The following is a 55639-nucleotide window of genomic DNA, read 5'->3' as shown; positions in this document are numbered from 1 at the left end:
AACGGGTCGCCCTGACCGGCGGCAAGCTCCACACCGGCCGCACCGATGACGGTGGCTACCGCGTGCACGCGGTCCTCCCGCGCCAGCCGGAAATCGACGAAGAGCTCCGCGCGACGTGACCGACGACCGAAATCGGAGGTTCGATTTCAATGGTCTCGTGCCAGGGCGGCGGCGATCTCGCGCGAAATCGCCGCCGCTGGACGCGCTACCGCCCCCGCGGGCCTTTGGAGACGCCTTGCAGTCATCGCAGTTGTGGCCTCCTCCGGATCGGAATCGTGTCCCGGTGAATACGGTCGGTCTCACCGGCTTCCGACTGCTCGTCGACCTCGTGGTCCTCCCTGCGCAGCGAAACGAACACCGCAGCGACCGCGATCAGGGACAACGCCAACATGGCCAGATCAGCCATGACACACCCCCTAGTATCGGCGCGCCGTTTTCGGCGGTAATCACTGGGACGCTGCCAGTGTCCGCCGGGTTGCTGATCGTTTGGAACCCCGGATCTGCTCCCCCGAGCTGCGTAGATCCACCAGGGCCCGAAAACGAAAACGGCGTTTCCCCGAAAGAACTTCAGCTCTCTTGGGGAAACGCCGCACGAATGCGCACAGGTTGGCGGAGCTCCGCGCCGGACGGGCGGACTCGAAGCTTCCCACGTCGCTTCGGCAAGTCCACCCGTCCGGGGTCGCTCGGTCAGTGACCGAGACGCTGTTTCAAGGCCTCCAGCTCATCGTGCATGGAGCTCGGCAACGAGTCGCCGATGGTGCCGAACCACTCCTCGATGAGCGGCAGCTCCGCCTTCCACTCCTCGACGTCGACGTTCAGCGCCTCGTCGACGTCGGCCTTCGGCGTGTCCAGCCCGCTCAGGTCCAGCTCGTCGGCCGTCGGCACCCGCCCGATCGCGGTGTCGGCGGCGGCCGCGTTGCCCTCCAGCCGGTCCACGATCCACTTGAGCACGCGCGAGTTCTCCCCGAAGCCGGGCCACAGGAAGCGCTTGTCCTCACCGCGGCGGAACCAGTTCACGTAGAAGATCCGCGGCAGCTTGGTGGCGTCGGCGGACTTGCCGACGTTCACCCAGTGCTGGAAGTAGTCGCCGACGTTGTAGCCGATGAACGGCAGCATCGCCATCGGGTCGCGCCGCACGTCGCCGACCTTGCCGGCCGCCGCAGCGGTCTTCTCCGACGAGAGGGTGGCGCCCATGAACACGCCGTGCTGCCAGTCGAAGGCCTCGTTCACCAGCGGAACGGTCGTCTTGCGGCGACCGCCGAAGAGGATCGCCGAGATCGGCACGCCCTTCGGGTCGTCCCACTCCGGCGCCAGGATCGGGCACTGCGACATCGGCGTGCAGTACCGCGAGTTCGGGTGCGCGGCGTTCTCCCCGTTGTCCGGGGTCCAGTCGCGGCCCTTCCAGTCGGTGAGGTGCTGCGGCTCGCCCTCCATGTCCTCCCACCAGACGTCGGCGTCGTCGGTGAGGGCCACGTTGGTGAACAGCGAGTTGCCCTGCTCGATGGTGCGCATCGCGTTCGGGTTGGTCTTCCAGTTGGTGCCCGGCGCGACGCCGAAGAACCCGGCCTCCGGGTTCACCGCGTAGAGCCGGCCGTCCTCGCCGAATCGCATCCACGCGATGTCGTCACCGAGGGTCTCGACCCGCCAGCCCGGGATGGTGGGCTGCAGCATCGCGAGGTTGGTCTTGCCGCAGGCCGACGGGAACGCGGCCGCGACGTAGTAGACCTTCTCCTCCGGCGAGATCAGCTTCAGGATCAGCATGTGCTCGGCCAGCCAGCCCTCGTCGCGGGCCATCGCCGAGGCGATCCGCAGCGAGTAGCACTTCTTGCCCAGCAGCGCGTTGCCGCCGTAGCCGGAGCCGAAGCTCCAGATCATCCGCTCCTCGGGGAAGTGGGTGATGTACTTGATGTCGTTGCACGGCCACGGCACGTCCTGCTGCTCCGGCTCCAGCGGCGCGCCTACCGAGTGCAGCGCGGGTACGAAGTCGCCCTCGGTGCCCAGCCGCTCCAGGACCTTCGCGCCCATCCGGGTCATGATGTGCATCGACACCACGACGTACTCGGAGTCGGTGATCTCGACGCCCAGTTTCGGCGGCTCGGCGTCCAGCGGTCCCATGCAGAACGGGATCACGTACATCGTGCGACCACGCATGCAGCCCCGGTAGAGCTCCGTCATGGTCGCCTTCATCTCGTTGGGGTCCATCCAGTTGTTGGTGACCCCGGCGTCTTTCTCCTCGACGGAGCAGATGAAGGTCCGCTCCTCGACGCGCGCCACGTCCGAGGGGTCCGAAGCCGCGTAGAACGAGTTCGGCTTCTTCTCCAGGCGGGTGAAGGTGCCGGCCTCGACGAGGCGGTCGGTCATCCGCTGCCATTCCTGCTGCGAACCGTCGCACCACACCACCTGGTCGGGGGTGGTCAGCTCGGCGACCTCGCGCACCCACGACAACAGGCGCTCGTGCGTGGTCGGTGCCTGGTCGAGACCTGGGATGGTCAATGCGGTCATCGCGTCGTGTCTCCTGACTGGGCGCCACAGCCCGGATTTGCCGACGGGGTCGTCGGCCTTTGCAGGGAAAGCTTCGCCCGCCCCGAAGACCGGGCGAAGTGAAAAAGGGATGCACCGAGGCTAACGGCGGAATGGCCGCTGAATGGAGATCAGCGTTGTTCGTTCTCTCACAAGAACGATAAGGGAATCGATTCAGAAGCGATCTTGGAAGTGGTCCGGACGAAAATCTCGCCGCCTGGGGATCGCTGCGTCCCAGAATTTCCGGCGAACCGGACGGTTGCGCGAACGGCGGGTTACGCGCGGGCGTCGCCCGAATGGCGGTTGTTCGGCGCTGCGGGCGAAGAAAACCCCGCCCGACGGCCTGGAGCAGGCGCATCGGGCGGGGAAAAGATTTGCGGTCTAGAGGTCAGACCCAGGCGTCGTCGGAGTCCGCTTTGCCGGCCGCGGCCCCACCGCGCTGGCCCTGCTGGTCGCCGTGCGCCCCGGTGTCGACGGTGGCCGCGTGCGGCTGGGCGGTTTCATCGAAGGTCCAGGCCGCGTCGTCGGTCGCGCCGGTCGCGGGGTTCGGGGCGTACTGCCCCTCGTCGCTAATCTTGCCGTGCTCGACCACGGTCCACTGGCCGTCGCCGGTGTGGTGCGAGATCGTCACATCGCCGGTCTGGCTGATCTCCACCACCTGGTCGGCCGATCCGTCGCCGTCGACGTCGGTGACCAGCATGGTGCCGCCGGTTTCGGTCTCCACGACCGCGGTGTCGGCGATCCCGTCCTGGTTGGTGTCCTCGGTGGCCGGGCCGACCTGCATGTCGCCCTGCGGCGTGTCGATGACCATCGACCGGCCATGCTCCTGGTCCTGCGGGTCGGCGCCGCCGGGGTGCTGCTGCGGGGCCTCGCCGGTCCAGTGGCCGGTGCCGGCGTCGTAGCGGGCCTGCCCGACCACCTCGCCGTCGGCGTTGATCGTCTGCATCACGTCGGCCTGACCGTCGGCGTCGTCGTCGATGTAGGCGACGAAGCCGTCGTCGGTCATCACCGCGACGGTGTCGTCGATGCCGTCGCCATCGAAGTCGTAGTTGGCCTCGGCGGTGTACTCCTCGCCCTCGACGGTGACCTTGATGTCGCCGTCTCCCGCGCCTTGCTCCTCGATGTACACGTCCGCAACCTCTCAGCCGCCGATCATCTGCAACGCCTAGGACGCAGGGTAGAGGCCAAGGGTTCCGGGGATGAAGGGCCTGATCTTTTCCACATCGCGATCGCAAGACCCCAGAGGGCGTTGGATCGGTGCAGCGCAGTGCCCGTGAGCGGTTTCGGGTGCCATAGCGCCCACAACCGTTCACGGTCCCTGACCCCGCTTTGCCCGCACCAGCTTTGCCCGCACCCGCTTTGCCCGCACCCGCTTTGCCCGCACCCGCGCAGCAGCGCGGTCCTGCTGGGCTGCCGGCCGTTGGCGTCTTCGTCGGATGCCGGGATCGCGAGCAGGTCGAGCGTCACGGCATGGCCGTGGTGCCGCGGAAGTCCTGCGTGCCCGTCACCAGGGAGACGTTCCGCAACGACGAGTGGGCGTGCAGGTAGCCCAGTTCGCGGGAGAGGTCGCCGGCGTTGTTGGTCCCGATGTTGGTCGTGATATTCAAAGTGGACAGAACGCCCACCGCCCGGCCCGTGGCATCCAGGACGGCACTGCCGGAATCGCCCGGGATGCCCGGCGTGGAGGTGCGGATGGTGTGGCTCCAACCGCCGCCGCTGTCGCCCAGGGACGTGCCCTGCTTGGCGTTCAGCTCGCTGGTTTCGGCCCGCAGCTTCGAATTGCCGTAGGTCACGACCACGTCGCCCTGCTGCAGTCCCGAGGTGTTCAGGCCGTTGGGGCCACCCCAGACCGGCATGCTCGGGTTGACCTTCCCGACGTCGGCCGGATCGAGTTCGACCAGCGCGAGATCGTTGTAGGCGCAGGCGTTGGCATCCTTCTCCTTGATCGCCTGCATGCTCACCCATGAGCTGTAGGCGAGCACCCCGGGCTTGCTCGCCCCGCTGACCTGGACCTGGGTGCCGATGGGCAGCGACTCCGAGGTGCAGCCGTTGGTCTGGGTGGCATCGCCCTTCGCGGCGCAGTGCGCGGCCTGCCCGATGTACACCTTCGACCCGCCCTGGAACACGAAATTGGCGGTGCACTGCGCGGAGTTGGTCACGGTCTGCACCCCGGGATGCACGGCCGCGCTGGATGCCGCGGCCCAGGAATGTCCTGCCGCGGCAGCCCCGGTGGCAAGTCCGGCAGCCGCCAGCGCGGCGACGCCGACCAACGAGACCACCAGCCCGAAACGAGTCCTCATGAGCACGGCCTCCTCCCGGTGCTGCGGAAGGCCCGAGCGCCGCGAAACCCGGTATCAACGCGCCCTGACCGCTACCTGATACCACACCCCGCGACCTGCGGCGATGCCGATCAGGACCGGCCGAAGCCCCAGGCAGACCAACCGCCCCAGCGGTTTCGTTTCACACCGGGCACCCGGGTGGTGTTCAGCCGGCGGTGCGGATTTCGGCGATCCGGTTTTCCAGGGCCGCGCCGAGTTCTGCTGGTCCTAGTGGGGCGAGGACGAGTTCTGGGCCGAGGCCTTGGCGGTGTTGTTGGGTCAGGCCGTAGCGGCCGTCCGGTTCGAAGGCGTCGAACCACTTCAGCACTTGGGAGCGGTGCGTGCGGCCCAGCCGGTCGCGGAGGTTCGCGGTGAACTGGCCGTCGCGGAAGTGGCTTTCCTCGGTCATCGCGCGCAGCGTCGTGGCCGCCGGGGCGGCTCGCTTCGGGCCGGCGGACTGCATCATGCCGAGGCTTTCGAAGCTTTCGTCGGCGTTGTCGCGCGGTGTGAGATCGGCGACCGGAACCGCCAGGCGCGGGCGTTTCCCGGGCGGGGACGGCGGCATGCCCTGGACTGCCGCGGCGCCGACCGAGGTCCGCGGATGCACGGAGATCCGCAGGTCACCCCCGTGCTGTTCGGATTCGCCCGGGTCCTGGACGAGTAGCACCGCGCCTTCCTCGGTGGCCACTGCCAGCAGCCGGGTCGGAGATTGGTTGGTGCCGTCAGGCATCCAGAGCCCTTCGATCCACAGGCCCGGCTTGGCGAGCTGGGCGAGCGACTGAGCCAAGCGCGGGGCGAGACCGTCACCGGCAAGCAGGCCGGCGGCTTGCAGCTCGGGCAGCGCCCGCTGGCGGAGCACGGCGCGCTCTTCGAGCGTCGCGCCGTGCGAGCGCACCGCGATGGGGAACGGGTATTCGTCGAATCTCCCGATTTCCCAGCACAAGTCGAACCACAGCGGTGGCAGCAGCCATCGCTCGGACACGTGTTACCCCCGGTTGGTGTTATTCGCCGAAGACGGGCGGTGCCGTCCTCGGCATGTCGTCGAGCCAGATGTCGTCTTGTTCTTCCAGCCAGCTCGGCCGCTCGTGCTCCTGGTCCTCGCTGCCCTTGCCGCGCTGACCGGCACCCGCGCCCGCTCCGCCACCGGCCGCACCGCGACCACCGGCGGCACCGGCGGCACCCGAGCCGGCACCCGAGCCGGCGCCCGCTGCGGCACCGAGTCCGCCGGCACCGGCCCGGCCACCCGCGCCCATGCCGGGACCGCCGGCACCCGGCCGGCCACCAGCGCCCAAACCTGCTGCTCCGCAGCCGCCTGCACCCATGCCACCGGCACCGCGACCGCCCAGGCCGGGGCCGCCCGCGCCGCCACCGCCGGGCGGCATGGCGCCGATGAAGCCGCCGCCGGGCGGTTGGGCGCCGGGCGGAGTGGGCGCCAGGCCGGGGCCCGGCGTCATTGGAGTGGGCGGATTCGCCCACTGGAAGCCGCTTTGCGCGAGCGGGCGATAACCGTCACCGATGCCACGCGGGTCCACACTGGACGGATCCGGTTCGCTCGGGATGTTCGGCGTGCTGCCGGTTCTCGTGCCGGTTCGGCCGGTGCTGGTCGGGGTGTTGCTGGAAATGCTCTGCGTGTCGCGGCCCTGGTCGGGCGGTGGCGGAGGATTCAGTGGGTCGACCGGCGGCGGGAACGTCGGGGTGCTGGAGTCCACGGCGGTGTAGCCGGGGGTGTAGACGTTCTGCACGATCTGCCGAGCCTGCTTGTCGGCCTCGGCCCGCTCCCGCATCTGCGCCCCGGCGTCCATGATCCCGCCAGCGGGGCTGAGCACGGTCGCGATGTGTGCGGGTGCCGTTGTAGTGCTCGGGCGGCTGCAGCTGTGCCTTAATTTGCCCGGCGGCGACCCCAGCTTCCTGGATCTTCAGGCCGGTCCCACGCACGGAGTCGCCGAACTGCTGGCCCCAGTCCTGCAAGGGCTTGCGACCCGGCGTCGATCGGCCAGCACGAAAGCAATCTGCTGGCGCATCCGCTGCTGCTCCTGAGCCCGCGTCTCGCCACCGGTCACACCGGCCCAGAGGTCGGAGGCGGAGCCCCCTAACTCCCTAACCCCATCGGTGAACCAGTTCCCCATACCGTCCCCCTCGACCAGTCTTATTTCGGCAACTCCGGCTCAACAACCTGCGCGATCTCCATCGCCTTCGCGCAGGTGGCGTCGTCGCTCTGGATCTTGTCGGCGCTGTAGGTGACCTGAACTGAAACCGAGCCGCTGCCAGCCTCGATGACCTGGCTGCAGATGCCCTGCCCAACCGAGCCAGCGCTGATCATCTTGATGCCCTGCCGCGATCCGACTTGCTTAGGCGCTTCCTTGCCGCAGGATCAGGCGCTCGGAGTCTGACCTTGCCTTGCGAACGGCATCGGCCTTCTCCTTGTAAACCTGCGCAACCGCCTCGGCCGCCTCTGGGTCCATGACGAGCTGGCCGTTGTCGACCGCTGCGCGCAGCCCGTCCGCCTGTCCGGCCAGTGCGCTCGCTCCGGCGGCTAAGCCTTCCATCCCCGTGGTCAACGCAGCTCCCCTCCACGTTCGCGATCACCGCTGATTACACGGTGGCGTGATCACGAACGCAGAGAGTACAAGAGCCAGGTCCCGGCCCGGACAACATACGTGAAACGTCTCCGCGAAACGCCCGGATGGCCCAATTCACCAGCGGCGAGCCCGCAACCCCGAGACGAACGCCACCCATTGCCGCCGGGGGAACATCAGCGCAGCCCCATCCCGGTCCTTCGTATCCCGAACCCCGACGACCTGCGGCGCCAAGGCCACCTCAATGCAGTCACCTTCTGCGCCGCTGTATGAGGACTTCGACCAGCCAACTTCGACGCAGTCGCCTTGAACGCCGCTGTAGCTGGACTTCCGCCAGCCGCATAACTCGGTGGTCATCGCGCCTCGCTTTCGTACCTCTTCATGTGCCGTTCGAGTATCTCGCGTGAAGCGGCCGAATCCGAGGCCTGATTTGACAGGTGCTCCAGTGCGTCCCAGAACAGTTTCACATCTTCCGGCTCGTCAACGAATGCACCTGAGCTGCGCCCTTCCATGTAGACGACGGGGCGAGACTTGACGAACTCGTAGATCACGAAGGTGCCGCTGAGACCTGCGTGCGCACCGAGTTCGAGCGGGAGGATCCGGATCGTCACGTTCGGCTCTTCACTCGCGGCGACGACCTGGCGGAGCTGATCGGCCATCACTCGCGGGCCGCCAACTGGTCGCAGCAGTGCCGTCTCATCGATGAACGAATTCAGGGTGATTGGGTCTCGCTTGCTCAGAATCCCTTGCCGGGCTTGGCGAATCGCAACGTATTCTTCCAGGTCATCTGCCGGAAGTCCGCCAGCTTCCATGATCTGCCGTGTGTAGGGCCGCGTCTGCAGAAGTCCTGGGACCATGTTGAGCGCCACGTGGGTGATCCGGGTAGCCCGTTGCTCCGCGTCGATAAGCCCGGTCAACTGGCTGGGCAGATCCCGCCCGAGTTCCCACCATGCCGGTTCGCGGATGTCGCGCGCCATCTTCAGCAGGCGTTCGCGATCTCCGCCTTTCATGCCGAGGACGTCGAGGATCGCTTCGACGTTCTGCACCAGGATTCCGCGCCGCGCAGTCTCGATCCGGCTGATCTTTGCTTCGGACCAGCCCAGCACGCGAGCAAGCTCCCGCGCGGTCAAGCCCGCCGCGCTGCGGGCGGCTCGAAGTTCCTTCGCCAGAGCGTGTGCTCGTGGGGTGTCCGACATGGGCACAGCTTACGAGCGACCGACCACCCGTTTGACCTCGCTCTTTCGTGTAGTCGATCAGTTTGCCCGATCTCGGGCAAACTTGCCTCAACGTCCTGCACGATCGGTCCGAAGTGGACTCGTTTCGGGAGGACACCTGCATGCGTTGCTGGCGCACCCTCACCACCCGCCTGTGATCACCCGGGGAGGGCGCAATTTCGCGAGAAATTGACCGTCACCCGGGTGAACGTCAATTTCTCGCGAAATTGACACCCCTCGCCCAACCGAAGGAGAACCACCGATGTTCTGGATTCAGCTCAGCACGTTCGTCCTGTTCAACCTGCTGATCCTCGCCATGCTCGCCACCCAGTTGCCCGCGAGAACCATCGCGTTCTCGACCGGCCAGCACGCCGGAGGCGGCGAAGGCGCCTACACGGTCTGGCACCTCATAGCCGACATCGAAGCCGAAACCCGCGCCAAGGCCGAAGAACACCGGGTGGAACAAAAACATCCCCCCATACCACCGGGATTCCCACCACAGATCCCGACGAGCCCACCGGGCGGCACCACCTGCGTGCCTGAACGCTCGTGAGTGATCCTTCCGGTTCTTACCGGAACAACCACTCACGAGACCTGACCTCACCCAGCCGGGCCGGTGCGGTGTCCTCCCCGACCTCCGCCGCATCGGCCCTTCCCCGGTGACCGGGCGCGAACGCCCCCTCCCCACGCGCCCGGTCACCGGCACCCCGGCAATCCAGCTTCAGACCCGGCGGGTTCGTTCGGATCAGGCCGCCGTGTCGCGGAGGTTGCGGATGCTGGCGAGGAGGTTCTCCGCGCGCTCCCGTCCGGTGGTCGCTTCGGTGAGGCGGCGGTTGACCGTCTGGAGTTGGCGGCTGCGTTCCGCGGCGTCCATCTTCAGGGCCTTGTCCACCTCCCGCAGCTCCCCCTCGATCGCCTCGATTCGCCTGGTCAGGGCGTCGTCGAGGGCCAGCGACAGCTGCTGCTCCGCCTCGATCAGCTGCTCCGCGACCAGCTGGTCCAGCGCCGAGCGGGCATCCGCGATGGCCTCGGTCAGCCACTGCTTCAGGTGCTGCTTGTCGGCCGCGTGCTTGCGGGTCCGCGCCATCCACCAGCCCGCCCCGAGGCCGAGCACGATCGTCACCGGCAGCACCACCGGGTTCAACGCCGCGATCCCCAAGCCCGCCAACGGCATCGCCGCCGCGCGGCCGACGCCGAGCCCGCCGGAGACGCCCATGAACACCAGGAGCTTGTCCTCGGCGGTCGGTGGGCGCTTGTCCGGTGGGCGCAACGCGATCGGCGCCTGCAACCCGCGCGCGAACTGCGAGCGGATCACGTCGAGCTCCTCGGCGGAGAACAGCTCCTTCAACGACTGCTCGGCGACCGTGGCCAGCCGCGCGGACAGCATGGCCGCGACCCGGCTCGACGCCATCTGCAACGCCACGTCGACCTGCCGCGGCAGCTCGGCGAGCTGGTTGCGGTCGGCGCCGTCGATCGCTCGCCGGAACCAGTTCTGCCCCTCCCGCACCTGGCGGGTCACCTCGTGGCTGGTCTCGACGCGGGTGCGCTGGATCTCGCCGCGCAGCTTGACCTGCCAGCCGCGGGTCGACGAGCGCCGCGCGGTGGTCAGCTCGTCGCGCCGCGCGCGCAGCGACTCCGCCTCGTCCTCGCCGACGGTCAGCGCGCGCTTCTCCGCCTGCAACCGCGCGGCCAGCTCACCGAGCACAGTGGACAGCGCGCGCATCGTGTTGGCCTCGCCTAGCATCGCGGACCGGCCGCCGATCAGTCGTTCCAGCTCGGTGCGCAGCTCGGTGATGCCGGACTTCTCGCGCAGCATTTCCGCGGCCCGCTCGCTGGGTGCCTTCGCGGCGAGTTCCTGCATCCGCGCGGACACCGGGAAGATCGGCACGTCGGCGAACCGCGGCGCGTGCTCCACCAGTAGCTTCCGGTCGGCTTCCAGGACCTGCCGCCAGCCGCGGTGCTGGTCGGTCTTGGCCAGCGCGAACACCACGGTCTCGACGCGCTCGGCGACCTTCTGCAGGAACTCCAGCTCGCCCCGGGTGAACGGGGCCGACGCGTCGACGACGAACAGCAGCGCCGTCGCCGACGCTGCCGCCTCCATCGCCAGCTCGCCGTGCAGGGCGTCCAGCCCGCCGACGCCGGGGGTGTCGACCACGGTCACCCGGGCCAGCGTCTCGATCGGCGCGGTGATCTGCACGTAGCGCGGCGGCAGCTGCCCCTCGGGCAGGTCGCGGCCGGCGCCCGCCCAGCTCGGCAGCTGCACCAGATCGAACGGCACCGGCTCCTGCTGGCCGGGGTAGCAGGCGTGCGCCGCCCACTGCTCGCCGTGCGTGAACTGCAGGTACGTGGCGGTGGCCACATCGGCGTCCACAGGGGACAGACCGGGATGCCCGAGCAGGGCGTTGACCAGTGAGCTCTTGCCTCGGTTGGTCTCCCCGACCACCACGACGCTGGGCGTCTTCGGGCGGCCGCGCCGGACCTGCTCGACCCACTCGGCGGCGCTCGGGTCGGCTTCCCGCAGCACCGCGTGCAGCTTCTCCCTGGCCTGCTTGACCTGCTGCGGCAGGGTCGCGGCGACCGCGACGCCCGGTGCAGTCGGCGTCATGTCCGCCCCGCTCCTCTCGATACCTGCCTGGACCGCGCTCGAACTCGGGAATTGTCCCGTACCGCGATGATCACCGGAAGGCGGATCACTGCGCCCGGAGCTGGTAGACGGTCACCACCGGGGCGCGCAGCACGCGGTCCCGGTCGGCGAAGCCGAGCACCTCGGTCTCGGCGATCAACCCGTCCAGCTCCGGATCGTCGGTCGGCGTCGTGCCGCCCGCCTCGTGGTGCGCCGGGTCGAAACGGGTACCGTCCGGGCGGAGCGCCGAGACGCCGATCCCGCGCAGGCCCTCGGAGAGCCGCTCCACCACTCCCGCGCTGCGGGCCCGGTCCATCGCGTACATGCACAGCTGGATCAGCGTTGCTCGTTCGGCCAGCGCCTTCTCGAGCGGGTCTATGCCGATATCGCTGGTCACGGCGGTCATGTCGGTCCCCAACCCTGCGTCGACGTCCGGGGCAACGGCCGTGCCCTCACCCGGATCGGACGCCCCTGGCACGCCACCGGTTCCACTTTCGGGTGAACTCTTGCGTCGCCAGCCCCGCACCGCCATCACCCGGACCGCAGCTGCTGCCAGATCAGGAAGTACGCCCGGTGCACCACGTGCGCGATGCGGCTCTGCGCGGGCGTGGCGCCGAACGACGAGAACGAGCGCCACCAGTTCGCCCGCTCCAGTGCGTAGTCGGCCAGCTCGTTGCGGTGCCGCCCCGGCAGGCCGAGCTGCTCGCCGGCGTCGTTGCTGCTGCCGACCCGCATCACTTCTTCGGCCAGGTCCGCCGGCATCGCCACCGCCCCCGCCGCGACCAGCGTCAATGCCTCCAGCACCCGCAGCTGATGCGCCTCCGGCTTGGCCAGCAGCACCTCGATCGCGTCGTGCACCCGCTGCCGCTCGCCCTGATCGCCGGCGGCGTGCGCGAGCGCGGTCACCGAGGCAAGCGCCGCAGCGGCCTTGATGCCGTCGGCCCGCGCCCGGAACACCGAGTCCAGCCGGTTCAGCACCGAAGCCAGCCCGGAGGAGTCCAGCAGCCGCCGCCGCAGCGCGCCCGCGGTGATCTCAGGTTCGGCGTCGATCGCAGCCAGCGCGCACCGGATCCCGTAGAGGTCCATCCGCTCCAGCAGCCGGCTGCGGGTGCCGGCGGGCACGTCGCATTCCCAGCTGGTGAACAGGTCCGCAGACATCAGCAGGGTTTCGCGGGTCGCCTCGTCCAGCTGGGCCAGGCCGCGCAGCGCCTCCGCGTCGGCGGCGGTGAACCCGCCGGATTCGGCGGTCTCCGCGAGCAGGCCGATCACCGGCAGCACGTCGGCGACCTTGGGCTTGAGCAGCTGCGCCTGCTTCCCGGCGAGCAGCGAGGCGGCCTTCCACACCTCGCCGTCGGAGTCCTCGACGGAGCTCGGCTCGATTGTGTCGGCCTTGTTCAGCACCGCGATCGCGTTGACCGGCCCTGCTTCCCGGCTGGCGGTGGCGGCGGTGAACGCGGCCAGCGCCAGCTCGTCGTCGGCGCGGACGCCCTGCGTCACCACGTAGAGGACGGCTTCGGCCCCGGCGACCGCGTTGCGCGACACCGGGTCCAGCTCGGAGTCCTCCTCGCCTTCTTCTTCCTTGCGGGTGCCCAGCAGCTCTTCGGTGCGCGCCACGGATGCGGCGTCCAGCGAGCCGAGCCCGGGGGTGTCGATCACGGTCAGTTCGCGCAGCACCGCGTTGGTCAGGTAGGCCTCCAGGTGCGAGACCTCGTCGATGTTCACGCCCAGGTCGGCGGGGATGCCGCCGTCGGCGTCGAACGGCACGGCCTGCTTCTTGCCGTCGTGGAAGATGACCTCGACGCGGTCCACCGTGCCGTACTGGAAGCGGGTGACCAGCCGGGTGCATTCGCCGACGTCGGTGGGCGCTACCCGGCGCCCGATCAGCGCGTTGACCAGTGTGGACTTGCCGGACTTGATCCGCCCCGCGACGGCCACCTGCAGCGGCGCGGACAGCCTGCGCAGCACCTCGGCGAAGCCGGCCGCGGTCCGCTCGGAAACCTGCGGCCGCAACCCGGTGCACAGCCGGGCGACCGCCGCCGATAGCGGGCCGGGCCAGTGCTGCTGCTCGGTTGCCGTACTCAACGCCGACCTTTCCTGGGTGTGCGAGTCGCTGCGCGCTACATCCTGCCACGCAGATCTGATTGGTCGCGCCGAGTCACGCGATCACCACCCGCCGCACCCGCCGCTGCGGCCCCGAGGGGTAGCCCGGGCCAGGACGGATGCGACCAGGGGCTGATGCGATTCGAGCCCGTGGGATGACGTCGGCTCACCCGTCTGCCGCATAACCTCGCTTGGTGCGGAAACTGAGCCTCTGGTTGCGGGCGCACCCGCCGGTCGGCGACAGCGGGATCGCCACCTTCATGCTGCTCCTGCACCTGGGTGAGCTCGGTGGCGAAGGCGATCTCGCGGTCGGCATGCCGACCGTGCTGTTCGTCTTGGCCGGGTTGCTGTTGACCGTGCCGGTGTCGGTGCGGCGCATCTGGCCGGTGCGGTCGGCGTACGTCGCGCTGCTCGGCCTGGCGATCATGGCCGTCCTCAACCAGGGGCCGGACGTCACCACGACGACGGTGGTGCCGAGCATGATGATCTATACCCTGGTCGCCTACGTGGGGCGCCGGAAGGCGGCGATCTACACCGCGCTGACCGGCGGTTTCTTCCTGCTGCGGCGGTTCACCGGCGACGAGGCGCCGGAGGACCTACCGTCGCTGGTCTTCGACCAGGTCCTCTTCTTCGTCATGCTGGTCGGTTTCTGCTGGGTGCTGGGCGAGTTCGTTGGGGCCCGCCGCGCGTACCACGCGGAGGTGGAAAGGCGGCTGCACAACCTGGAATTCGAGCGCGACCAGCAGGCCCGCATCGCGGTCGCGGAGGAGCGCAACCGGATCGCCCGGGAGATCCACGACGTGCTGGCGCATTCGGTGAGCGTGATGGTGACGCAGGCCGACGGCGCCGGTTACGCCTTGCGCAGCAACCCGGACCTCGCCGAACGGGCGTTGCAGGCGATCGGCAGCACCGGTCGCGAGGCGCTCGGCGAACTGCGCAGCCTGCTCGGCGTGCTCCGCGACGGCACGGAGCACGACCCCGCCCGCATCCCGCAGCCCACGGCGGCCGACCTGAACGAACTGGCGGACCGGGTGCGCGGGCTCGGGCTCGCCGTGTCGATGGAGCTCACCGGCGACTTCACCGGGCTGCCGACTGGGATCGGGCTGAGCGTGTACCGGATCGTGCAGGAGTCGCTGACCAACGTGGTCAAGCACGGCGGCACCGGCACCAAGGCTTCGGTCCGGGCCGTCAACGACGGGCAGCGCATCGAGATCGAGGTGGTGGACGACGGGATGCGGCGGGAACCGACCGGGATGACCACGGGCGGCAACGGGCTCATCGGCATGCGGGAGCGCGCCGCGGTCTACGGCGGCACGCTCGCGGCCGGTCCGCGAACCGGCGGCGGCTGGCGGGTGCACACGATTCTGCCGCTTGACCAGCCTGGCGCGACTTCCTGACGTGGTCGCGCACGAGTCCGGCCACCCGGGCCGAGTGGCTGGAAAGTCCTGAAATCGCAGCTTGGATAGGGTGTTCCACATGGTGCGGGTGCTGCTGGTCGACGACCAGGAACTGATGCGCATGGGGTTCCGGATGGTGCTCGACGCTCAGGACGACCTGGAGATCGTCGGCGAAGCCGGCAACGGCGCGGAGGCGGTCGAGCTCGCCGAGCGGTTGCGGCCGGACGTGGTCCTGATGGACGTCCGGATGCCGGTTCTCGACGGCGTCGAGGCGACCCGCCGGATCGTCGCGGCCGACAGCGCGAAGGTCCTGGTGATGACCACCTTCGACCTGGACGAGTACGCCCTGTCCGCGTTGCGCAACGGGGCCAGCGGCTTCCTGCTCAAGGACGCGCCGCCGGAGAGCCTGGTCACCGCGGTGCGGTCGGTCGCGAGCGGTGACGCGGTGGTCGCGCCAAGCGTGACGAAGCGGTTGCTCGACCGGTTCCTGGGCGAGCGCGGCGGCCAGCTGCGGGACGCATCGGTGCTGGACGTGCTGACCGACCGGGAGCGCGAGGTGCTGGTGCTGGTGGCGAAGGGGCTCTCGAACGCCGAGATCGCGGGCAAGCTGTTCCTGTCCGAGGCCACCGTGAAGACGCACCTCGGCCGCGTCCTGTCCAAATTGGACATCAGGGACCGGGTGCAGGCGGTGGTGCTGGCCTACGAGACCGGTCTGGTCAAACCGGGCGAGGCGTGAATTGCGCCTCCAACCAGGCGCTTCGGGGCGCATCGGCGGCTAGCCTGCGGTGGTGATTGACGCCGCGTGGAAGCCCCGACTCATCGCCCTCGACGTCGACGGGACCCTGCTCGATCCGGCCACCCAGGAGATTTCCGCGGTGGTCCGGGCGGCCGTGCGCCGCGTGGTTGAGGCGGGCGCCCAGGTCGTGGTGTCGACCGGCCGGAGCACGCTCGGAACCCTGCCGATCCTCGACGACCTGGAGCTGACCAGCGGAGTCACGTTGTGCTCCAACGGCGCAGTGCGGGTGGACGCCGCGGCGCGGGAAGTGCTGTCCGTCGAGACTTTCGAGCCGGGGCCGGTGCTCGCCGAGCTGGCCAGGCGGCTGCCCGGCGCGATCTTCGCGGCCGAGGACGTCGGTGCGGGCAGCCTGGTGACCTCCAGGTTCCACGAGGAGGAGCTGCACGGCCCGCAACAGCTGGCGTCGCTGGACGAACTCGTCAGCGTCCCGGTGCCGCGGCTGATCGCGAACTGGGTGGATCACGAGCCCGCCGAGGTCGTCGAGGTGCTGGCCGGGATTCGGTTGCCGGGCTGCACTTTCACGCTGGACCACTACGAGCCGTGGGTCACGGTGGTCCCCGAGGGCGTGACCAAGGGCTCCGCGCTGGAGAAGCTGCGCACCGAACTGGGCATCGCGAGCGAGGACACGTTCGCCATCGGTGACGGGGATAACGACATCGAGATGCTGCGCTGGGCGGCGCGCGGCGTCGCGATGGGGCAGGCGCCGGAGGTCGTGCGCGCCGCGGCCGACGAGGTCACCGGGCCGGTCGCCGAGGACGGCCTGGCCACGGCCCTGAACCGCTTGTTCCGCTGAGTTCTGGCTGCGGGACGGTGCGGGTGGCGGTGCGGGTTGGGGGAACGTCGGACGCCCGGATTCCGGGATTGCTGGTTGGCGCATGTCCACCAAGCTCAGGGAGAACCCTGAGAGGTCATCCTGCTGGTGGGGTCGACTACGACTCCAGGCTGACCCCAGGTCCAGACGCGGGGGCGATGCCGGTGCAAGGGTCGACCAGGCAGGCTTTGGAGTGTGGCCCGGGTGGGCCGCGGCATTATCGGCCCGACAGGAGTGATCATGATCGAGGCGCTCGGCCTCACCAAGCGCTACGGCTCGAAAGTCGCGGTGAACGATCTGTCGTTCACCGTGAAACCCGGCCGGGTAACGGGTTTTCTCGGCCCGAACGGAGCCGGCAAGTCCACCACCATGCGCATGATGCTCGGCCTGGACCGGCCGACCGCGGGTGAGGTGCGCATCGACGGCAAGCCCTACTGCGAGCTGAAGCACCCGCTGCGGACCGTGGGAGCGCTGCTCGACGCGAAGTGGGTGCACCCCAACCGGTCCGCGCGCACCCACCTGCAGTGGATGGCGAAGTCCAACGGCATCCCCGCGAAGCGGGTCGACGAGGTGCTCGGCATGGTCGGCCTGGAGGACGTCGCGCGCCGCAAGGCGGGCGGGTTCTCGCTGGGCATGTCGCAGCGGCTCGGAATCGCCACCGCGCTGCTCGGCGACCCCAAGATCCTGCTGTTCGACGAGCCGGTGAACGGGCTCGACCCGGAGGGCATCCACTGGATCCGGCGGTTCATGCAGGGCCTGGCCGCGGAGGGGCGCACCGTCTTCGTCTCCAGCCACCTGCTGTCCGAAATGGCCCTGACCGCCGAGGAACTGGTGGTGATCGGGCGCGGCGAGCTCATCGCGCAGTGCAGCACCCAGCAGTTCGTGGACAACGCCGGCACGCAGGGCGTGCTGGTGCGCTCGCCGAGCTCGGCGCAGTTGCAGCAGCTGCTGAGCGCGCAGGGGCTGAGCGCGCGGTCGACGGCTGCGGACACGCTCTTGATCGACGAGGTCGGCACCGAGCAGATCGGCGAACTCGCCGCGCAGCACGGGATCGTGCTGCACGAGCTCACCGCGCAGCGGAGCTCGTTGGAAGACGCCTTCATCCAGATGACCAGCAACGCAGTCGAATACCAGACCGGTCTCGGCGCCGCCTCGTCCGAGCCGACGGCCTCGGAGGTGGCCCGATGACCCTGCTCGCCGTTGAACGGATCAAGCTCTTCTCCACCAAGTCCCCGTGGTGGTGTACCTTCCTCGCTCTGGCTATGACCATCGGGTTCGCGATGCTGTTCGCGACCCAGTCCGACGGCGGCATTTCGGTGCCGATGACGCAGGTCGGCTACCAGTTCGGGCTGATGGTGGTGCTGGTGCTCGCCGCGCTGTCGATCACCACCGAGTACCGGTTCGGCACGATCCGGGCGACCTTCCAGGCGGTGCCGAACCGGACCACCGCGCTGCTGGCCAAAACGGTGGTCGTCGCGGTGGTTGCCCTGATCATCGGCGAGGTGGCCGCGTTCGGTTCCTGGGGCGTCGCGAAGCTGCTGGCACCAAGCTCCAACCTCGCGTTCGCCACCGCTGACGACTGGCGCCACGTCGCCGGGGTCGGCCTGGTGTTCGCCATCAGCGCGGTGCTGGCGGTCGCGGTCGGTGCCCTGCTGCGGCAGACGGCCGGCGCGGTTGCCCTGCTGCTGCTCTGGCCGCTGCTGGTGGAGAGCCTGGTCGGCCTGATCCCGAAGGTCGGCGGCGACGTGCGGAAGTGGATGCCGTTCAACGCGGCCGACCACTTCATCTCGGGCACCGCCGGGGTCGGCGAGATGCCGTTCGGTCCGTGGGGCGCGCTGGCCTACTTCGCGGCCGTCGCGGTGGCCGTGTGGGTGATCGCTTTGATCATCGTCCGGCGGCGCGACGCATGACCTGCGAGAACTGATCTTGAGTTGACCTTTCATGATCAACTGGAGAAAGGCCCAGTTGGGCGAGGGAAAGCAAAACGTTACCTGGCCCGGCCGAGAGTCTGATCACGTCAACCGATAGGATCGGGGGGACAAGATCGAGCCGCAGACGTCGCCTACTCGGTGCGCCGTAACCGTTGCGGCACGCAGTGTCCGCATTGGACATCGCGCGAGGGCTGACGTCGGGGCCGACAGGCACGACCAAATTCGACCGACTGCAATAGCGCTCGGGGGCGCCGGCGGTCGGGACGGGGGAGGGCCCGGGCTGTCATTCGGGGGATGGCCCGGGCCCTGTGCTTTCTGGACTCCCAGGTGATCTCCGTGGCAACGCGAGTGTGAATGCCAGCTCGCAGCGCGTAGCTGTCGGTGGTGTCGAAGGGATGCGTGCCATGAAGCATCGGCAAATCCTGGACGAACTCGCCACGCTGCTGCGCTGGCTGTGATCCGTTCTTCCGAAACCGCCGATGGCGGGGGATGGAAGGGGCCGGGGCATACGCCCTGGTCACAACTGAATTGTCCGATGGTCGGTGCGATCCCGGCCCCTCATGGTGCATGGAGGAAAAGCGACGTCCTCATGGCTGCGACTGGTTATCAATGCTGTGGAAGCAGGGACGTGACGGGGATAACCGGCGACCTCGACGTCCGGGACGCCTCTAGCAGGCTGCCTATGGTCAGGAGACGAACGCACGCCCGAACTGTCGTTAGCAGCATCAGACCCACGCGAGGTAGCGGGTCTGGCCCGCAAGGGCATGGTCCATCGGGGCGGATAGGTCCATCGGTGTCCGCCCGTGCATCCGCCATGGTGGCCCGGCAGACAGTGCGGACCTACGGGCAGCGTCAAACGGACGATTCGGAACGGAGTAACCCCGTGCAGGCTCTCATCGGGTTTGGTGAGTAGGCGACCAGGCCGCATGCCGGTATGGGGCGGGATTGCCCGAGAAGCGAACGCGTGGGGTAACGCCCACGATAGGCCGACGCGGGCACGGTCATGTGGAAGGAAAGGGGTGTGAGTAGTGGGGAGAAACGGAAACGACGGTCTGCCCGGTGACGGGCGGTCGATCGGAGACTGGGCATCGGTTCCCTGGCGGAAGCTGGAGACCACGGTGTACCGCCTGCAAAAGCGCATCTTCCGAGCCTCGTGTCGTGGCGATGTGGCGGCAGTTCGTAGTTTGCAACGCTTGTTGATGAAATCGGAAGCCGCTCGCTGTCTGGCGGTGCGCCGGGTGACGCAGGACAACCAGGGCAAGCACACGGCCGGGATCGACGGAGTGGCTTCCGTCCCGCCCGACCAGCGCTGGCTACTTGTGGATCGCCTGCGGCGTCCGGAGACGATCAAACCGAGACCCGTGCGTCGGGTCTGGATTCCCAAGCCCGGCAAGGCGGAGAAGCGCCCGCTGGGTATTCCCGTCATGCTGGATCGGGCACTTCAAGCACTGGCGAAGCTGGCGCTGGATCCCGAGTGGGAAGCCAGGTTTGAGCCGAACAGCTAGGGTTTCCGCCCGGCCCGTTCGGCGCATGATGCGATTGCGGCGATCTTCGATGCGACCTGTAAGAAGGACAAGTCCGTCTTGGATGCAGACATCGCCGGATGTTTCGACAACATCGCGCATGAACCACTCCTGGCCAAATTCGCCACGTTCCCCCAGTTGCGTCGTCTGATCAAGGGATGGCTCACCGCTGGGGTCATGGAGGGCAAGGCTCTGGAGGCTACCTGGCGGGGCAGCCCGCAAGGTGGGGTCATTTCACCGTTGCTGGCGTTGATCGCCCTGCACGGTCTGGAAACAGTGATCACCTCAGCGTTCGGCAGCCGCGACCGACCTCAGGTCGTGGTCTATGCCGACGACTTCGTGGTCCTGCATCCAACCCGTGCGGGGATCGAGAAGGCCCAGCACATCGCGGAGGAATGGTTGAGCGGGATCGGGTTGCGGCTGAAAACGGCCAAGACCCGGATCACTCACACCCGGCTCGCTCTCGATGGGCCAGCCGGTTTCGAGTTTCTGGGTTTCCACATCCGTCGCTACGTGACCAAGGAACATCGGCCAGGTAGTGACGGGCGGAAACAGCCCGTGGTCAAGACGCTGATCAAGCCTAGTAAGGATGCCGTCAAGCGGCATCATCGAGCCATGCGGGACATCGTCCGAGCGCGGAAGACAGCGCCGCACGAGGCGCTGATCAGCGCACTCAACCCGGTGATCCGGGGATGGTCGATGTATTACCGCACGGTGGTCGCCAAGAAGGTCTTCGCCTCCTGTGACTACCGGTTGTCTCGACGTTGCTGCACTGGGCCGGCCGCCGTCACCCGAAGAAGAGCGCGGGATGGGTATTCGCGAAGTATTGGCGACGACGCGATCAAGGCCGTCTGGAGTTCGCCACTCTGGACGGTCCGCGGCTCGCTGTACATGCGGACATTCCCATCAAGCGCCATGTGAAGGTGCGCGGCCACGCCAGCCCTTATGACGGGAACCTGGTCTACTGGGCCAACAGGCTGCGTGACCACCCGCTGACGACGAGCAGGACGGCGATCCTGCTTCGCCGCCAAAAAGGGAAGTGCGCACACTGCCGACTGCTGTTCACCGATGCGGACACCACCACCATAAAACAGTTCGCCCCTCCCCAATGGAACGGGCTGACTGACCTCACGAGGATGCGTGCCCTTCATCAGCACTGCCGCGACAACACCAGCGACCAGACCAAACGAGTCGACATCGCCGAGGTATTCACGTCAAGAACCACATGATCGAGGAGCCGGATGAAGCGAAAGTTTCACGTCCGGTTCTGTAGGCGAGCCGCCCCCGCGAGGGGCGGCTTAGCCAGCGACGGGTGCCACGACGTCGGCAGCGCCACCAACGTCGTGCGAGCGGTGGACGAGTTGTCCCGGGCATCCTGGGCCTGGCGAGTGGATGGACGGTGATCGCATTGGACGAACGATCTGGTCATTTTCGAAAACCCCGCCCTCGACCCGACGGCGATGGCAGGACGATCCCGAGGTCGAGGGCGAGCTGCGCCTCATGAGCGGAGGCATCCCCACAGGTCCAGTGCAGTTCCTGAAGGCTCTTCTCGACGAGGACCGGCGCGTGGTGACGGAGGCGGATGGGACTGCGGTCTCGTTCCTCGACGACATGGCTAGAGCCTCCGGATTCGTGCCGCTGATCGACCTGCGCGGCGGGACGTGCAGGTCGACGCCTGGTGCGAGGGAGCGCAGGACGCTGTCCCACGCAGGACGCTGTCCCACGCAGGGCGCTGTCCCACGCCGGGCGCATGGGCGACTGAGCGGCAGCCGTTTCAGCTGCTCACATGCCTTATCGCGCAGGCGCCGCTGACGCGCCGAACCGCAGCTGCAGTCCGTCCTCCGCACTGGCGACGCCTCCGCACGAGAGCCCGCACACCCCGAGGCGCCGCAGCGATTCCGTGCGAAACCGCCCATCCGGTGCGAGCAGAAGAACGGGCGGGCTGCCTGTTCCCGTTAGACGTTGGGGCGGACCACCAGCACCGGGCAGGCCGCGTGGCGAACGCACTGCTCGGCCACCGACCCCAGCATCAGGCCCGCGAACCCGCCGCGGCCCCGATGGCCGACGACGAGCAGGTCCGCTCCCTTCGACGCCGACAGCAGCGCCTGCGGCGAGGGCGAGTGGACCACGTGGATCTGGACCGGGAGGTCGGCGTGGTCGCCGAGCTTGTTGGACACGATCCGTTCCGTGTCCCCCACCACCGTCTGCTGGAACTGGTCCAGGCTCGGCACGACATTCGGCGGGCAGTCCGCCGGTCGCGGCGCTGTCCGGAAGCTCCAGGCCCGCACCACGTGCAGAACGGTGTTGCGGCGTCTGGCTTCTTCGGCCGCCACGAGCAGGGCACGCAGCGACGATGCGGAACTGTCCACGCCGACGACGACGCCGCCGTCGATCTCCACCTGTTGGATCGTCTGATCTGGCACCTGTCCACTCCATCCGCACGAGGTCGAGTTGTCGAGCCGATCAGCGGTGCATCAGCCCAAGACGTTGTAGATACGTGATTTTAGGCACAATTAACATGCCTGTTTCATTCTTGATATTCGCTGTGGTAAGGCATGAGTTGGGATGTCCCGAACCAGCGTCGCTTGGGGGCATGCGCTGGTCGAGGGCGAGTTTGGGCTCGCAACTTTCTCAACAGCAGAAGGGTGAGGCCGAATCATGCAGTCGAAGGATCGGTCGGTAGTCCAGGCGCAGGAGGGCGGTGCGCGAGCGCGGCGGTCTGTGAACGACGTCCAGCTGGAGCCGGTGCCCAGGCTGGAATGGTCGTTGGCAACGGAAGCGCACCCGCCCGCGCTGGAGGCCGCGACACCCGCATCGCTGCGTCGGAGCTGGATACACACCGCACCCGAACACCAGGTGCTCGGACTGTTCCGCAAGCTGCACGGCGCCAAGCGCCGACTGCCCGCCCCGTGGTGGCTGCGGGCCTTGGACCGCGGCGAGATCGAGTCGCGGGACGCCGCGTTCGAGGTCGAGGACGAGGCGCAGGCGGTGCTCGGTTCCCGACCGGGTTGGGTCTTCGTGCCATGGGCGGGGGTCGGCGAGGCCGGGTACTGGGAATACGCGCCGTCGGACCGCGCGCCGATGCGGATGCCCACCACCGTGGTGCTGACCGACGGGCACCGGGGATGGCTGAACGTGGTGCCGGTGCACGGCGACACCGAGCCGGTTCCGGTGCCGGTCAAGCTGGCCACTGGCCTGGTGGCGATGTTCCCGCAGATCGAAGCCTGGTGACCTGCCGACCCCGCCTTCGGGCGGGGCGGGGTTCGGTCGCCGGGGCTCGCCGCCCGTTTGCGATACTGAGTCCCCGTGAATGCCTCTGACCAGCAGGTTCCGTTCCGTCGTACCGTCGTCAGCTACGTCCAACGCGGCGAGCGGATGACGGCGGGTCAGCAGCGCGCCTGGGACCGGCACTGGTCCGAGTCGGGTTCCGATGTGACCGCGCTGCCCGAAGGCCCGTTGGATCTCGCGACCTGGTTCGGCCGCTCCGCCCCGGTCGTGCTGGAGATCGGTTCCGGTATGGGTGAGACGACCTCCCAGCTCGTGGCCGCCCGACCCGACGCCAACTACCTGGCGGTCGAGGTCTACAAGCCGGGCCTGGCCCAGTTGATGCTGCGCGCCGAGAAGCTGGAGGTCACCAACCTCCGGCTGCTCCGCGGCGACGCGATCGTGCTGCTGCGTGACCACATCGAGCCCGCGTCGCTGGCCGAGGTGCGCATCTACTTCCCGGACCCGTGGCCGAAGAAGCGCCACCACAAGCGCCGTCTCGTGCAGCCCGGCTCGGTGGCGCTGATCGCTTCCCGGCTCGCGCCGGGCGGTGTGCTGCACCTCGCGACGGACTGGGAGAACTACGCAGAGCAGATGCTGGAGGTCTGCCAGGCGGAACCGCAGCTGCGCAACCGGTACGCCGACGAGCCGGGTGGTTGGGCGCCGCGGCCGGAGTGGCGGCCGGTCACGAAGTTCGAGAACCGGGCGCACGAAGAGGGCCGCGAGATCCACGACCTGATCTTCGAACGCATCTAGCCAGGTTCGATCGGGACGCCCCGTCACTGCCATCTGCCATCTGCCACCGTCTGAACGGGATCTGCTGAACAGATGCGGAGATGAAGGCGATGACGAATGGGCGCCAGCGTGCGACGCAGCCGGGGGACCTCAACCGGTTCGTGCTGGAACGGCTCAACGCCGGTGACGTCGATGGGCTCGTGGCGTGTACGAGCCCGACGCGGTCCTGATCGTGCTGACCGGCAGGGCCGTCGGGCCTGGACGTGCCCGGCGCGCGAGCGCTCCGCGAAACTCCGCCGCCGTCGATGCGTTGGGTTCCGGTCCACATGATCGAGGAGACCGCTCGGCGCGGGCCACGTCGGCATCCCCCGCGAACAGCTCGACGGTTCGGTCGGCCGTTAGCGCCGTGTCTGGAATCGCCGGGTCAGAGTTCGCCGAAGCCGTGTCGTTCCGAGAACTCAGGTGCCGTCATGCCCATGATGACCAGGTCGTGGTGGCGGCCCGCGAAGAATTCGCGGTCGCGCAGCCGGCCTTCGGAGGCGAACCCGAGCTTGTCGTGCAGCGCGAGCGATGCGGCGTTGTAGGCGAGGATTCGCGCTTCGCACTTGTGGTAGCGGCGTTCGCCGAACATGAAGCGGAGCAGGAGCGCGAGCGCGTCGGACGCGTATCCCCGCCGCTGGTGTTTGTCGCTGATGGCCACGCCGTGGGAGAACCGTCCGGCGCTGGTCTTACCGTGGCGATACCCGCCGCCAGCACAGTGCTGGTCTTACGTGGGTTTCCATCGGGCTGTCACGACGCAACTCGCCGCCACCCAGCCATGTTGGAAAACCAGGTTCCCGACAGACTGGCTTGGCTCTCGCCAGCCTGCAAAGTTCCTTCGCGGCAAACCATGCCAACCCGAAACGACACATCTTTACCCAGCTCCCGGAACAGCTGGACACCCCTCCGCTGAACGCGGTGGATGCAGAACGTCCACCGACCGCTGGTACGCCGAGTTCGAGTCCATCCGCATGAACGCTTGCCAATCCTCGCGTTCGATGCCCCGCAGCCGTGCGAGCCGGCCTGTCCAGAAGGAGCTCATCCCGCCAGCACAGCAAGCACTTCGTCGCCGAGTCCAAGGATTTCCGGGCCATTTCAGGGCATGCGCACCGCGCGGCTCGTCGGAGTCGCGGCTGTCAGTGGGATTGGTGTTGCGTCGGCGCTGGGTTCGCGCAGATGTCGGCGATTGCGGCGGTGTCCCAGTAGAACGGGTGGATCTCGGTGATCTGCTCGTTGCGGATCGCGATCGTCTGCAGGATGGCGAATTCGAGATCTCGCCCGGTTTCGCGGGCTCGGGCCCGGACGTGCGTGAGCACTACGGCCGTGCCCGTGGTGTTGTCCGACGCGAGGAAGTCTTGCTCCAGCATTTCGAAGGATTCCCAGGTCCGGCTCATCGCGAGGAAGAACCGTTCCATGCCCTGGTGGCCGTGCCAGGTGCCGCCGTAGGGCATCGCCTCGGCCTGGTGCAGGACGACGTCGGGTGAGAAGAACTCGGCGAGCGGTGCGAAACTCGCTTCGCCTGGGCCGTCCGCCGCCATGTACTCGGCCTCCGCCGCGTACATGCCTTCCAGCACGGACTTGGTCGCGTTCGTTGCAGTCACGGCATTAGCTTTGTCGACCGGTCGACCGGTCGGCCGGTTGCTGGGGCGATCGGACGTCGAGGTTTGCCCGCAGCGCCGTCGACCCTTCCGCTGATCGGCATCGGCATCGGCATCGGCCGATTGGCCAAATCCACGATCGACAACGAAGTTATTCACCCGATTGGGCGGTCAAGAGTGGCTGATGTCGAGCCGAAGATTGTTACTACAAGAGGGATGACACACGATCGGGGATTCGCAGGTTCGCCGAAAAGAAGAACGCGTGCGAAGTGACGAGTAATCGGTGATCGTGACTACGTACCGGCCCGTGACGGCTTTCCGTGATGACGTCTTCCCGATCCAAACATGCTCGCCGGAGACCGACGCCAAACTGGTGACCGTCCCGCGCGACGTCGTGCAGGAAGTTCCGTTGGAGCACCCGGATTTGCCGTGGTTCGTCGAGCTGGGACTCCGCTGGCACACCGTGCCCCTGATCAGCAACATGCAGCTGCTCATCGGCGGCATCCGGTACCCCGCCGCGCCGTTCAACACCTGGTTCGTGGGAACCGAGATCGGCACCCGTGGCCTGGCCGACGAGAGCGCGTATGGCATCACCCGGCGCGTGGCCGAACGGCTGGGCATGGACACCTCCACCGAACGAACCCTGTGGCGGGACCGGGCGATCGTCGAGATCAACCGGGCCGTGCTCTTCTCATTCGACTCCGCGCGTGTCACGATCATCGGCCACCACAGCGAGACGTTGCACCGGCTGGCCTTGCTGCGATCCGCACCCGGGGCAAATGCCCGCCGATCGATGTTAACCGTCACCACGGAAGGGGCCCAGCGGATCCGGCCTGGAAAACCGCCCGGCTCCCAGTCCCCCGAACCGCCGCAACTCCGGTACGACGTGCTGTCGCGGATGAACCGGCGTCGCTTGGGTACCGGCTCGTCCGAGGACTGATCTGCGACTGCTGCGCACCGTCGCTCGCCGAATGACGGGCTGCGGCGAATCGGTCCATGGCTTCGGGGAGAACTGAGCTGAGCGACATGAGCACCAGCAGCGCGAGGGCGATGATCGCGCCGGCGGTGGAAACGAGGGTGACGAACATTTCTGACCTCCCAGGATCTTCTTCTGGCCCTTCGAGCATCGCTTTCGGCCGCGTGTTTCGGATCGGTCATGTGGTCGGCCCGGGATGGCCGACCGGCCAGCCCCGCGTGCTGCGGAACTGGCCGGATGGTCACTGGCGGGGCCGCTCGCCCACTACTCGCCCACTACTCGCCCACTACTCGCCCACTACTCGTCAGTGATGGGCTCGGTGCTGATCCGGCGCAGCATCGGGCCGCTGGTGGAGGCGGCGAGCACCGCGACGGCCACCCCGATCGCGACGGGGGCGAAGATCCAGCCGCTGATCACCGCCGGCGTGTCCGCGCCGAACAAGGTCAGCATCGACATGCCGACCGCGATGCCACCTGCGCCGGCGCCCAGCGTCGCGACAGCGCGGGCAGCGCCGCCTCGGTCCGCAGCGCACGGCCCAACATGCGCACCGGGGTCCCCGCCGCGATCAACGCGCCGAAGGTGCGTCGGCGGTCGACCACCGACGACGCGGCGGTGATCGCGGCGCTGCTGCCGGCGAGCAGGGCGGCGAGAGCCAGGCCAAAGGCGGTCACCCGCTTGAGATCGCCCAGCATCGTTTGCTGCCCCGCCAGCCGCAGCTCGCGGCTGCTGAAGCTGTCACCGGGAAGCGCCATGGCTAGCGCGGTCCGCACCTTCTCCCGGTCGGCGTCGGTCGCCGGGTTCACGGCCAGCGTCGATTCCCCGTTGGCGATCTCGCCGGGCACCAGCGCGGGATCGATCAGCACCGAACCGCTCATCGGGGTCCTGGCCGCCAAGCGGGCGCGTCACGACGTTCGCGGGCAATCCGAACTTAGGTGGCTCCTCCCCGGTACCCGGCGCCGGGATGGGCGAGACCTGCAGACCCGAAGGAGGCAGTTCCGTGCCCGGATCGACGCGGATGGCCGGTGGGCCCGCGCACAAGCCAACCGCCATCCGGGTCACCGCCGCGGCATCCGGGCAGCTGATGACCAGGCCGGCGTACGTGCTGCCCTCGTAGGCGTCGAGTGCGACCGGTTCCGCTCGCACGACGGTGGCCTTCGCGCCGCTGCGGTCCAACTCGTCGACGATGCGCTTCTGCTGGTCAGCTGCCTGCGCGAAGGACGCCACCTGGCCGTGAGTGATTTTGGGTGCCATAGCACCGAAAAACGCTCACGGGCGTTGGGCCTGCACCGCGCGCCGCCGCCCGCGAAGGTCTCGAAGCTGGGCAGCAGGGTCAGCGCCATCGACCCGACGAACACCGCGAGGACGATGCCGGACACGGACCGGTAGGCGGCCTTCGGATCGCTGCACAACCGCCGACCCGCGAGCAGCCGCCACGCCTTGGGTGCCTTCCTCGACTGGCTCATCGCCGCGCCGACCGGCGCCTGCACCACTCGGCGCAGGCCCAGCACCGCGGCCAGCACCACCAGCAGCGGGATCACGACCGCCACCGCGACGAGCGTCGGCAACGACGGCGTGAAGTCGCTGGGCAACCAGGTGCCGCCTCCCCACGGGATCTGTGCCCCCAGGTACCGCAGCGGCCAGCTCAGCACGAGCCCGACGACGGTGCCCGCCACCGCGGCGATCGTGATCTCCGCGATGACCGTGCCGACCACCTGCCCCGGCGTTGCGCCGGCCAACCGCAGCGCCGCGAGCCGGCGTTCCCGACGTGCTTTAGCTCGGCCAGCCGCGGCGACAGCAGCACCTCGCCCGGCCTGGGGAAGCGCGGTGCGCTGCCCGCCGGAGCCCGATCGCCCGAGACGTCGAGCCGGATGATCCGCTCGTTCTGGAAGAAGTCCTGGCTCGCCACCGCGATCGCGCCGGAGGGATCCACGGCGCCGCGTTGCCACGACGCCCGTTCCATCCGGGCATCCGTCGGGTCCGGCAGGGTCGCCAGGAACAGGATCAGCGCGGTGGCGACCGCGACCCCGGCCGCCGTGAGCACCGCCGACAGGCGACTGCGGAGTCCACCCACAACACCCGCAGTGCCAGCTGCACGGGATTCATCCGACCATCACCCCGCCGACGATCAGCCCGTCGCGGATCTCCACGATCCGCCTGGCCTTGGCGGCCAGCTCCCGGTCGTGCGTCACGATAACCACTGCAGCCCGGGTTGCCGCTGCGGCGGCGAACAACGCCTGCGTGGTCTCCTCCCCGGTGCGGCTGTCCAGCGCGCCGGTCGGCTCGTCGGCGAAGATCACCTTGGGGCGGTGCGCGAGGACCCGCGCGATCGCCACCCGCTGCGCTTGGCCGCCGGAGAGCTCGCCGGGCAGGCGCTTCTCCAGCCCGCCCAGGCCGAGCCGGGCCAACCAGTCCCGCGCGCCCGCCAGCGCCTGCTTGCGGTTCGCCCCGGCCAGCAGCAGCGGCAGCGCCGTGTTCTCCTCCGCCGTCAACTCGCGGACCAGCATGCCCTGCTGGAAGACGAAGCCGAACTCGTGCCGCCGCAGCGCGCTGCGTTTGGCCTCCCCGAGCTGGTCGATGCGGTGCCCGTCCAGCAGCACCTCGCCGCCGTCCGGGCGCAGAATCCCGGCCAGCACCTGCAGCAGCGTCGTCTTGCCGGAGCCCGACGGACCAACGATCGCCAGCACCTCGCCGGTGTGGATCGCCAGGTCCACCCCGGCCAGCGCCCGGTACGAGCCGTAGTTCTTGAGCAACCCGCGCCCCACCAGGAACGGTCCCCCGGGCCGCCGATCGACGGTTGAAGCCGACATCTTCCTTCCCCCTGCTCGTTTCGCGCCGCTAACGCCGTTCGTCGCCGTTGCGGGTCCGTGCTCGCCGTGCCTGCGGTTGCTCGCGTTTAGGCTGCTGCGGTCAGGATCTCGGTGCCCCGCCTGGTGCGAGGCTCACTCGATTCGAGACTGGCGGGCGGCGGCGGATTTCGGATCGGCCACGGGGCCGTTGATCGACGGCGAAGGTCGGCCGATCGGACAGGGCTTTCGAACCACTCGGCCAAGGTGTTCGAATCGGGGCAAAGGCTACGGTCGAGCCGTGAGCAATTTCGCGACGAGACCCGGAACCGGGCCGGCTGCCCCGTGGTGGCGGCGGCTCGGCGATTTTCTGCGCGAGCAGTGGATCTTCGCCGGGCTGCTCGGGTTGTTCTGGCTGGGGGACACGCTAGGGTGGCTCTCCAACCGTGGCGCTGTGCTGATCCCGGGCATCACCGCGATGGCGCTGCTGGCGATCGCCGGCCGACGCGCTCCGGTCCGGTGCGGACTCGCGGCCGCGGTGGTGCTGTGCGGCACCACGGTGGTCGGCCGGCTGGCCGGCGCGTACTTCCACTCGCTTGGGCTGGATAAGATCACCCCGACCGAGAACCTGGCAGGGCTGCTGCTGGTGCTCTACCTGTTCCGGTTCCACCCGCTGCGCAAGGCAGTTCCGGTCACCGCGGTGCTCGTGGTGGCCTGCGTCGCATCGGTGCTGGTGCGCACCGGATCGTCGGTCGTCTACCCGTCGATGGACTTCGGCCAGACGCTTAGCTTCGGTTTCCTCCAGCTGATGCTCACCGTGGGCACCGGCATGTACCTGCGCAGCCGGCGGCCCGCGCGGGAAGAGGTCCGGGACACCCCGTTGCGCGTGCTGGCGCGGCGGCAGTGGCCGGTGATCGCGGTGCTGAGCGTGCTGGTCTTCCTGGAGTTCACCAAGAATGGGGCCGATTCGCTGGTCATCGGCGTCGTGCTGCTGTTGTGCGGTGTCGTGATGTCGGTGCTGGCCGTCCTCGGGCCGATCCGACCGTTCGAGGCGTCGGTGCTCGGGGCCACGGCCCTGGTGCTCACCGCGTTGATGATGCGCTTCTGGGGGCTCTCGACCGAGGTCGCCTTGATCGGCGGGATCCCGATCACCGCCACCGGAGCAGGAATGCTGCTGGTGACCTACGCCACCAGGCACGCGGAGCCGCGGCGCGCGGTGCTGGCGGGCGCCGCGCTGGTCGGTTCGGCGTTGTTCGCCCTGTTCGTGATGCCGATCAGCTCGTCGCCGCTCAGCGGTATTAGCGGCTACCTGCAATCGGTCTTCCTGGGCGGCTTGTTGCTGGTCATCTCCGTCGGCACCGGGATGTACTTCCGCGCGCGGGATACGGAGCGCGCGAAGACCGTGCGCAGCGCGGTGTCGGACGCGCAGCAGGCCGAGCGGATGGCGCTGGCGCGGGAGCTGCACGACGTGGTGGCGCACCACGTCACCGGCATCGTGGTGCAGGCCCAGGCCGCCCAGATGGTCGCGAAGAAGAACCCGAAGGCGGCGACCGACGCGTTGGCGCGCATCGCCGACAGCGGCACCGAAGCGCTGACCGCGATGCGACGGCTGGTCGCGAGCATGCGTGGCGCGGAGCCGGCCGGTGCTTCGGCGGCGACCGAGCAAGCGACCACCGACCTCGAAGCGGACCTCAAAGCTCTCGTGAAGGCCACTCGGCGGGCCCCGGTCGGCGACCACCGGCCGACCACTGTGGAGCTGCGCGTCGACCTCGGCCGGGAGATCCCGCCGGAGGTCGCCAGATCCACACTCCGCGTGGTGCAGGAATCCCTCACCAACGCCGAAAAGCACGCGCTCGACGTGAGTTACGTGCAGGTCGACGTCTACGCCGACCCGACTAACATCTACGCGCGGATCACCGATGACGGCACGGCGGTACGCCAGCAACCGGTCGGCGGCTCGGGCGGATACGGTCTGGTGGGGATGCGGGAGCGGATCGAGCTGCTGGGCGGCCGGTTCCGGGCCGGTCCGGGAGACCACGTCGGTTGGCGCGTCGAGGCAGTGCTGCCGTTGGCGGAGCAGAACGGGGAAGTGGGACAGCGATGATCCGGGTGTTGATCGCCGACGACCAGGAGCTGGTGCGCGCCGGTTTCCGGATGATCCTGGAGTCCCAGGACGACATCGAAGTGGTGGCCGACGTCGCGACCGGGCTGGACGCGGTCCGGGTCGCGCGTGAGAAGCGGCCGGACGTGTGCCTGATGGACATCCGGATGCCCGGGATCGACGGGCTGGAGGCGACCAGGCAGCTGGCCGGTCCCGACGTCGTCGACCCGATCAAGGTGGTCGTCGTGACCACCTTCGACCTGGACGAGTACGTCGACCGCGCGTTGCGCAACGGGGCGAGCGGCTTCCTGCTCAAGGACGCCGGTCCGACGCTGCTGCTGGAGGCGATCCGGGCGGCGGAGCGCGGCGACGCGCTGGTCTCGCCGCAGATCACGGTGCGCCTGCTCAAGCATTTCGCCCAGCCGCAGGTGCAACGCCGCGCCGTGCCGAAGCCGACCATGGAGCTGACCGAGCGCGAACTCGATGTCGTGCGGGCGACCGCGCGCGGTCTGACCAACGGCGAGATCGGCCAGGAGCTGTTCATGTCGCTGTCCACGGTGAAGACCCATCTCGCCGCCGCGCAGGGCAAGATCAAGGCCCGCAACCGGGTGGAGACCGCGGCGTGGGCGTGGCGCAGCGGGTTGATGGACGACGCGTGATTTCTCGCCCTGCACGGGTGGTCCGGGAGTAGCGCTGCGGGACGGCCACACGAGTCTCTATGCGCCGCGTCGGGGTCTCCCTTATGTCGCAAGGAGTTCGGTGGAGCGCGGGCGTGGTGTCCGTGGCGGATGCTGTTGGCCTGATGCCGATCGAGGCGTTGCCGAACGCGTCGCGCAACCGTTGTCCTACCCGTTCGGGGTCGGCCGACAGGCTGGCTGGGACTGGCCGATCGAACGAGGTCGACGGACCGATCAGCCGAGGTCCGGGGCCTGGAAACCGGCGATGCTGGAGTCCATGACACAGCGGAGGCAGGACATCGTTCTCGTGGCAGTGCTGGCCGGGATCGCGGGGTTGGCGGGGGTGATCATGTTGCTCGTCATAAGCACGGGTGGCGGCGGATAAGCGTCGGGCAGAATGCGGGGCATGCCGATCGCACTCCGCCTGCGCGCGCCCGTGGTCCTGCCCTGCGATCCCGGTTGTTCGGTGATCCGGGACGCCGTGGTGGACGTCGACGGCGAGGGGCGCATCGTGTACTGCGGGCCGCGCGTCGGGGCGCCGGAACGTCCGCACGGTGCGAATGTCCGGGAATGCGGTGGAATCCTGCTGGCGGGCTTGATCAACGCGCATGCGCACAGCCCGATGACGCTGCTGCGGGGGATGGGCGGAGACCTTCCGCTGCTGCGTTGGCTGCACGAGGTGATCTGGCCGGCCGAGGCGCGGCTGCGGCCGTCGGACGTTCGTGCCGGGATGGAGCTCGGGTGCGTCGAGATGCTGCGGGCCGGGGTCACGACGAGCGCCGAGATGTACTTCATGGGCGAGGCGGTGGTCGACGCCACGCTGGCGGTCGGGTCCCGGGTGGTGTTCGCCTCGGCGGTCATCTCCACCCCGGCGCTGGACAAGCTCGGCGGCTGGCGGGGCATGGTCGACGGGATCAACCGGTGGATCGACGCCGATGGCCTGCGGTTCGGCCCCGGTGATCGGGTGGAGCTGGCCTATGGGCCGCACTCGGCGTACACCCTGCCGCCGGAGGCGTTGCAGGCGATCGGCGAGTCCGCGCAGCAGCGTGGCGCGCTGGTCCACACGCATGTGGCGGAGACCCTCGCCGAGGACACCGAACAGCGCGAGAAGTTCGGTTCGGTGCCCGCGTTGTTGGAGAAGCTGGGTGTGCTCGACGGCCGCGTGCTCGCCGCGCACGGCGTGCACCTGTCGGACGACGACATCGAGCTGTTCGTGCGCCGCGGGGTGGGCGTGGCGCACTGCCCGGGGTCCAACGCGAAGCTCGCCTCGGGGACCGCGCGGTTGGTCGACCTGCTCGCCGCGGGGATTCCGGTGGGGCTGGGCACCGACGGGCCGTCCAGCAATGACGATCTGGATCTGTGGGAGGAGGTGCAGTTGGCGGGACTGTTCGCGCGGACCGTGACAGGCGATGCGACGGCGTTGAGCGCGGGTGCGGCGCTGCTCGCCGCGACGCGGGGCGGCGCGGAGGCGCTGCACCGGGGCGACATCGGCACCCTGGAGCCGGGGCGCTGGGCCGACATCGTGCACCTGGACGTCGACGACCCTGCGTTCGCCACGGGCCTGGACGTGCCGGACGATCAGGTGCTGGCGAACGTGGTGTGGGCGGCCGGATCTCGGTGCGTCCGGGACGTCTGGGTCGCGGGTGAAGAGGTGCTGCACGAGCGCGAGCCCACGCGGGTGGACAGGGGCACCGTGCAGGCCGCAGCCCGCGCGGCGTCCCAGCACATCCGGGGCTGACGGCCCGACGGCAGTGGAGCGCCCCGATACACGCGGTGGCGTGCGTCTCGCCCGGCATGCCACCGTTGTCAACCGGCCCTGAATCGGCTGGCCCTGAATCGGCTGGCCCTGAATCGGCGATGGACCCGACCGTGCAGGCCGCCGGTCGTCCGGACCGCCTGCCCGGATCCGGATGCCCGGACAGGTCCCCGGATCAGTTCGGCCGACCCCAGATCAAGCCGATCCCGGTCAGGACGGCCGGATGACGATCTCGGCGAGGTGTGCGTCGGCGCTGGCGCGCACCGCCGACACGATCGGCGCCGCCACCGATTCGGGGCGCAGGTAGTGGTCGGGGTCGAACGCCTGGCCCTCCTGCTCGCGGACGCTGCGCTGCATGTCGGTGGCGGTGCGACCCGGGAACACCGAGGTGACCCGAACGCCGTTGGTCGCTTCTTCGGCGCGGAGCACGTCGGCGAAGGCGCGCAGTGCGAACTTGCTCGCGGCGTAGGAACCCCAGTTCGGCTTCGCGGACAGGCCGGCGCCGGAGTTGATGAGCACGACGTGGCCCTTCGCGGCGCGCAGCGCGGGCAGCAGCAGCCGGGTCAGCTCGGTGACGGCGAAGAGGTTCAGCTCGAAGGTGCGCCGCCAGGAGTCGCTGGCGGCTTCGGCGACGGGGGCCAGTTCGACGAGACCGGCGCTGTGCACCACAACGTCGAGCCGATCGATGTCGGCGACCGCGGCGGCGACGGCATCGCGGTCGGTTAGTTCTACGGGCCACGGTTTGGCACCGGGGAGCTCGTCGACGAGAGTTTGCAGCGCGGTGGCGTCGCGCCCGCCCAACAGCAGGTCGTGCGTATCGGAGAGCGAGCGGGCGACGGCGGCCCCGATGCCTCTTGAGGCGCCGGTGACCAGGGCAATTGGGCGTTCGAGCATGCCATAACGGTATCGTCGGGCGGTTCCGGGGCGGCGACCGGTCATCCCAGCAATCGGGCTGCCTCTTGACCCGTTGTGGGTGATGGGGCTTAGGTCACTCCAGTGAGCAGCGCCGACGCAGCCCCTGCCGAAGTCCAGAACCGGATCCTGCGCAAGGTCGCGGTCCGGCTGATGCCGTTCCTGATCTTGCTCTACTTCGTGAACTACCTGGACAGGGTCAACATTGGTTTCGCCGGTCCGAACGGGATGAACGACGAGCTGGGGCTGACCGCGACGGCCTTCGGCTTCGCGTCGGGCATCTTCTTCATCGGCTACCTGGTGCTGGAGGTGCCGAGCAACCTCGCCCTGCACCGCTTCGGGGCGCGAAAGTGGCTCGCCCGAATCATGATCAGCTGGGGCGTGGTGGCCACCGTGATGGCGTTCGTGCCGAGCCCCACCGCTCTCGTCGTGCTGCGGTTCCTGCTCGGCGTGGCCGAGGCCGGGTTCTTCCCGGGCATCATCCTGTACCTGACCTACTGGTTCCCGGCGGCGCAGCGGGCGAAGGCGGTCGCGCTGTTCATGACCGCTATCCCGGTGTCCAGCGCCATCGGTGCCACGGTTTCGAGCGCGCTGATCAGCGGTGGGCACGGGATCTTCGGGCTGTCCGGGTGGCGGTTCATGTTCCTCGTCGAGGGCATCCCGGCGATGCTGCTCGCGGTGGCGACCTGGTTCTACCTGACCGACCGGCCGTCGGGGGCGAAGTGGCTGTCGGCGGAAGAACGGGCCTGGCTGAGCGACCAGCTGGAGGCCGAGCGCGCGCATACCGAGACGGCGCACGGCTGGCCGCTGCGGAAGGCCTTGACCCACCCGCGGATCCTGGCGCTGGCGTTCGTGTACTTCGGCATCGCGTACGGCCTGTACGCGCTGGGCTTCTTCCTGCCCACCATCATCAAGGGCTTCGAGCAGCAGTACGGCACGGATCTGTCCACTATGGAAACCGGGCTGGTCACCGCGGTGCCGTACGTGGTCGGCGCGGTGGCCATGGTGTTCTGGGCCGCGCACGGCGACGGGAAGCGGGAGCGGGTGTGGCACGTCGCGTTGCCGATGCTGCTCGGCGGCGTGTGCATCCCGATCGCGCTGTACCTGGGCAATCCGCTCGGCGCGATGGCCGCGGTGACGGTCTGCGCGGTCGGCGTCTGCGCCGCGCTGCCGACCTTCTGGGCGTTGCCGAGCAACTTCCTGTCCGGTGCCGCGGCGGCGGGCGGCATCGCGCTGATCAACTCGCTGGGCAACATCAGCGGTTTCGCGGCGCCGTACGTCACCGGTGCGCTCAAGGACGCGACCGGTTCCCAGAAGACCGGCCTGTGGGTGGTCGGCTTCGTGATGGTCGCGGCGGCGATCACGGTGATCGCCCTCCGCGCGGCACCGGGGGCGGAGAAGCAAGAAGTGAGCACGGCGTAAGCAAGCTGATGCGCCTCGCGGTCCTCGGCGTCTGCGGGGCGTGGCCGGGTGCGGGGCGTGGCCGGCTGCGGGGCAGGCGTGCAGCGGTTACCTCGTCGAGCACGACGGGTTCCGCCTGTGCTGGATCCCGGCTACGCCACGCTGCCGAGCCTGCTCGCGTCGACTCCGGCGGAGTGGGTGGACGCGGTTCTGGTCAGCCCCGGACATCCGGATCGCTGCGCAGATCTGAATCCGTTGCTGCGGGCCCGGGCTCTAGGTGACGCCCCCCGCCGCCGCTGCTGGTCCACGCCTTGCCGGGTGCTCTGGACGCGGTGCTCTGGACGCGGTGCTGGCGCTGGATGGCCGAATGCTGCAAGGCTCCGACGAGCGCTTGAGTTCGACGTCGGCACGCGGTTCGAAATTGGGCCGTCCACAGTGGACACGGGTCGCTACCGCACTTCGTGCCCAACGCGGGCATGCGGCTGGCAGCGGACGGCAAGGTCATCAGCTACACCGGGGATACCGGCCCCAGCCCGGACATCGTCGAGCTGGCTCGCGAAGCCGACGTCTTCCTGGCCACTCGTGCTGACCCACCTCTGCCCGGGCACCGAAGCGGCTGATGCGCAGCGGTCGGCCCGCGCAGCCTTCACCGGCGAGATCGAAGTCGCCGTGTCGGGGTTGGAAAGGGGCCTCGCCTGACGGGGATCAAGAATCGGCGCCCGTACAGCCGCAAGAACGCCCGCACGCCGCTGACGATGATCTCGTCGGCCTCGTCCGGGGGGCATCGGCATCGAGCCGTAGAACGTCCGCTGGAGCATGGTGGTGACCGTTAGCAGGTTGAAGTGGAGGGCGGCCTGCTTGGCGTCGTCGATCGCGAGCAGACCCCGGCCGGCGATCTTCCGGAGGTACAGAGCGAGCCGTTCATGCACCGACTGCGGGCCTGCGGCCAGCAATTTCTCCAGCACCGGAGCGCCGCGGAACCGCACGAAGACCAGCCGGCGGAGCCCGGACCGCTGGAACTCCGGCACCGACCGCACGGACGCGACTTCGGCCACCGCGCCGAGCACCTCCCCCAACCACTCGGCGACCGCGGCACCGCGCCGTCCGGCACCACCAAGGGCAGGTCGACGTCGCTGTACTCGTCAGCGATTCCGGCTCCCAGCGAACGGTCAACGACACCCGCGACCCCGGCGCAGCGCCGTGCAACGCGCGCGCCAAGGCCCGCGCGAACGACGCTTGATCCGCAGACGCCACCAGCCGAAACTACCCCGGGAAGCGCAACGAGGGCCTCCGGAACAAGCCGAAGACCCTCGCGCTCGCAAGGTGGATCAGCTTCCGCCGATCTCACCGCCGTCCTTGCGCCAGACCGCCACGACCGACGGGCGCGGCTGCGAGTTGCCGCCGTCCGGCCAGTGCGAAGCCGGCTTGTCCGCGCTCGCCCCGTCGAGCTCGCCCGGGTGCTGCACGCACACGGTCACGAACTTGTCCCGGATCACCGGGCCGCAGGTCTCCGCGCCGTGCGGCACCGTCAGGAATTGCTTGACATGCCCGCGCTCCGGACCGTCCACCGGCACCGAGAACAGGCCGTCGTTGCTCTTCAGCGCGTTGCCGTCGGTGGAGATCCACAGGTTGCCGTGCCGGTCGAAGGCCACGTTGTCCGGGCACGAGATCGGGCTGACCTGGGACTTGTCGAACCCGCCGAAGTAGGTTCCCGCGTCGTTCGGGTCGCCGCACACCAGCAGCAGGTTCCAGTGAAGCCTGGTGCCGACCGCGTCGTCGTCGATCTCCAGGATGTGGCCGTGCTTGTTGCCGACCCGCGGGTTGGCCTCGTCCGGCGCGGCGTTGCCGGTCGAGCCGCGGTTGCTGTTGTTGGTCAGCGCGCAGTAGATGCGGCCGTTGACCGGGTTCGGCTCGATGTCCTCCGGCCGGTCCATCTTGGTCGCCCCGACCTCGTCGGCGGCGAGGCGGGTGAAGAGGTAGACCTCTTCGGCGGTGAACCCGGGCACGAAGGACTTCTTGCCGCTGGCCAGCGGAATCCACTCGCCGGTGCCGTCGAAGTGGCCGTCCGACGGCAGCTTGCCGGTGCCGTCGATTTCGCCGGCGGGGCTGTTGCCGCTGAACTTCGCGACGTACAGGGTGCCGTCGTCGAGGAGCGACATGTTGTGCCGGCGGGCGTAGGCGCTGTTGCCCGGCTTCACCTTGCCGTTGGAGACGAACTTGTAGATGTAGTCGAAGCGCTCGTCGTCACCGGAGTAGACGACCACGCGCCCGTCGTCGGCGATCTTCACCGCCGCGCCCTCATGCTTGAAGCGGCCGAGCGCGGTGTGCTTGACCGGCGTCGAGTTCGGGTCGTGCGGGTCGATCTCGACGACCCAACCGAAGCGGTTCGCCTCGTTGGGCTCCTTGGCGAGGTCCCAGCGCTTGTCGAACCTCTCCCATTTGCGGGTGCTCGCGGTGCCCTTGAGGCCGTAGCGGGAGAGGCGCTTCTTGGCCGTCGGCTCGGTGACCGAGTCGGCGTTGGCGAAATACTGGTTGAAGTTCTCCTCGCCGGAGAGGATCGTTCCCCACGGCGTCATGCTGCCCGCGCAGTTGTTCTGCGTGCCGAGGACCTTCGTGCCGGTCGGGTCGGCGGAGGTCTTGAGGTAGTCGCTGCCCGCGGCCGGCCCGCGCAGCTCGAACGGCGTGCTCAGGGTGATGCGCCGGTTGTACTTGCTCGGCAGTGGCTTGAGCCCGCCGCCCTGCTGCTCGACATACACCACCGAGAGGCCGTGCGCGGCCCAGGCGATGCGCACCTGCTCCTCGGTCGGGTTGTTCTCGTCGTAGCCGACGAACATGTGCGTTTCGGTGGTGTACTCGTGGTTCACCACCAGCAGGCCGCGCTTGCCGCTGCCGTCCAGCGAGACCAGCTCGGCGAAGTCGTTGTTGTAGCCGAACTGCTTCTCCTGCGCCGCCGCGGTCTGGTTGTTGAAGTCGAACTCGGGCGCGCCGGGCAGCACCGGGTCGCCCCAGCGGATCACGATGCCCTGCTCGTAGCCCTCGGAGATGACGACCCGGTCTTCGGTGTTCGGGGCGACCGGGGTGTAGTCGGTGCCCGGCACGTTGCCCTGGCCCGGGCGGGCGAGCGGGGCGGGCGCGGGGGTCGCCGCCGTCGCGGTGCCCGCGAGGGCCGCCGCGCCGCCGACGGTCAGCGCGAGCACGCCGCTGGCCTTGAGCGCGCCGCGTCGGCTGAGCACACTCTCGACGATGTCGCCGAAGTAGGCGTTGTCCGAGGTGTTGGGGGCTTCGTGCGCACAGGCGTTGCCGCAGCGGTACTTGCACGTCACCGAGGAGCGGTTAGCCGAGTGGTGGGGAAGCAGGGGGAGCGGGATGACCCGCCCGCTGTCCGGTCGCGAAGACAAGCGGACCTCCAGATGCTCGTCAGGGGAACAACTGGAAGTTAGGTCGATCAGGCGATGGTTCCCGGACGCGAAAGTAAACGGCGGTTAAACATGCGACACAGAGTTATCGAAACCGCAGGCGAGAGACCTGAATTGACCAACGCTGCGTGTCCGACCGAACACCGAATCAGCAGTAGGGCGGCTGGTTGGTGAGCGCGGTCGCCACGGTCAGCCAGACGCGGAACTGCCGGTAGACGTCGGGCATGCGGCCGCTGATCGCGACGTCGCGGGCGGCGACGCCGGGGAGGTTCCGCAGGGTGTCGGCGACCGAAGCCGACGGCCAGCGCACGGCGTTCACCGATCGTTTCACGCCGACCGGGCTCTAAGCGCGGAGGATTGCCCCGCAGCCAGGTCAGGACCTGCTGGACGTGCTCGTTCGGCGGGAAGATCGGGTAGCGGGCGTGCTCGATCGCGCCGTCGCGGCTGATCAGCGTCAGCCGTTTGTAGAGTCATCCCGCCGAGCTCGGCGTTGGCAGGTCGAGCGCGCCGGCCAGGGCCAGCGCGGGATCGGAGAGCATCTGGAACGGCAGGCGGAGCCGCTCGACGACCTCGCGCTGGTAGTCGGTGTCCTGGCTGGACAGGCCGCGCACGCGGGTCGCGCGGCGTCGTGCAGGTCCTCGCGGTGGTCGCGGAAGCTGCACGCCTCGGGGGTGCAGTCCGCGCTCCGGGGATCGAGTCCCACTCCTCCGGGAGGTCGGTGCCGGGACGACCGGTGAGCGGGTAGATGTAGAGCACTGCGCGGCCCGGGCCGAGCTCGTCGACGTGGACCCTTCGCCTGCTGTGCCCGGGAGTTCCAGGTGCGGCATCCGCCTCCCGGGCCGGTGGTTCGCCGCGCCGTCGTCCTCGGGCACGGGCAGGTCGGCTGGCAGGTTCAGGTAGTCGTTCATCGGGTCCCGATCCACGGGCGGCGCGGCTGTTGCGATGGGCGGCTTCGTGCAGGTGCGCGATCAGCACCGCGCGGCGGGAGGTGAGCGCCTCGGTCCGCTCGGGGATGCCCAGGTTGCTGAGCGTCCTGATCTCCCGCGCCAGCCGCAGGTCGTCCTCGTCGTAGTCCCGGTAGCCGTTGGGCAAACCGCCCGGGCATGATCAACCCCACCGATTCGTAGTAGCGCACCGCTTTGGTCGTCGTTCCTGCCCGCCGGGCCAGTTCGCCGATCCGCATTCCCGTCACCTCGACGAACGCTAAACCCTGTCCCCGGGGGCAGGGTCAACCCGAGCGGAAAAATCGGTGTCGTCGGCGTGGCCCGCGTTGCTATCTTCCCCCGCATGTCGTGTTTTGCTGTTGCCGTTTTCATGCGGCTGCGTTCCGCCTAGGCGGCGCAGGATCCGAATTCGCGCCGCCGTACGCGTCCGGGCTCCCGTTTCCAGACGCGCGGTTCGTCGTGCCTGAAACACCACGCTGACCTGCGCTCGCGAGAGCCCGGTTCCGACCGGTCCGCGAACACAGGAGCAGCCGACATGCCTACCCGCCGGAATTCGGCGCGCGATCGTGCGCGCCGCGAACTCGGCCAGAACTTCTTGATCGACCGGAGCGTCGCCCGGCGCCTGGTCGATCTCCTCGATCCATCACCGGTTCCGGTGGTCGAACTCGGGGCAGGGCGCGGGGCCCTCACCCGCGAACTCGTCCACGCCGGACGAACGGTCACCGCCGTGGAACTGGACCGCCACTGGGCGGACGAGCTCCGCGACAGCTGTCCACGAGTGAGCGTGATCAGGTGCGACATGCTCGATTTCCGCTTCCCCGCCGCGCCGCACGCGGTGGTCGGCAACCTCCCGTTCCGCATCACGACGGCGATGACGCGCCGGCTGCTGGGCGAGCGGAGCTGGTCGGAGGCGGTGCTGCTGGTGCAGTGGGATGTGGCCCGGAAACGCGCGTCAGGTGGCAGCCAGCTGAACGCCCAGTGGGCGCCGTGGTACGAATTCCGGCTCCGCGGCGGGGTTTCCGCGCGATCGTTTCGCCCGGTACCCGCGGTCGACGGCGGCATCCTGAAGGTGCAGCGCAGATCGCACCCGCTGGTGCCGTTCGGCGACCTGCGGCGCTACCAGCGGTTCGTCGAGGCGGTGTTCACGGGGCGCGGCCGCGGCCTGGCCGAGATCGTCCGCAACGTGACGGGCTGCCGGGTGCGAAACCTGCCCGCGCTCCCCCGGGATCTCACCGCGGAGGCCTGGGCCCACCTCTACGCCGAAACGAAACCACCTGACACCAAGGCTCATGAGCACTCAGGGCCGCCATCGCAACCCAAAGCGCTGAGGCGGTGAAGCGGCGTTGTGGTGGCCGCTCTCCGGCCCAGGCTCTTCACTGTCACGCGCCCTCGCGGGTCCGGGGCGCTTGGTCCAGCGGCGTGGAGAGGACGCGCTCGCCCGAATCGGAGATGTTGGCGAGGAAGAGCCGGTTGGTCATGAAGAACACCGGCCGCAGCACGGTGGCGGGCACGCCGAGACGCTGGATGTGCGCCTCGATGGTGGCTTGCTCTCGAAGTGGGCGACGCCGGAGTCGCGTTCGGCGCCGCCGACGGAGTTGTAGACGGTGTCCGGTGCCGGTCCTTGGCGATGTCGGCGACCGCCGAGCCCAGGCGGACCTCGGCGGCGAGTCCCGCTTCGTCCCAGGCCAGCGTTTGCATGCTGAACACCGCGTCCGCGCCGGTCATCGCCTTGCGAAGGGAAACTGGGCGACGCTGGCCGAGCTGGCGCATGTCGGCTACGCCGAGCTGACCATGGAACGGGTCGCGGAGCGCGCCAAGACCGGCAAGCGTCGCTGTACCGCAGGCGGTCGAGCCGGATGGAGCTGGTGCTGGCCGCGGTTTACAGCACCTGGCCGGAAGGCTGCGTCGGTGGACACCGGGAGCCTGCGCGGAGATCTCCTCGCGATGATCGCAACGCCGAAGCGCTTGACGTTTCCGCTGGTCCGGGGTCGTGAGTGTTGCTTCCGGTTCTTACCGGAACCAACACTCACGACAACCGCGAGCTGATGCGCCGCCAGCAGTCCATGCAGGTGGCCTCGTCGATCCACTCGATGCTCACCATCGCGGCCTATCTGGGGTGGGTGGCGGTGAACAGCGTGCTGCTGGGCCGCTGGCAGGCGATGATCGCCGAAGTCGCCCCGGCAGCGGGGCGTCCCCGCTGGTTCGCCTTCCACGGCTCGTCGTGGGGCATCGCCCAGCCTGCCGTCCCAGCGGTCGTGGTTGTGGCCGCAAGCCTCGCGGGCGGCACTCTGACCGCTGCAGTCGCTTTCCTGGCCGGGCGGGTACTTCTGACCCGGCACCTCCGGCAGGCCTGGCGCCGATGATCGGCAGCGGAGGCGGATGTCTGCGCCGGTTTAAACCCGGCTTCCCCTGATGTCCGTCCGTGCAAGGGGGTCACCGGGTCCATCAGTCGTTCAGTTGGGCCTCAGAACTCCTCGCCGACCAGGGCGGCCTCGGCGGGGGCCTGGTGGGCGTCGGCCTTGGTGCGCAGTTCCAGGGACAGCAGGCCCGCTGCGATCACGCACAGCACCGCGCCGACCGCGAACGGGGCGTGCTGCGAACCGAACCAGGTGGCCACGTGCCCGACGAGGGTGGCCGCGACCGCGCCGCCGAGCCAGCGGCAGAAGTTATAGCCGGCGCTGGCGACCGGGCGCGGCGCGTCGCTGATGCTCATCGCGGTACCGGTGAACAGGGTGTTGAGCAGGCCGGAGGCGACGCCGCTGACGACCACCGCGACGACCACGACGGGCTTGGAGCCGATCGCCATGACGCCGAGCAGGACCGCGAAGAACAGCACCGCGATGATGGTCCCGCCGACCTCGCCGAACCGGGCCGCGAGCATCGGGGCCAGGAACACGCCGGAGAGGGCGACGCACAGGCCCCAGCCGAAGAACACCAGGCCGACCGCGATCGCGCCGAACTCCAGGACGAACGGCGACCAGGCCAGCACGATGAAGAACGCGGCGGTGTAGAAGGCGGAGCCGAGCGCCGTCCGCAGCAGGCCACTGTGGCCGAGCGCGCGGATCGGGTCGAGCAGCCGGACCTTGGGCCGGTCGGCGCGGTTGCCGTCCTTGGGCAGGAAACCGCCGGAGAGGATCAGCGCGATCGCCATCAGCACCGCGGTGCCGGCGAACGGTCCGCGCCAGGAGATGTTGCCCAGCAGGGCGCCCAGCAGCGGGCCGGTGGACAGGCCGATGCCCAGCGCCGCCTCGTAGAGCAGGATGGCGGCCTGCTGGCCGCCGCTGGCGGCGCCGACGATCACCGACAGCGCGGTGGCGATGAAGAAGGCGTTGCCGAGGCCCCACACCGCGCGCAGCGCGACGAGTTGGCCGATCGAGCCGGCCATCGCGCACGCCAGGGTCGCCACCACGATCAGCACCAGGCCGGTGACCACGGTCCGCTTCGCGCCGAAGCGGGCGCTGAACGCGCCGGTGATGAGCATCGCCACGACCTGCACGCCCAGGTAGGACGAGAACAGCAGGGTGACCTGCTCGGGTCCGGCGCGCAGCGCCTCGGCGATGGAGAGCAGGATCGGGTCGACCAAGCCGATGCCCATGAAGGCGATCACGGCCGCGAACGCGGTGATCCACACCGCCTTCGGTTGTCCCTTGAAAACGTCGAGGAACCGAACGTCGTGCCCGGCGCTCATCGGTCGCCACCCCTCATGGACGGGAGCAAGTCGTTTGCGAGGCTAACAAAGTTTTGTTAGCAAACCAAACGGACATGAGGGGGTTCACGGCGAATTGCTCCAGCTGGCTGCAAGGGTGGCGACCGATGGGCTCAGCGGACAAGGGCGGCGATCAGTGCCGCATGAGGCTGGTGTGGAAGCGGTTGCGTCGCGGTGTGCAAGGGTGGGGTTTTGTTTCTAAGCGGCGCCAGCCGCTTAGCCCGCGCTTTAGCCACCCTCGCGGCGTCTGAGGTTCCGCTACTCGCACCGCCGCGCAAAACGAGCCCGGAAACGGGTTTTCAGCGGTTAAGTGCGGCTTGGGCGGCTGCCGCGACCACCTCCTCCGGGTGGTGCTCGGCGAGCACCGCGAGGATCTCGCCGGCGCTGCGGTGCGCGGTCGCGGCGATCTCCTTGACCAACTCGACCTGCGCCGGCTCCGGCTGGTGGGCGAACTCCGCGAGGAACAGATCGACGTCCTCGTCCAGGGCCGCCGCCATGCCATCGAGCGAGAACAGCAATTCATCGCCGGGCCGGGCCGTATTCTCGGTGCTGGTCGGCCGGGACTGCAGCCACATCCGCGCCGCCGGCCCGGCGACCGCATCCTCGGTCAGCTCGCGCACCGCCGACACACCGTCGTCGCCGGTGTGCTCCAGCAGGCCCAGCGCCGCCAGCCGGATCGTCGGGTCGTCCACCCTTGTCAGCAAGGCCGCCAGCTCGGCGCTGGCCCGCGTCGTGCCGCGCCGCTCGATCCACTGCGAAATCAACACCTGCTGCACGTCCGCCGGGGCATCCGCCACCACCAGTGCCAGCAGCTCCGCCGGACACGCAACCAGATCGTCCACAGTGGGCACCTGGAAGCCGAAGGCGCGCAACGACTCCCGCGCGGCCCAGAGACCCGGTGGCAGCAGCTCGACCACGGTGTGATCGGCGCCGACGCCGTCGGGCACGACTTCTTCCAGTGCCTCGATCTTCTCCGGCGCGGTGGTCACGTGGCACCGGACCGCCTGCATCGCCGCCCACTGGGCGAGCATCCGGCGGACGATGCCGCGCACCGCCTCGCGATCGTCCGGCTCATCCGCGTCCAGGAGGTCGCAGGCCATCATGACGATCAGTTCCAGCGGTACCGCCTCGGTTCGCGAGTACAGCATGCTCAACGCGGCCTGGACGATCTCCAGCAGCGCGTCGTCGTCGGAAAGCCCGTCGAGCTCGGCGTGGAAGACGTCGTCGACGAGCACGAACCGCTGCCAGAGCCGGGTCCACAGCAGTTCCGGTTCCGCCAGCAGGGGTTCCGCGATCAGGGTCGGCACCAGCAGGTCCCCGGCCGACCGGACCAGGCCCGCCCGCTCGGCCCACTCCAGCAACAGGTCGGCGTCCTCGGCGGCACCGCCGGAAGGCTCCGCGAGGGCGGCGACGAGTTCGTCCACATCGGACGGATCCCGGCCGTCGCCGACCCACTCCAGGACCGTGCGAATGCGCTGCATGATCGGCGATCCCGCCGCGATGGCCCGGTGCGGCTCGACGTGGACGAGATCGATCGGCGGCAACCAGAGCGCGGGCTGGGATGGCGACTCCAGCGCGTCCCGGCGCTCGATCTCCTCGAACACCTCGCTGTCGAAGTCGATCTCCTCGGCGTCCACCGCGTCGAAGAACCCGGCCACGGCCTGCGGATCTTCGGCGTCCACGCCGAGCTCGTGCATCGTCGTGCCCCAGAACTTCTCCACGCCCCACTCGGTCGGCTCGGCCATCGCCGCCAGGTAGTCCGGAACGGCCCGCTCGACCGCCTCATGCAGCTCGTCGAGCGGGCTCGGCGAGGTCAGCAGCCCCTCCTCGGAGAGGAAACCGAGCCACTGGTGCAAGAAATCCGGCACCAGCGGCCACCGCGCCACGATCATCTTGCGGGGTACCACTTCGACCAGGAACCGGACCAGGTCCTCTTCAGTCCAGCAGGCCAGCAGGCCGTCCCTGGTGAACTTGTCGTCCAGCAGGCACCCCGCCAGCCACCCGGCATCCAGCTCCGGGCGGCTGCGGGCGAACGCGCCGATCAACTCTTCGCGCGCCGCTTCGAACCGGTCGACCTCACCGTGGATGAAGGCAGTTCGCATCACGTGCTCCTTTCGCTAAGGTGTGCGGATCAGCGTAGGTAGCACGTGGAGAAGTCCCGGGCAGCGAGGCGATCAAGGCCCGCGTGTCGTGATCCCTCGAACGGTGCCCGAACCCGGGAATGCGGAATCTCGGTATGGCCTTCGGTAGTTGTCCCGCTTCGCCATCAGGGGCTTTGGTCCCATGCTTCTACACGTCCTGATTTGGACGTACCAGCGCACCGCCTGGCGAACCCGGTGGTCGAACGGCGATAACCGCCGGGGTGACCGCGGCCCACCCGGTCGTTCCGGTCTTGGGTCGACCCCCGGATCCGTCAGTGGCGTGCCCAACAGGGAGGAGGTACTGCGTGACCGGACAGCAGCTACTTTCCCCAGCTGCCTGTTGTTCGGCCCTCCCATTCGGCGAGGTGGGTGCCACCCGTCCGACAAGGCGGCAACGGAGCCGCCGCGCCCACCTCGCCGACCCATGCTTCCGATCCCGCGAAGGCTCGCGAACACCCGAGATGAACAGCACTTCCGAATACCGCTCCTACGGTTGGTGGGTCGAGAACGACCCGAACTCCGACCACACCACGCTCATCATCGGCGGACGCATCAGCGTGCTGCGAATGCCAGCCCCGATCGCCGCCCGCGTGCACCAAGTGCTCGCGATCCACCTCCAAACCGGACCCGCTCTGGTCGACGGCGACGACTGGGTGCTGTTCGCCCAGCCCGATGGCCGCGGCGACCTACCGGAAGACCTCGACGAGGTCACCGCCGTGCCGACCGGCAGCCGGATGGACCTGCCGCCGCTGGACGACCCGGGCTGGATCACCCCGCCCCACGCGGACCGCCCGGCTCCGTCCCGCCAGGTCATCTTCTCGGCCGCCCGCCGCGCCAGGGCCGAAGCACCACCGCTCGTCGCCGTCTGACCCGCTCCCCAGGGTCCGTGAGTACTTTTGGGCGCTACAACCCCCAAAAGTACTCACGGGTTTGTCTTGTCTGGGAACAGTTTCAGGGCTCCTCGGCCACCCAGACCGCTATTTGTGCGCGCGAGGTGGCTCCGAGCTTGGCGAGGATGTGCTCGATGTGGCTGTCCGAGGTCCGCTTCGAGATCACCAGGTGCTCCGCGATCTGCCGGTTCGACAGGCCCTGCGCGACCAGCTTCGCCACCTCACGCTCCCGCGGCGTCAGCCGCACCGGCGCGTCGGCCGACGGCTCCGGGCGCCGCACCCCGAGCGTGAACTGGACCAGTTCGTCCACTGTGTACTCCGAGCCGCGGCGCCGCTCCGCGCGGAGTTCCGACGTCGGCAGGGCGTTCCGGATCCGCGCATCGGTCTCCGTGTGCCAGCCGAGGTAGCGGTCGATGCCGAACAGGTAGCGGCCCAGCGGCCGCCACAGGTGCGCCACCGCCGAGCTCAGCCGGGCCGCCCGGTCCACGCGCCCCTGCGCCGCGGACACCCACGCCTCCATTTCGACCGCCAGCAGGATCCCGGTGAAGTCGTTGAACAGCTGCTTGATCCGCAGGCCTTCGCGCAGGTGCTCCTGCGCAGCCGGGTAGTCGCCCTGCCGCCAGCGCACCAGCCCGAGCGTCAGCTCGCACCACGAGCGGTCCCACAACTCGCCATGCTCTTCGCAGATCTCCTGGCACTGCTCGCACAGCTCGACGGCTCGCTCGAAGTCGCCCCGGAAGGTCGCCAGCAACGCCAAGTTCGGCAGGCTCATCAGCGCGATCCCGTCGTGCTGAAGCATCTCCTTGCGCTCCAACGCTTCGGCGAACCGGGCCGCCGCCGTCTCGTGCTCGTTGCGCAGCAGGTCGAGGGTCCCGGTGATGTGCCAGGTCAGCGCCAGCACCGCGTCGGCCCGGATCCGCCGCGCCATATCCCGCGCCTCGGCCAGCAGCGACCAGGCGGCATCGACGTCCCCCAGCAAGCAGCTGATCAGCCCATTCACCGCCAGCGCCCGGGCGCGCTGCTCGTCGGGGTCCGACACCACGCGGAGCATTTCGTCCAGCCAGTACCGGCCCTCCCGCAGCGCGCCGCCAGCCACCCAGTAGAACCGCAGGGCGGTCGCCATCCGCAGGCCCTCGGGCCCCTCGCCGGGCTCGGTGCGGCAGAAGTCCAGCGCGGCGCGCAGGTTCGCCCGGTCCTGCCGGATCCGGGTCAGCCAGTCCACCTGCTGCGGGCCGAGCCATTCCGCGTCGACGTGCTCGGCGAGCAGCAGGCAGTGATCGCGGTGCCGCCGCCGCAGCGCGAGCTCCCGCGCGCCGCCGCCGAGCCGCTCCCGCCCGAACTCCTGGATCGTCTTCAGCAGCCGGTAGCGAGTGCGGGTGTCGTGCTGATCTTCCTTGAACAGCACCGACTTCTCCACCAGGCCCGCGACCCCGACGAACACGTCCTCCAAGGTCACGCCGTCGCCGACGCAGACTTCCTCCGCGGCGTCCAGCTCGAAACCGTCGGAGAACACCGACAGCCGCGCCCAAACCACCTGCTCGGTCGGCGAACACAGGTCGAAGCTCCACTCGATCGCCGCCCGCAGCGTGCGGTGGTGCGGCAGGCCGCTGCGATCGCCCAGGGTCAGCAGCCGGTACCGGTCGGCGAGCCGGTCCAGGATCTCCTCCACCGATAGCGACCGCATCCAAACCGCGGCCAGCTCGATCGCCAGCGGCAGGCCGTCCAGCTGCTGGCACACCCGGACCACCAGCGCCTCGTTGCCCGGTCCGATGACGAATCCCGGCAGCACGGCGGCTGCCCGGTCGGCGAACAGCTCCAGCGCCTCGTAACCGATGGCCTTCTGCACCACGCGGCCCTGCCGGTCCAGCCGGGGCACGACCATCGGCTGTACCGGCCACACCTGCTCGGCGGCGATCGCCAGCGGAGCGCGGGAGGTGACCAGGATGCGCAGCTCGGGGGCGGCGGCGAGCAGGTCGCCGACCAGCGGTCCGCACTCCTCCAGCAGGTGCTCGCAGCCGTCGAGCACGATCAGCATCCGCTTGTCGGCGAGCTGCTCGGCGAGCTGTTGCGCAGTTGGCAGCGCCGCCCGGTCGCTGAGCCCGAGGTTGGTCAGCAGGACCCGGGCGACGTCGTCGTCGGGCGGGACGCGGGCCAGCTCCACCAGCCAGACGCCGTCCGGGAAGGTGCGTCGGAGGTCGCGCGCGACACGGATGGCCAGCCGCGACTTGCCGACCCCGGCCACACCGGTCAGGGTCACCAGTCGAGAGGTGGACAGCAGCCGTTTGACCTGCGTGATAGCCCCGCGGCGGCCAACGAAGCTCGTCAGGTCGTCGGGGAGCTTGCCCACCCGCCGGGTTGTCATTCCGACCACCCGCACTCTCCGAACGCCTCGTTGCACCCGAGTGTATGCCCGGATTCACCCGAACAGTCGGATCAGTTGCTCGGGAAGGCCCAGGTCACGACCGCTCCGACGGTGCTGAAGAGCGTGCCGAACAGCAGGAGCGCGAAGTTGACCGCCTCCGGCCAGCACCAGCACCGGGCAGCACGCCGGAGCCGAGCTCCACGCAGATCAGAATCGCCCGGCGGGACGCTGGTTCCCGCCGGCCCCGAACGGTCAGGTGGCGGCGGCGATGGGGGTGCGGAGCAGGCGGATGCCCAGGCCGATGAAGACCACTCCGGTCACGCGGTCCAGGACCCGTCGCACGCGCGGCCTTGCGAAGACCCCGCGAATCCGGTTGGCGACGCTGACCAGCAGCGGCCACCACACCACCCCGAAGCCGAGGGTGAGCAGCCCGAGCAGCAGGGTCTGCGGCAGCACCGGGGCCGTGCGGTCGATGAACTGCGGCATGAGGCTGACGAAGAACAGCACGGCCTTCGGGTTCGAGACGTTGCTCAGGAAACCCTGCACGAACGCCAACCGGGACGTCCGGGCGGGCTCGGCGGGAGCCTCGGCGACGGTCTTCTTCCGCGACGCCCAAAGCGCCTGGACGCCGAGGAACACCAGGTAGCCCGCGCCGACGACCTTCACCACCGTGAACGCCACCGCGGACTGCGCCAGCAGCGCGGACAATCCGAGCGCCGCGGCGGTGATGTGCACGCACACCCCGGCCAACACCCCGGCCGACGCCAGGTGCCCGGCTTTCGCGCTGCGGGTCGCATTGCGGAGCACTACCGCGAAATCCGGACCGGGAACGACGTAGGTGAGGACCAGCACGGTCAGGAAACCCAGCAGCGTTAACGACATGCTTCGACGATACTTCGGCCGGACAAGGCGTTTTCCCACCAGGTGGCGCGTTTCCGGCTCAACGGTCGGAAACCAGCGGCAGCCCGGCCCGGTACGCGGCGGCGAACTCCTCGTCGACGAACACGACCTCGCGGCCATCCCGCGCCAGCAGCGAGGCAGCCGCAGCCGCGCGGTACCCGGCGCTGCAGTGAACCCACACCACCCCGTCGGGCAGCTCGTGGGTCCGGTACCGCAGCTCGAAGAGCGGGATGTGCACGGCGTTCTTCAAGTGGCAGGCCCGCCATTCGCTGCGCATCCGCACGTCCAGCACGACGGTTCCCGGGCCCGCCTCGGCGAGGTCGCCGAACGTCGCGGACGGCAAGCGGCGCACCAGGTTCGCGTCCATGGCGAGTTCCTGCGGGCGACCGACCGCAGCCGTCGGGCGGTCGACCCCGATGCGCGCCAACTCGCGCTGCGCCGCCGACACCTGCTCCGGAGCCTCGCCGATCAGCGTCAGCGGGGCGCCCCACTCGATCAGCCAGCCGAGCCAGGTGGCCAGCGGGCCGTCCAGACCGAGGCTGATCGTGCCCGCCAGGTGGGTCTGCGAGAACGCCTGGCGGGACCGAAGGTCGACCACCCAGTCGCCCACGCGCAACCGCCGGGCCAGCTCCGCCGGCTGGACCCGGGCCGGTTCCCGCAGGTCGACCGGCTCCGGCCCGGCCAAGTTCCGCGGACCCATCTGCGCGTAGTAGGCCGGGAACGCGTCCAACGCGGAGAGGGCGTGTTCGACGAATTCGTCCTCGCCGAGCCGGAACGCGGCGTTGACCTTCTTCTGCTGGCCGACGGTCGCGGAGCTGCCGGACACGCAACCCGTCGAGCAGTAGCTGCCGAAGCCGTGCGTCGGCCAGATCTCCGCGCCGTCCGGCAGCACATCGGCGAGCTTGCGGACCGACGTGTGCTGGTGCCGGGCGAGCTCCTCGCTGTGCTGCTGGCCGAGCAGGTCGGTGCGCCCGGTCGAACCGAACAGCAGCGACCCGCCGGTGAACACGCCGACCGCGCCCTCGGGATCTTCGAGCACGTAGGACAGGTGGTGGAAGGTGTGGCCGGGCGTCGCCAGCACGCGCAACCGAAGCCCGGGCGACACCGCCACCACGTCGCCCTCGGCCAGCGGACGCCGCGCAAACGACACCACATCCGCCGCGGCCACCCCGTACTCCGCGCCGGTCAGCCGGCACAGCTCCAGGCCCCCGGAGATGTAGTCGTTGTGGATGTGCGTCTCCAGCACGTGGGTGATGCGGACGTCATGGTGACCGGCGAGCACGAGCACCCGGTCGACGTCGCGCTGCGGATCCACGACGGCCGCCACCGCGCCGTCGGTGACCAGGTAGCTGCGGTCGCCGAGCGACGAGGTCTCGACGACTTCGACCGAGACCATGGCCGTTCATTCGTCGCGGCCGTGTACCTGGGCCGGCGGGTGCGTGGCCTCGACCGCCGTGAACGTCTCCAGGATCTTGTAGCGGTGCTCGGCACCCTTGGGGATGACCCACGAATCGCCCGGTTCGAGCAGCACCGTCTGGCCTTCGCTGTGCAGCTCCGCGCGGCCGCTGATCACGTATCCGGCGGTCTCGTAGTCCCGCGCCGCCGTCGGCTTGTCGATTCCCGGCGGCTCCTCGCGCCACAGCCGCATCGCCAGGCCGACTCCTTCGGCGAGGTAGTACTGCCCGAGGGAACCGCGCGGCGAGTGCGCGCCGTCAACTTTGATGATCGTGGTGTCACTCATCGGACCCCCTCCTCGTGCCCGTTTCGCCTCGATTCTCCCGCCGCCCGGGCGGTCGGGCAGCGCGACTTCTCAGAGCCTGTTGGTGAATGGTCTGGGTGGGTGGTCGCTTAGCGGAACCTGAGAGGTTCCCCGGACTGCGCGTGCCCCTCCTGATGTATGTCCAATACGCGGCGGAGGGGCCGTCCTCGCCAGAAAACCTCGCAGAACCCGCCGATGGTCGTCTTGGCAAGGTGAATGCAAGCGGCTACGCCGCTTCCAAAGGTGCGGACGGCATTCGCCGACAGGCTCTCAGCTCAGGCCCAGATCGAGGCGGCGAGCACCACGCCGACCACGCCCGAACCGATCCCGGCGAGCACCGTGCCGACGACGTTGAGCACCGCGAACAGTCGCGCGCCGTCGAGCAGCAGGCGGACAGTTTCGTAGCTGAACGTGCTGAAAGTGGTGAGCGCGCCGCAGAACCCGACGCCGACCAGCGACTGGACCACCGGCATGGGCACGCCGAACAGGGCGGCGCCGGTGACGAACCCGAGGAGCAGCGAGCCGATCGAGTTGACCGCCACCGTGCCCCACGGGAACCCGGTGTCGTGCCGCGCCTGCACCCAGCGGTCGGTGAGAAACCGCATGCACGCACCCAGGGCCCCGCCGAACGCGACCAGGACGATCGTCACCGCTGCTCCTGCCCGACGTAGCGGATCACTTCGACCTCGTCGAGCAGCACCAGGCCCTTGGTGACCAGTTCGTCGAGCTCCGGCAGGAAGTCCCGCAGCCGCTGCTCGTCGTCGACGATCACCACCGCCACCGGCAGGTCCTCGCTCAGCGACAGCAGCCGAGCGGTGTGGATCGCGGAGGACGCGCCGAAACCCTCGACGCCGCGGAACACCGAAGCGCCCGCCAAACCGGCGCGCCGGGCCCGCAGCACGATCTCGTGGTACAGCGGTTTGTGGTGGTACGTGGCGGTCTCACCGACGATCGCGGTGAGCCGGTACGCCTGGCCCTTTAGCCGCATCATCGATCACCTCGCTGGAACAGGAGTGCCACCGAGCGCGCCGAGAGCACCCCGACGAACACCGCGAGCAAGCATGCCAGCACGGTGCCGACCAGGTAGGTGAGGGCGAGCGCGGGCTGGCGGTCGAACACCAGGTGCACCGCGTCGGCGACGTAGGTGGAGAAGGTGGTGAACCCGCCCAGGACACCGACGCCGAGGAACGGCCGGAGCAGCCGGTGCGCGACGACGAGCTCGGTGATTACGTGCATCAGCACCCCGATTGCCACGCATCCGACCACGTTGACCAGCAGCGTCGACCACGGTCCCGGCCACGCCAGCGATGCGCCGTAGCGCAGCAGCGACCCCAGCGTGCCACCTGCGGCGACCACCGCGAGAACGTCCCACCCGGCGCCGGCCCGGGGCTTGCGCCGCGGCTGCAGCTCCACCGGGAATGCCATGACCCTCCCGTCCCGGTGAAGCACGTTACCGTTCACGAAACGTGTCAAAACGTTCCGTGAGCAGATGACTTGCGCCACCTGCGTTGACCATCAGGAAGACCGGTGGCCTTCACGATTCCTCGACCACTGCCAGCACGAACGCTGGTCTGACACGGTCTCCACGTGCGTTTGGCCTTGCGGCCGGTTCCCACGCAACTCGCGGTACCTAACGTTTTCACCTGCCGCCGCAGGAAAACCGCTGACCGGGCTTGGCTTTCGCTCGGTCAGCAAGCAATACACTACACCACGCTCTGTCACACATTGACACAGGATCCGGAACTGTCAGTAACCCCCGGCCGCGAGCCAGGTGTCGTGAGTGCGAAAACCGGTATGAGCCGGTTTCCGCACTCACGAGTCGTTACGCCCCAGCCTGGGTGGCGTTGGCGTTGATCGCCGTCCGGATGTACTCGGCGAGTCCGGGCAGCAGCTTCTCGTAGTTCGCCGCGAAGCGTTCGTCCGCCACGTACATCTCGCCGAGACCGCGGTGGATCTCGTAGGTGCAGTCGTAGCACCAGCGCGTGATGTGCTGGCGGTGTTCCTCGGCGAGGTCCATCGCCTGCTCGCTATCCGGGGCGAACCCGGCACGCATCGCCTCGGCCAGGCGGCGGCCGATGTCCTCCTGCGAGGCCATGAACCGCTTCCAGTCCTCCTTGGTGAACGAGGACATCTTCTGCTGGGACTGCCGGTACGCGTCGGTGCCGCCCCAACGCCGTTCGACCTCCTCGGTGTAATCGTCCGGGTCGAATTCCCCGAACAGCTCGAACTTCTCTTCCTGCGTCAGCTCGATCCCCATCGTGTTCGCCTCCAGCTCGCGTTCCACCGCCGCGACCATCCGCTGCAACCGCTCGATGCGGATCAGCAGCAGTTCGTGCTGCCGCTTTAGGTGCGCGTTGGCGTCACCGTCGGCGAGGATGCTCGCGATGTCGTCGAGGCCGAGGTCCAGCTCCCGGTAGAACAGGATCCGGCGCAGCCGGTCCAGGTCCGCGTCGGAGTAGCTGCGGTAGCCCGCCGCCGTCCGACCGCTCGGGGTCAGCAGTCCCACCTCGTCGTAGTGGTGCAGCGTCCGCACCGTCACCCCGGCGAGCCGGGCGGCTTCACCGACCGAGTAGCCCATGGCCCTCACCTCCTCGGAGCCAAGCTTGCGGCCTCACGCCACGTGAGGGTCAACCCGAATTCGGCGGTGAGCCCGGCAACTGCGGTTTCGTGCGGAACGTCGTAGTGGACCGCCGCGGGTTCGCGGAGCACAATGGCCCACTGATCGTCGTCGCTACCGAGATCGACCGGACGGGCTCGTCGCCGAATTCCTCGTCGGTCTGCTGGAGGCGTAGCGGGGCCGGAATTTTCCCGGTGAACGTCCTGGTCGCGGACGGGTTCGGCGGCGGCGTTGGGAAGGCCGCCTTGGCAGAAGTTACCGTGAGGTAATATCTTCTTGTTACCGACGAGTAAGGGCCGAGTCGGGCCCGCCCCGCAGAAGCGCGCAAGAGGGAGCCTTTCGATGGGCCACTACAAGAGCAACGTCCGCGACCTCGAATTCAACCTCTTCGAGGTCTTCAAGGTGCAGGAGCGGCTGGGCAAGGGTGCCTTCGAGCAGACCGACGAGGCCACCGTGCGGGGCGTGCTCACCGAGCTCAACGAGCTGGCGACCGGCCCGCTGGCCGACTCCTTCGTCGAAGGCGACCGGACCCCCGCCAAGTTCGACCCGGCCACCCACTCGGTAACCCTGCCCGAGGCCTTCAAGAAGTCGTACCAACAGCTGGTGGACGGCGAGTGGTGGCGGCTCAGCCTGCCGGACGAGCTCGGCGGCTACGGCACGCCGCCCAGCGTCATCTGGTCGGCCGCAGAACTCACGCTCGGCGCGAACCCGGCGATCTACATGTACATGTCGGGCCCGAGCTCCGCGACGATCCTATGGCGCAACGGCACCGAGGAGCAGCGACGCTGGGCCCAGTTGATGATCGAGCGCCGCTGGGGCTCCACCATGGTGCTCACCGAGCCGGACGCGGGCT

The 55639-nt window shown here is 69.0% G+C and carries 57 protein-coding genes and 4 pseudogenes (2 of these 61 cut by a window edge); 22 read left to right on the top strand and 39 right to left on the bottom strand.

Going from position 1 to position 55639, the window contains the following annotated elements:
- Positions 1 to 119, top strand: the 3' end of a protein-coding gene (locus FDZ84_RS11415; RefSeq protein ID WP_168585869.1) for an ATP-binding protein. 472 nt of this gene lie to the left of the window's left edge; only the last 119 of its 591 coding nucleotides appear in the window; its start codon lies off the left edge, out of view; the stop codon is at positions 117 to 119.
- 122 nt (positions 120 to 241) lie between these two features.
- Here FDZ84_RS11415 and FDZ84_RS11410 read toward each other — a convergent pair whose 3' ends face one another.
- The 10 genes from FDZ84_RS11410 to FDZ84_RS11365 form a co-directional block, all read right to left on the bottom strand.
- Positions 242 to 406 carry a hypothetical protein gene (locus tag FDZ84_RS11410; RefSeq protein ID WP_168585868.1) on the bottom strand — a complete coding sequence of 55 codons (165 nt, stop codon included), beginning with the start codon at positions 404 to 406 and terminating at the stop codon, positions 242 to 244.
- Positions 407 to 687: 281 nt separating this feature from the next.
- Positions 688 to 2502, bottom strand: coding sequence for a phosphoenolpyruvate carboxykinase (GTP) (locus tag FDZ84_RS11405; RefSeq protein ID WP_168585867.1), 1815 nt, complete (start codon positions 2500 to 2502; stop codon positions 688 to 690).
- 406 nt (positions 2503 to 2908) lie between these two features.
- Positions 2909 to 3649, bottom strand: a complete 741-nt coding sequence (locus tag FDZ84_RS11400; RefSeq protein WP_168585866.1) for a DUF6802 family protein — start codon at positions 3647 to 3649, stop codon at positions 2909 to 2911.
- A 334-nt stretch (positions 3650 to 3983) separates the two neighbouring features.
- On the bottom strand, positions 3984 to 4820 hold the full coding sequence (locus tag FDZ84_RS11395; RefSeq protein WP_168585865.1) for a trypsin-like peptidase domain-containing protein: 837 nt from the start codon (positions 4818 to 4820) through the stop codon (positions 3984 to 3986).
- Between the two features lie 184 nt (positions 4821 to 5004).
- Positions 5005 to 5820, bottom strand: coding sequence for an ESX secretion-associated protein EspG (locus tag FDZ84_RS11390; RefSeq protein ID WP_168585864.1), 816 nt, complete (start codon positions 5818 to 5820; stop codon positions 5005 to 5007).
- A gap of 19 nt (positions 5821 to 5839) precedes the next feature.
- Positions 5840 to 6664 carry a hypothetical protein gene (locus FDZ84_RS37730; protein ID WP_210435519.1) on the bottom strand — a complete coding sequence of 275 codons (825 nt, stop codon included), beginning with the start codon at positions 6662 to 6664 and terminating at the stop codon, positions 5840 to 5842.
- A gap of 320 nt (positions 6665 to 6984) precedes the next feature.
- Positions 6985 to 7158 (bottom strand): hypothetical protein, encoded by a 174-nt coding sequence (locus FDZ84_RS11380; RefSeq protein WP_210435518.1) that lies wholly within the window; start codon positions 7156 to 7158, stop codon positions 6985 to 6987.
- A gap of 28 nt (positions 7159 to 7186) precedes the next feature.
- Positions 7187 to 7396 (bottom strand): hypothetical protein, encoded by a 210-nt coding sequence (locus tag FDZ84_RS11375; RefSeq protein ID WP_168585863.1) that lies wholly within the window; start codon positions 7394 to 7396, stop codon positions 7187 to 7189.
- A 135-nt stretch (positions 7397 to 7531) separates the two neighbouring features.
- On the bottom strand, positions 7532 to 7771 hold the full coding sequence (locus tag FDZ84_RS11370; RefSeq protein WP_168585862.1) for a DUF397 domain-containing protein: 240 nt from the start codon (positions 7769 to 7771) through the stop codon (positions 7532 to 7534).
- Positions 7768 to 8610, bottom strand: coding sequence for a helix-turn-helix transcriptional regulator (locus tag FDZ84_RS11365; protein WP_168585861.1), 843 nt, complete (start codon positions 8608 to 8610; stop codon positions 7768 to 7770). The genes FDZ84_RS11370 and FDZ84_RS11365 overlap by 4 nt, the downstream gene beginning before the upstream one ends.
- 280 nt (positions 8611 to 8890) lie before the next feature.
- Here FDZ84_RS11365 and FDZ84_RS11360 point away from each other — a divergent pair, with 280 nt between their 5' ends.
- Positions 8891 to 9181, top strand: a complete 291-nt coding sequence (locus FDZ84_RS11360; RefSeq protein ID WP_246868939.1) for a hypothetical protein — start codon at positions 8891 to 8893, stop codon at positions 9179 to 9181.
- A gap of 192 nt (positions 9182 to 9373) precedes the next feature.
- Here the strand turns inward: FDZ84_RS11360 and FDZ84_RS11355 are convergent, their stop codons facing one another.
- The 3 genes from FDZ84_RS11355 to FDZ84_RS11345 form a co-directional block, all read right to left on the bottom strand.
- On the bottom strand, positions 9374 to 11233 hold the full coding sequence (locus tag FDZ84_RS11355; RefSeq protein ID WP_168585860.1) for a dynamin family protein: 1860 nt from the start codon (positions 11231 to 11233) through the stop codon (positions 9374 to 9376).
- An 85-nt stretch (positions 11234 to 11318) separates the two neighbouring features.
- The gene (gene grpE / locus FDZ84_RS11350) at positions 11319 to 11783 is read right to left on the bottom strand and encodes a nucleotide exchange factor GrpE (RefSeq protein ID WP_210435517.1); all 465 of its coding nucleotides are present in this window, start codon (positions 11781 to 11783) and stop codon (positions 11319 to 11321) included.
- The gene (locus tag FDZ84_RS11345; protein ID WP_168585859.1) at positions 11783 to 13333 is read right to left on the bottom strand and encodes a dynamin family protein; all 1551 of its coding nucleotides are present in this window, start codon (positions 13331 to 13333) and stop codon (positions 11783 to 11785) included. The genes grpE and FDZ84_RS11345 overlap by 1 nt, the downstream gene beginning before the upstream one ends.
- Before the next feature lie 212 nt (positions 13334 to 13545).
- Between FDZ84_RS11345 and FDZ84_RS11340 the strand changes: the two genes are divergently transcribed.
- The 9 genes and pseudogenes from FDZ84_RS11340 (at position 13546) to FDZ84_RS37715 (ending at position 21038) form a co-directional block, all read left to right on the top strand.
- Complete coding sequence (locus tag FDZ84_RS11340; RefSeq protein ID WP_210435516.1) at positions 13546 to 14748, top strand: sensor histidine kinase; 1203 nt, start codon at positions 13546 to 13548, stop codon at positions 14746 to 14748.
- A 79-nt stretch (positions 14749 to 14827) separates the two neighbouring features.
- Positions 14828 to 15484, top strand: coding sequence for a response regulator transcription factor (locus FDZ84_RS11335; protein ID WP_168585858.1), 657 nt, complete (start codon positions 14828 to 14830; stop codon positions 15482 to 15484).
- A 52-nt stretch (positions 15485 to 15536) separates the two neighbouring features.
- Positions 15537 to 16337: an HAD hydrolase family protein gene (locus FDZ84_RS11330; RefSeq protein ID WP_246868938.1), complete on the top strand. Its 801-nt coding sequence runs from the start codon at positions 15537 to 15539 to the stop codon at positions 16335 to 16337.
- Between the two features lie 258 nt (positions 16338 to 16595).
- On the top strand, positions 16596 to 17543 hold the full coding sequence (locus FDZ84_RS11325; protein WP_168585857.1) for an ABC transporter ATP-binding protein: 948 nt from the start codon (positions 16596 to 16598) through the stop codon (positions 17541 to 17543).
- Positions 17540 to 18265, top strand: a complete 726-nt coding sequence (locus FDZ84_RS11320; RefSeq protein WP_168585856.1) for a hypothetical protein — start codon at positions 17540 to 17542, stop codon at positions 18263 to 18265. Before FDZ84_RS11325 ends, FDZ84_RS11320 begins: the two co-directional genes overlap by 4 nt.
- Before the next feature lie 1049 nt (positions 18266 to 19314).
- Complete coding sequence (locus FDZ84_RS37725) at positions 19315 to 19791, top strand: reverse transcriptase N-terminal domain-containing protein (RefSeq protein ID WP_256413678.1); 477 nt, start codon at positions 19315 to 19317, stop codon at positions 19789 to 19791.
- 12 nt (positions 19792 to 19803) lie between these two features.
- Positions 19804 to 20301: pseudogene (locus FDZ84_RS39970) on the top strand (reverse transcriptase domain-containing protein); the annotation flags it as partial.
- Positions 20302 to 20322: 21 nt separating this feature from the next.
- Positions 20323 to 20730, top strand: a complete 408-nt coding sequence (locus FDZ84_RS39965) for a group II intron maturase-specific domain-containing protein (protein WP_256413751.1) — start codon at positions 20323 to 20325, stop codon at positions 20728 to 20730.
- Entirely contained in the window at positions 20727 to 21038 is a 312-nt protein-coding gene (locus FDZ84_RS37715; RefSeq protein ID WP_210435443.1) for a hypothetical protein, read from the top strand. Before FDZ84_RS39965 ends, FDZ84_RS37715 begins: the two co-directional genes overlap by 4 nt.
- 726 nt (positions 21039 to 21764) lie before the next feature.
- On the opposite strand, the gene FDZ84_RS11310 is transcribed toward FDZ84_RS37715, so the two are convergent.
- On the bottom strand, positions 21765 to 22232 hold the full coding sequence (locus FDZ84_RS11310; RefSeq protein WP_223839760.1) for a universal stress protein: 468 nt from the start codon (positions 22230 to 22232) through the stop codon (positions 21765 to 21767).
- 235 nt (positions 22233 to 22467) lie between these two features.
- Between FDZ84_RS11310 and FDZ84_RS11305 the strand changes: the two genes are divergently transcribed.
- Entirely contained in the window at positions 22468 to 23040 is a 573-nt protein-coding gene (locus tag FDZ84_RS11305) for a hypothetical protein (RefSeq protein ID WP_210435513.1), read from the top strand.
- 144 nt (positions 23041 to 23184) lie between these two features.
- Positions 23185 to 23829 carry a tRNA (guanosine(46)-N7)-methyltransferase TrmB gene (trmB, locus tag FDZ84_RS11300; RefSeq protein ID WP_246869153.1) on the top strand — a complete coding sequence of 215 codons (645 nt, stop codon included), beginning with the start codon at positions 23185 to 23187 and terminating at the stop codon, positions 23827 to 23829.
- A gap of 403 nt (positions 23830 to 24232) precedes the next feature.
- Here trmB and FDZ84_RS11295 read toward each other — a convergent pair.
- Both FDZ84_RS11295 and FDZ84_RS11290 read right to left on the bottom strand, forming a co-directional pair.
- Positions 24233 to 24526 (bottom strand): annotated as a pseudogene (locus FDZ84_RS11295) (GNAT family N-acetyltransferase); the annotation flags it as partial.
- A 457-nt stretch (positions 24527 to 24983) separates the two neighbouring features.
- Entirely contained in the window at positions 24984 to 25448 is a 465-nt protein-coding gene (locus FDZ84_RS11290; protein ID WP_246868937.1) for a nuclear transport factor 2 family protein, read from the bottom strand.
- A 280-nt stretch (positions 25449 to 25728) separates the two neighbouring features.
- Here FDZ84_RS11290 and FDZ84_RS38780 point away from each other — a divergent pair, with 280 nt between their 5' ends.
- Positions 25729 to 26385, top strand: a complete 657-nt coding sequence (locus tag FDZ84_RS38780) for a nitric oxide synthase oxygenase (protein ID WP_371812835.1) — start codon at positions 25729 to 25731, stop codon at positions 26383 to 26385.
- 333 nt (positions 26386 to 26718) lie between these two features.
- On the opposite strand, the gene FDZ84_RS38775 is transcribed toward FDZ84_RS38780, so the two are convergent.
- The 5 genes from FDZ84_RS38775 to FDZ84_RS11275 form a co-directional block, all read right to left on the bottom strand.
- A complete protein-coding gene (locus tag FDZ84_RS38775) occupies positions 26719 to 26877 on the bottom strand; it encodes a hypothetical protein (protein ID WP_246868936.1) in 159 nt (52 codons plus the stop codon).
- Positions 26865 to 27296, bottom strand: coding sequence for a hypothetical protein (locus FDZ84_RS38770; RefSeq protein WP_246868935.1), 432 nt, complete (start codon positions 27294 to 27296; stop codon positions 26865 to 26867). Before FDZ84_RS38770 ends, FDZ84_RS38775 begins: the two co-directional genes overlap by 13 nt.
- Positions 27297 to 27476: 180 nt before the next feature.
- Positions 27477 to 28133, bottom strand: coding sequence for a hypothetical protein (locus FDZ84_RS38765; protein ID WP_246868934.1), 657 nt, complete (start codon positions 28131 to 28133; stop codon positions 27477 to 27479).
- On the bottom strand, positions 28064 to 28492 hold the full coding sequence (locus FDZ84_RS38760) for a hypothetical protein (protein ID WP_246868933.1): 429 nt from the start codon (positions 28490 to 28492) through the stop codon (positions 28064 to 28066). The genes FDZ84_RS38765 and FDZ84_RS38760 overlap by 70 nt, the downstream gene beginning before the upstream one ends.
- 28 nt (positions 28493 to 28520) lie before the next feature.
- Complete coding sequence (locus tag FDZ84_RS11275; RefSeq protein ID WP_168585853.1) at positions 28521 to 29228, bottom strand: ABC transporter ATP-binding protein; 708 nt, start codon at positions 29226 to 29228, stop codon at positions 28521 to 28523.
- Between the two features lie 277 nt (positions 29229 to 29505).
- Between FDZ84_RS11275 and FDZ84_RS11270 the strand changes: the two genes are divergently transcribed.
- Positions 29506 to 31308, top strand: coding sequence for a histidine kinase (locus FDZ84_RS11270; RefSeq protein ID WP_168585852.1), 1803 nt, complete (start codon positions 29506 to 29508; stop codon positions 31306 to 31308).
- Entirely contained in the window at positions 31305 to 31964 is a 660-nt protein-coding gene (locus tag FDZ84_RS11265; RefSeq protein WP_168585851.1) for a response regulator transcription factor, read from the top strand. The genes FDZ84_RS11270 and FDZ84_RS11265 overlap by 4 nt, the downstream gene beginning before the upstream one ends.
- Positions 31965 to 32216: 252 nt before the next feature.
- On the opposite strand, the gene FDZ84_RS11260 is transcribed toward FDZ84_RS11265, so the two are convergent.
- Positions 32217 to 32390 (bottom strand): hypothetical protein, encoded by a 174-nt coding sequence (locus FDZ84_RS11260; RefSeq protein ID WP_168585850.1) that lies wholly within the window; start codon positions 32388 to 32390, stop codon positions 32217 to 32219.
- On the opposite strand from FDZ84_RS11260, the gene FDZ84_RS11255 reads away from it, so the two are divergent.
- Entirely contained in the window at positions 32380 to 33720 is a 1341-nt protein-coding gene (locus tag FDZ84_RS11255) for an amidohydrolase family protein (RefSeq protein ID WP_210435512.1), read from the top strand. The two genes, FDZ84_RS11260 and FDZ84_RS11255, sit on opposite strands and share 11 nt — an antisense overlap.
- A gap of 228 nt (positions 33721 to 33948) precedes the next feature.
- Here the strand turns inward: FDZ84_RS11255 and FDZ84_RS11250 are convergent, their stop codons facing one another.
- The gene (locus tag FDZ84_RS11250) at positions 33949 to 34632 is read right to left on the bottom strand and encodes an SDR family oxidoreductase (RefSeq protein WP_168585849.1); all 684 of its coding nucleotides are present in this window, start codon (positions 34630 to 34632) and stop codon (positions 33949 to 33951) included.
- Positions 34633 to 34734: 102 nt separating this feature from the next.
- Between FDZ84_RS11250 and FDZ84_RS11245 the strand changes: the two genes are divergently transcribed.
- On the top strand, positions 34735 to 36072 hold the full coding sequence (locus FDZ84_RS11245) for an MFS transporter (RefSeq protein ID WP_168585848.1): 1338 nt from the start codon (positions 34735 to 34737) through the stop codon (positions 36070 to 36072).
- A 428-nt stretch (positions 36073 to 36500) separates the two neighbouring features.
- On the opposite strand, the gene FDZ84_RS37710 is transcribed toward FDZ84_RS11245, so the two are convergent.
- The 5 genes and pseudogenes from FDZ84_RS37710 to FDZ84_RS38750 form a co-directional block, all read right to left on the bottom strand.
- Positions 36501 to 37106: a TetR/AcrR family transcriptional regulator C-terminal domain-containing protein gene (locus tag FDZ84_RS37710; RefSeq protein ID WP_210435511.1), complete on the bottom strand. Its 606-nt coding sequence runs from the start codon at positions 37104 to 37106 to the stop codon at positions 36501 to 36503.
- Positions 37107 to 37379: 273 nt separating this feature from the next.
- Complete coding sequence (locus FDZ84_RS11230) at positions 37380 to 39449, bottom strand: PhoX family phosphatase (protein WP_371812834.1); 2070 nt, start codon at positions 39447 to 39449, stop codon at positions 37380 to 37382.
- A 166-nt stretch (positions 39450 to 39615) separates the two neighbouring features.
- Positions 39616 to 39786 carry a hypothetical protein gene (locus tag FDZ84_RS11225; RefSeq protein ID WP_168584089.1) on the bottom strand — a complete coding sequence of 57 codons (171 nt, stop codon included), beginning with the start codon at positions 39784 to 39786 and terminating at the stop codon, positions 39616 to 39618.
- A 151-nt stretch (positions 39787 to 39937) separates the two neighbouring features.
- Complete coding sequence (locus tag FDZ84_RS38755; RefSeq protein WP_246869300.1) at positions 39938 to 40375, bottom strand: hypothetical protein; 438 nt, start codon at positions 40373 to 40375, stop codon at positions 39938 to 39940.
- A gap of 160 nt (positions 40376 to 40535) precedes the next feature.
- Positions 40536 to 40650, bottom strand: a pseudogene (locus FDZ84_RS38750) (MerR family DNA-binding transcriptional regulator); the annotation flags it as partial.
- Between the two features lie 296 nt (positions 40651 to 40946).
- Here FDZ84_RS38750 and erm point away from each other — a divergent pair.
- Positions 40947 to 41669: pseudogene (gene erm, locus FDZ84_RS11215) on the top strand (23S ribosomal RNA methyltransferase Erm); the annotation flags it as partial.
- 121 nt (positions 41670 to 41790) lie between these two features.
- On the opposite strand, the gene FDZ84_RS39960 reads toward erm, so the two are convergent.
- On the bottom strand, positions 41791 to 41922 hold the full coding sequence (locus FDZ84_RS39960) for a hypothetical protein (protein WP_256413677.1): 132 nt from the start codon (positions 41920 to 41922) through the stop codon (positions 41791 to 41793).
- 486 nt (positions 41923 to 42408) lie between these two features.
- Between FDZ84_RS39960 and FDZ84_RS11210 the strand changes: the two genes are divergently transcribed.
- On the top strand, positions 42409 to 42774 hold the full coding sequence (locus FDZ84_RS11210) for a hypothetical protein (protein ID WP_168585846.1): 366 nt from the start codon (positions 42409 to 42411) through the stop codon (positions 42772 to 42774).
- Positions 42775 to 42875: 101 nt separating this feature from the next.
- On the opposite strand, the gene FDZ84_RS11205 is transcribed toward FDZ84_RS11210, so the two are convergent.
- Together FDZ84_RS11205 and FDZ84_RS11200 are read right to left on the bottom strand one after the other, a co-directional pair.
- Entirely contained in the window at positions 42876 to 44099 is a 1224-nt protein-coding gene (locus FDZ84_RS11205; protein ID WP_168585845.1) for an MFS transporter, read from the bottom strand.
- A 317-nt stretch (positions 44100 to 44416) separates the two neighbouring features.
- Positions 44417 to 46219: a hypothetical protein gene (locus tag FDZ84_RS11200; RefSeq protein ID WP_168585844.1), complete on the bottom strand. Its 1803-nt coding sequence runs from the start codon at positions 46217 to 46219 to the stop codon at positions 44417 to 44419.
- Between the two features lie 500 nt (positions 46220 to 46719).
- Here FDZ84_RS11200 and FDZ84_RS11195 point away from each other — a divergent pair, with 500 nt between their 5' ends.
- The gene (locus FDZ84_RS11195; protein WP_168585843.1) at positions 46720 to 47127 is read left to right on the top strand and encodes a hypothetical protein; all 408 of its coding nucleotides are present in this window, start codon (positions 46720 to 46722) and stop codon (positions 47125 to 47127) included.
- Between the two features lie 82 nt (positions 47128 to 47209).
- On the opposite strand, the gene FDZ84_RS11190 is transcribed toward FDZ84_RS11195, so the two are convergent.
- The 8 genes from FDZ84_RS11190 to FDZ84_RS11155 form a co-directional block, all read right to left on the bottom strand.
- The gene (locus FDZ84_RS11190; RefSeq protein ID WP_246868932.1) at positions 47210 to 49510 is read right to left on the bottom strand and encodes a LuxR C-terminal-related transcriptional regulator; all 2301 of its coding nucleotides are present in this window, start codon (positions 49508 to 49510) and stop codon (positions 47210 to 47212) included.
- Positions 49511 to 49762: 252 nt separating this feature from the next.
- The gene (locus FDZ84_RS11185) at positions 49763 to 50392 is read right to left on the bottom strand and encodes a LysE family translocator (protein ID WP_168585842.1); all 630 of its coding nucleotides are present in this window, start codon (positions 50390 to 50392) and stop codon (positions 49763 to 49765) included.
- A 58-nt stretch (positions 50393 to 50450) separates the two neighbouring features.
- Positions 50451 to 51806: a rhodanese-like domain-containing protein gene (locus FDZ84_RS11180; protein ID WP_168585841.1), complete on the bottom strand. Its 1356-nt coding sequence runs from the start codon at positions 51804 to 51806 to the stop codon at positions 50451 to 50453.
- Positions 51807 to 51812: 6 nt separating this feature from the next.
- The gene (locus FDZ84_RS11175; protein ID WP_168585840.1) at positions 51813 to 52151 is read right to left on the bottom strand and encodes a cupin domain-containing protein; all 339 of its coding nucleotides are present in this window, start codon (positions 52149 to 52151) and stop codon (positions 51813 to 51815) included.
- Between the two features lie 293 nt (positions 52152 to 52444).
- Entirely contained in the window at positions 52445 to 52819 is a 375-nt protein-coding gene (crcB, locus tag FDZ84_RS11170; RefSeq protein WP_168585839.1) for a fluoride efflux transporter CrcB, read from the bottom strand.
- On the bottom strand, positions 52816 to 53157 hold the full coding sequence (locus FDZ84_RS11165; protein WP_210435684.1) for a DUF190 domain-containing protein: 342 nt from the start codon (positions 53155 to 53157) through the stop codon (positions 52816 to 52818). Before FDZ84_RS11165 ends, crcB begins: the two co-directional genes overlap by 4 nt.
- Positions 53157 to 53594 carry a CrcB family protein gene (locus tag FDZ84_RS11160; RefSeq protein WP_168585837.1) on the bottom strand — a complete coding sequence of 146 codons (438 nt, stop codon included), beginning with the start codon at positions 53592 to 53594 and terminating at the stop codon, positions 53157 to 53159. Before FDZ84_RS11160 ends, FDZ84_RS11165 begins: the two co-directional genes overlap by 1 nt.
- Positions 53595 to 53991: 397 nt before the next feature.
- Positions 53992 to 54747, bottom strand: a complete 756-nt coding sequence (locus FDZ84_RS11155; protein ID WP_168585836.1) for a MerR family transcriptional regulator — start codon at positions 54745 to 54747, stop codon at positions 53992 to 53994.
- Between the two features lie 381 nt (positions 54748 to 55128).
- On the opposite strand from FDZ84_RS11155, the gene FDZ84_RS11150 reads away from it, so the two are divergent.
- Positions 55129 to 55639, top strand: the beginning of a protein-coding gene (locus tag FDZ84_RS11150; RefSeq protein ID WP_168585835.1) for an acyl-CoA dehydrogenase. It continues 1334 nt past the right edge of the window; 511 of the gene's 1845 nt are visible here — the first part of the coding sequence; it begins with the start codon at positions 55129 to 55131; its stop codon lies off the right edge, out of view.

Origin of the sequence: Saccharopolyspora sp. ASAGF58 (assembly GCF_012277335.1) — a bacterium.
In the GTDB taxonomy this organism is placed as follows: domain Bacteria; phylum Actinomycetota; class Actinomycetes; order Mycobacteriales; family Pseudonocardiaceae; genus Saccharopolyspora; species Saccharopolyspora hattusasensis.
This window is presented reverse-complemented; position numbering and strand designations above follow the sequence as displayed.

Coding starts and splice junctions, on each gene's coding strand:
- FDZ84_RS11410 (WP_168585868.1), bottom strand. CDS start 406: ATGGCTGATCTGGCCATGTTGGCGTTGTCCCTGATCGCGGTCGCTGCG.
- FDZ84_RS11405 (WP_168585867.1), bottom strand. CDS start 2,502: ATGACCGCATTGACCATCCCAGGTCTCGACCAGGCACCGACCACGCAC.
- FDZ84_RS11395 (WP_168585865.1), bottom strand. CDS start 4,820: ATGAGGACTCGTTTCGGGCTGGTGGTCTCGTTGGTCGGCGTCGCCGCG.
- FDZ84_RS11380 (WP_210435518.1), bottom strand. CDS start 7,158: ATGATCAGCGCTGGCTCGGTTGGGCAGGGCATCTGCAGCCAGGTCATC.
- FDZ84_RS11370 (WP_168585862.1), bottom strand. CDS start 7,771: ATGACCACCGAGTTATGCGGCTGGCGGAAGTCCAGCTACAGCGGCGTT.
- FDZ84_RS11365 (WP_168585861.1), bottom strand. CDS start 8,610: ATGTCGGACACCCCACGAGCACACGCTCTGGCGAAGGAACTTCGAGCC.
- FDZ84_RS11360 (WP_246868939.1), top strand. CDS start 8,891: ATGTTCTGGATTCAGCTCAGCACGTTCGTCCTGTTCAACCTGCTGATC.
- FDZ84_RS11355 (WP_168585860.1), bottom strand. CDS start 11,233: ATGACGCCGACTGCACCGGGCGTCGCGGTCGCCGCGACCCTGCCGCAG.
- grpE (WP_210435517.1), bottom strand. CDS start 11,783: ATGGCGGTGCGGGGCTGGCGACGCAAGAGTTCACCCGAAAGTGGAACC.
- FDZ84_RS11335 (WP_168585858.1), top strand. CDS start 14,828: ATGGTGCGGGTGCTGCTGGTCGACGACCAGGAACTGATGCGCATGGGG.
- FDZ84_RS11325 (WP_168585857.1), top strand. CDS start 16,596: ATGATCGAGGCGCTCGGCCTCACCAAGCGCTACGGCTCGAAAGTCGCG.
- FDZ84_RS11320 (WP_168585856.1), top strand. CDS start 17,540: ATGACCCTGCTCGCCGTTGAACGGATCAAGCTCTTCTCCACCAAGTCC.
- FDZ84_RS11305 (WP_210435513.1), top strand. CDS start 22,468: ATGCAGTCGAAGGATCGGTCGGTAGTCCAGGCGCAGGAGGGCGGTGCG.
- trmB (WP_246869153.1), top strand. CDS start 23,185: ATGACGGCGGGTCAGCAGCGCGCCTGGGACCGGCACTGGTCCGAGTCG.
- FDZ84_RS38775 (WP_246868936.1), bottom strand. CDS start 26,877: ATGTCGATGCTGACCTTGTTCGGCGCGGACACGCCGGCGGTGATCAGC.
- FDZ84_RS38770 (WP_246868935.1), bottom strand. CDS start 27,296: ATGAGCGGTTCGGTGCTGATCGATCCCGCGCTGGTGCCCGGCGAGATC.
- FDZ84_RS11275 (WP_168585853.1), bottom strand. CDS start 29,228: ATGTCGGCTTCAACCGTCGATCGGCGGCCCGGGGGACCGTTCCTGGTG.
- FDZ84_RS11265 (WP_168585851.1), top strand. CDS start 31,305: ATGATCCGGGTGTTGATCGCCGACGACCAGGAGCTGGTGCGCGCCGGT.
- FDZ84_RS11255 (WP_210435512.1), top strand. CDS start 32,380: ATGCGGGGCATGCCGATCGCACTCCGCCTGCGCGCGCCCGTGGTCCTG.
- FDZ84_RS11260 (WP_168585850.1), bottom strand. CDS start 32,390: ATGCCCCGCATTCTGCCCGACGCTTATCCGCCGCCACCCGTGCTTATG.
- FDZ84_RS11250 (WP_168585849.1), bottom strand. CDS start 34,632: ATGCTCGAACGCCCAATTGCCCTGGTCACCGGCGCCTCAAGAGGCATC.
- FDZ84_RS38755 (WP_246869300.1), bottom strand. CDS start 40,375: ATGAACGACTACCTGAACCTGCCAGCCGACCTGCCCGTGCCCGAGGAC.
- FDZ84_RS11205 (WP_168585845.1), bottom strand. CDS start 44,099: ATGAGCGCCGGGCACGACGTTCGGTTCCTCGACGTTTTCAAGGGACAA.
- FDZ84_RS11200 (WP_168585844.1), bottom strand. CDS start 46,219: ATGCGAACTGCCTTCATCCACGGTGAGGTCGACCGGTTCGAAGCGGCG.
- FDZ84_RS11195 (WP_168585843.1), top strand. CDS start 46,720: ATGAACAGCACTTCCGAATACCGCTCCTACGGTTGGTGGGTCGAGAAC.
- FDZ84_RS11190 (WP_246868932.1), bottom strand. CDS start 49,510: ATGACAACCCGGCGGGTGGGCAAGCTCCCCGACGACCTGACGAGCTTC.
- FDZ84_RS11185 (WP_168585842.1), bottom strand. CDS start 50,392: ATGTCGTTAACGCTGCTGGGTTTCCTGACCGTGCTGGTCCTCACCTAC.
- FDZ84_RS11180 (WP_168585841.1), bottom strand. CDS start 51,806: ATGGTCTCGGTCGAAGTCGTCGAGACCTCGTCGCTCGGCGACCGCAGC.
- FDZ84_RS11175 (WP_168585840.1), bottom strand. CDS start 52,151: ATGAGTGACACCACGATCATCAAAGTTGACGGCGCGCACTCGCCGCGC.
- FDZ84_RS11165 (WP_210435684.1), bottom strand. CDS start 53,157: ATGCGGCTAAAGGGCCAGGCGTACCGGCTCACCGCGATCGTCGGTGAG.
- FDZ84_RS11160 (WP_168585837.1), bottom strand. CDS start 53,594: ATGGCATTCCCGGTGGAGCTGCAGCCGCGGCGCAAGCCCCGGGCCGGC.
- FDZ84_RS11155 (WP_168585836.1), bottom strand. CDS start 54,747: ATGGGCTACTCGGTCGGTGAAGCCGCCCGGCTCGCCGGGGTGACGGTG.